42 protein-coding genes, 1 tRNA gene and 1 riboswitch (2 of these 44 only partly in view) are annotated in these 57671 nt (G+C 47.5%); of the genes, 6 read left to right on the top strand and 37 right to left on the bottom strand.

All coding sequences use genetic code 11. From position 1 onward, the window contains the following. From MCG46_RS15825 to MCG46_RS15920, 20 genes are all read right to left on the bottom strand, one after another. Positions 1 to 341, bottom strand: the 5' end (the start) of a protein-coding gene (locus tag MCG46_RS15825) for a hypothetical protein (RefSeq protein WP_240280829.1). It extends 847 nt beyond the left edge of the window; the window shows 341 of its 1188 coding nt (coding positions 1-341); it begins with the start codon at positions 339 to 341; the stop codon falls past the left edge of the window. A gap of 86 nt (positions 342 to 427) precedes the next feature. Beyond that, positions 428 to 1858 carry a glycoside hydrolase family 1 protein gene (locus MCG46_RS15830; protein WP_240280830.1) on the bottom strand — a complete coding sequence of 477 codons (1431 nt, stop codon included), beginning with the start codon at positions 1856 to 1858 and terminating at the stop codon, positions 428 to 430. A 71-nt stretch (positions 1859 to 1929) separates the two neighbouring features. Then, entirely contained in the window at positions 1930 to 2718 is a 789-nt protein-coding gene (locus tag MCG46_RS15835; protein ID WP_240280831.1) for a MurR/RpiR family transcriptional regulator, read from the bottom strand. Positions 2719 to 3259: 541 nt separating this feature from the next. Continuing rightward, complete coding sequence (locus MCG46_RS15840; RefSeq protein WP_240280832.1) at positions 3260 to 5038, bottom strand: EAL domain-containing protein; 1779 nt, start codon at positions 5036 to 5038, stop codon at positions 3260 to 3262. Between the two features lie 28 nt (positions 5039 to 5066). Beyond that, on the bottom strand, positions 5067 to 5597 hold the full coding sequence (locus tag MCG46_RS15845) for a hypothetical protein (RefSeq protein ID WP_240280833.1): 531 nt from the start codon (positions 5595 to 5597) through the stop codon (positions 5067 to 5069). A gap of 163 nt (positions 5598 to 5760) precedes the next feature. After that, the gene (locus tag MCG46_RS15850) at positions 5761 to 6384 is read right to left on the bottom strand and encodes a hypothetical protein (RefSeq protein ID WP_240280834.1); all 624 of its coding nucleotides are present in this window, start codon (positions 6382 to 6384) and stop codon (positions 5761 to 5763) included. Positions 6385 to 6490: 106 nt separating this feature from the next. Beyond that, complete coding sequence (locus MCG46_RS15855; protein ID WP_240280835.1) at positions 6491 to 7030, bottom strand: hypothetical protein; 540 nt, start codon at positions 7028 to 7030, stop codon at positions 6491 to 6493. Then, entirely contained in the window at positions 7027 to 8628 is a 1602-nt protein-coding gene (locus MCG46_RS15860; protein ID WP_240280836.1) for a hypothetical protein, read from the bottom strand. Before MCG46_RS15860 ends, MCG46_RS15855 begins: the two co-directional genes overlap by 4 nt. Positions 8629 to 8733: 105 nt before the next feature. Next, complete coding sequence (locus MCG46_RS15865) at positions 8734 to 9396, bottom strand: hypothetical protein (RefSeq protein ID WP_240280837.1); 663 nt, start codon at positions 9394 to 9396, stop codon at positions 8734 to 8736. Positions 9397 to 9417: 21 nt separating this feature from the next. Continuing rightward, a complete protein-coding gene (locus MCG46_RS15870; protein WP_240280838.1) occupies positions 9418 to 10143 on the bottom strand; it encodes a hypothetical protein in 726 nt (241 codons plus the stop codon). A 13-nt stretch (positions 10144 to 10156) separates the two neighbouring features. Beyond that, the gene (locus MCG46_RS15875) at positions 10157 to 10675 is read right to left on the bottom strand and encodes a hypothetical protein (RefSeq protein WP_240280839.1); all 519 of its coding nucleotides are present in this window, start codon (positions 10673 to 10675) and stop codon (positions 10157 to 10159) included. A gap of 14 nt (positions 10676 to 10689) precedes the next feature. Continuing rightward, entirely contained in the window at positions 10690 to 11199 is a 510-nt protein-coding gene (locus MCG46_RS15880; RefSeq protein WP_240280840.1) for a hypothetical protein, read from the bottom strand. Next, positions 11196 to 11714, bottom strand: a complete 519-nt coding sequence (locus tag MCG46_RS15885; protein ID WP_240280841.1) for a hypothetical protein — start codon at positions 11712 to 11714, stop codon at positions 11196 to 11198. The genes MCG46_RS15880 and MCG46_RS15885 overlap by 4 nt, the downstream gene beginning before the upstream one ends. Before the next feature lie 13 nt (positions 11715 to 11727). After that, positions 11728 to 24735, bottom strand: a complete 13008-nt coding sequence (locus tag MCG46_RS15890) for a ZmpA/ZmpB/ZmpC family metallo-endopeptidase-related protein (RefSeq protein WP_240280842.1) — start codon at positions 24733 to 24735, stop codon at positions 11728 to 11730. Positions 24736 to 24755: 20 nt separating this feature from the next. Continuing rightward, on the bottom strand, positions 24756 to 25328 hold the full coding sequence (gene lepB, locus MCG46_RS15895) for a signal peptidase I (protein WP_240280843.1): 573 nt from the start codon (positions 25326 to 25328) through the stop codon (positions 24756 to 24758). A gap of 9 nt (positions 25329 to 25337) precedes the next feature. Next, positions 25338 to 25619, bottom strand: coding sequence for a hypothetical protein (locus MCG46_RS15900; RefSeq protein WP_240280844.1), 282 nt, complete (start codon positions 25617 to 25619; stop codon positions 25338 to 25340). Between the two features lie 332 nt (positions 25620 to 25951). Further along, entirely contained in the window at positions 25952 to 26797 is an 846-nt protein-coding gene (locus MCG46_RS15905; protein ID WP_240280845.1) for a tyrosine-type recombinase/integrase, read from the bottom strand. A gap of 372 nt (positions 26798 to 27169) precedes the next feature. Next, positions 27170 to 27246: transfer RNA gene (locus tag MCG46_RS15910), tRNA-Arg, on the bottom strand. A 248-nt stretch (positions 27247 to 27494) separates the two neighbouring features. Further along, a complete protein-coding gene (locus tag MCG46_RS15915; protein ID WP_240280846.1) occupies positions 27495 to 29231 on the bottom strand; it encodes a peptidase M3 in 1737 nt (578 codons plus the stop codon). Between the two features lie 111 nt (positions 29232 to 29342). Further along, positions 29343 to 30047, bottom strand: a complete 705-nt coding sequence (locus MCG46_RS15920; RefSeq protein WP_020225630.1) for a sugar isomerase domain-containing protein — start codon at positions 30045 to 30047, stop codon at positions 29343 to 29345. A 179-nt stretch (positions 30048 to 30226) separates the two neighbouring features. Here MCG46_RS15920 and MCG46_RS15925 point away from each other — a divergent pair, with 179 nt between their 5' ends. Continuing rightward, positions 30227 to 31054 (top strand): MurR/RpiR family transcriptional regulator, encoded by an 828-nt coding sequence (locus MCG46_RS15925; protein ID WP_020225629.1) that lies wholly within the window; start codon positions 30227 to 30229, stop codon positions 31052 to 31054. 260 nt (positions 31055 to 31314) lie between these two features. Here MCG46_RS15925 and MCG46_RS15930 read toward each other — a convergent pair whose 3' ends face one another. The 7 genes from MCG46_RS15930 to MCG46_RS15960 all read right to left on the bottom strand — a co-directional run bounded on the left by MCG46_RS15930 (position 31315) and on the right by MCG46_RS15960 (position 36558). Beyond that, positions 31315 to 31716: a type II toxin-antitoxin system HicB family antitoxin gene (locus MCG46_RS15930; protein ID WP_240280847.1), complete on the bottom strand. Its 402-nt coding sequence runs from the start codon at positions 31714 to 31716 to the stop codon at positions 31315 to 31317. A 37-nt stretch (positions 31717 to 31753) separates the two neighbouring features. Next, the gene (locus MCG46_RS15935; RefSeq protein ID WP_240280848.1) at positions 31754 to 31948 is read right to left on the bottom strand and encodes a type II toxin-antitoxin system HicA family toxin; all 195 of its coding nucleotides are present in this window, start codon (positions 31946 to 31948) and stop codon (positions 31754 to 31756) included. Between the two features lie 455 nt (positions 31949 to 32403). Continuing rightward, on the bottom strand, positions 32404 to 32955 hold the full coding sequence (locus tag MCG46_RS15940; protein WP_240280849.1) for a hypothetical protein: 552 nt from the start codon (positions 32953 to 32955) through the stop codon (positions 32404 to 32406). Between the two features lie 179 nt (positions 32956 to 33134). Further along, the gene (locus MCG46_RS15945; protein WP_240280850.1) at positions 33135 to 33683 is read right to left on the bottom strand and encodes a hypothetical protein; all 549 of its coding nucleotides are present in this window, start codon (positions 33681 to 33683) and stop codon (positions 33135 to 33137) included. A 58-nt stretch (positions 33684 to 33741) separates the two neighbouring features. Continuing rightward, positions 33742 to 34677, bottom strand: coding sequence for a non-homologous end-joining DNA ligase (gene ligD / locus MCG46_RS15950; protein WP_240280851.1), 936 nt, complete (start codon positions 34675 to 34677; stop codon positions 33742 to 33744). Further along, the gene (locus MCG46_RS15955) at positions 34674 to 35483 is read right to left on the bottom strand and encodes a Ku protein (protein WP_240280852.1); all 810 of its coding nucleotides are present in this window, start codon (positions 35481 to 35483) and stop codon (positions 34674 to 34676) included. The genes ligD and MCG46_RS15955 overlap by 4 nt, the downstream gene beginning before the upstream one ends. Positions 35484 to 35637: 154 nt before the next feature. Then, the gene (locus MCG46_RS15960) at positions 35638 to 36558 is read right to left on the bottom strand and encodes a hypothetical protein (RefSeq protein ID WP_240280853.1); all 921 of its coding nucleotides are present in this window, start codon (positions 36556 to 36558) and stop codon (positions 35638 to 35640) included. Positions 36559 to 36754: 196 nt separating this feature from the next. Here MCG46_RS15960 and MCG46_RS15965 point away from each other — a divergent pair, with 196 nt between their 5' ends. Continuing rightward, positions 36755 to 37090: a hypothetical protein gene (locus MCG46_RS15965; RefSeq protein WP_240280854.1), complete on the top strand. Its 336-nt coding sequence runs from the start codon at positions 36755 to 36757 to the stop codon at positions 37088 to 37090. A 71-nt stretch (positions 37091 to 37161) separates the two neighbouring features. Here MCG46_RS15965 and MCG46_RS15970 read toward each other — a convergent pair whose 3' ends face one another. Then, positions 37162 to 38034 (bottom strand): putative ABC transporter permease, encoded by an 873-nt coding sequence (locus tag MCG46_RS15970; RefSeq protein WP_240280855.1) that lies wholly within the window; start codon positions 38032 to 38034, stop codon positions 37162 to 37164. A gap of 176 nt (positions 38035 to 38210) precedes the next feature. Next, positions 38211 to 38284: riboswitch (Fluoride riboswitch) on the top strand. Positions 38285 to 38355: 71 nt separating this feature from the next. Between MCG46_RS15970 and MCG46_RS15975 the strand changes: the two genes are divergently transcribed. The 4 genes from MCG46_RS15975 (at position 38356) to MCG46_RS15990 (ending at position 43888) form a co-directional block, all read left to right on the top strand. Further along, a complete protein-coding gene (locus MCG46_RS15975; protein WP_240280856.1) occupies positions 38356 to 39546 on the top strand; it encodes a cation:proton antiporter in 1191 nt (396 codons plus the stop codon). 351 nt (positions 39547 to 39897) lie between these two features. Next, positions 39898 to 40584, top strand: coding sequence for a class II aldolase/adducin family protein (locus MCG46_RS15980; protein WP_240280857.1), 687 nt, complete (start codon positions 39898 to 39900; stop codon positions 40582 to 40584). A gap of 2 nt (positions 40585 to 40586) precedes the next feature. Then, positions 40587 to 42065 (top strand): rhamnulokinase, encoded by a 1479-nt coding sequence (locus tag MCG46_RS15985; RefSeq protein ID WP_240280858.1) that lies wholly within the window; start codon positions 40587 to 40589, stop codon positions 42063 to 42065. Positions 42066 to 42118: 53 nt separating this feature from the next. Then, positions 42119 to 43888, top strand: a complete 1770-nt coding sequence (locus tag MCG46_RS15990; protein WP_240280859.1) for an L-fucose isomerase — start codon at positions 42119 to 42121, stop codon at positions 43886 to 43888. Positions 43889 to 44102: 214 nt separating this feature from the next. On the opposite strand, the gene MCG46_RS15995 is transcribed toward MCG46_RS15990, so the two are convergent. The 9 genes from MCG46_RS15995 to MCG46_RS16035 form a co-directional block, all read right to left on the bottom strand. Further along, on the bottom strand, positions 44103 to 44525 hold the full coding sequence (locus MCG46_RS15995) for a helix-turn-helix domain-containing protein (protein ID WP_240280860.1): 423 nt from the start codon (positions 44523 to 44525) through the stop codon (positions 44103 to 44105). Between the two features lie 96 nt (positions 44526 to 44621). Then, positions 44622 to 46241, bottom strand: coding sequence for a nucleoside kinase (locus MCG46_RS16000; RefSeq protein WP_240280861.1), 1620 nt, complete (start codon positions 46239 to 46241; stop codon positions 44622 to 44624). A 178-nt stretch (positions 46242 to 46419) separates the two neighbouring features. Next, positions 46420 to 48369 carry an Ig-like domain-containing protein gene (locus MCG46_RS16005; protein ID WP_240280862.1) on the bottom strand — a complete coding sequence of 650 codons (1950 nt, stop codon included), beginning with the start codon at positions 48367 to 48369 and terminating at the stop codon, positions 46420 to 46422. 463 nt (positions 48370 to 48832) lie between these two features. After that, complete coding sequence (locus tag MCG46_RS16010; protein WP_240280863.1) at positions 48833 to 51604, bottom strand: M56 family metallopeptidase; 2772 nt, start codon at positions 51602 to 51604, stop codon at positions 48833 to 48835. Beyond that, positions 51601 to 51957: a BlaI/MecI/CopY family transcriptional regulator gene (locus MCG46_RS16015; protein WP_020225610.1), complete on the bottom strand. Its 357-nt coding sequence runs from the start codon at positions 51955 to 51957 to the stop codon at positions 51601 to 51603. The genes MCG46_RS16010 and MCG46_RS16015 overlap by 4 nt, the downstream gene beginning before the upstream one ends. Positions 51958 to 52316: 359 nt before the next feature. Beyond that, on the bottom strand, positions 52317 to 54095 hold the full coding sequence (locus MCG46_RS16020; RefSeq protein ID WP_240280864.1) for an FAD-dependent oxidoreductase: 1779 nt from the start codon (positions 54093 to 54095) through the stop codon (positions 52317 to 52319). A gap of 103 nt (positions 54096 to 54198) precedes the next feature. Then, positions 54199 to 55077 (bottom strand): LysR family transcriptional regulator, encoded by an 879-nt coding sequence (locus MCG46_RS16025; RefSeq protein ID WP_240280865.1) that lies wholly within the window; start codon positions 55075 to 55077, stop codon positions 54199 to 54201. A gap of 98 nt (positions 55078 to 55175) precedes the next feature. Then, positions 55176 to 55820 (bottom strand): hypothetical protein, encoded by a 645-nt coding sequence (locus MCG46_RS16030; protein WP_240280866.1) that lies wholly within the window; start codon positions 55818 to 55820, stop codon positions 55176 to 55178. Between the two features lie 24 nt (positions 55821 to 55844). Then, positions 55845 to 57671 carry the 3' portion of a peptidoglycan DD-metalloendopeptidase family protein gene (locus tag MCG46_RS16035; protein ID WP_240280867.1) on the bottom strand. 645 nt of this gene lie beyond the right edge of the window, so the window shows 1827 of its 2472 coding nt (coding positions 646-2472); its start codon lies off the right edge, out of view — the gene reads right to left on this strand; it ends in the stop codon at positions 55845 to 55847.

Below are 57671 nucleotides of genomic sequence, written 5' to 3' on the forward strand. Positions count from 1 at the left end.
GCCAATTGGAACGCCCAAATCATTTTATTTGCAAGCCAATCCCAATATTCTTTGTCTGGATTTTGACTTAGATTCATCCCGTGAGAGGTAAGCGGGCTGTTGTGAGTATGGATGCAGCTTATACAGATTTGCTTAGCTTCTAAGCCAGTCGCCTTTGTAATCTTCCTTTTACAGTAGTCACAAAATTCTTTCTCGGCAATAATCATATCTAATGTATAAAACACGACAACTTGTCCTGATTCGATGACCAGAGTTTCCAACAATAAATCATCGCGCGCTCCCTGAGCTATGCGACTTCCTTTACCAGCTTGTTGTTTTTGAGCTTCTGTTTGATTGATCATAAATCGATCTTCACTGTACCCCTCCATCAGCGTTGGAAAAAAGGGGAGTGATGATGTCTCGCGTATGACAGATTCTCATCTATCGCTCACCAAACTTCCCCATTGGATTTGATAAACTTAGAATACCAATAGAAGCTGTCCTTTTTAATTCGTTTTAAATCGCGGATTTCCGCATCCGTGGTATTCACAAAGACCAATCCATAACGCTTGGCCATCCCATTACCTGTACTTAATAAATCCGTAAAGCTCCAGGGATTATAGGCGATGACTTCACAGCCGTCTTCGATTGCGAGCCCCACTTGAAAAATCTGATTTCGAAGAAAGTTAATTCGCTGTTGATCATGAACACCACCATCTTCCGCGATCTCTTCGTGGGCACCGTAGCCATTCTCAGTAATCATCATCGGCAGATGATAATGATCGTTGACATATCTCAGCATATACCGCATCGCCACCGGATCAATTTCCCAGTCCCAATCATTCGTTTGGACATAGGGGTTAGGGGCAAGCGCATAAATCCCAGGATAGACCGGATAAACGAATTCGCCTTTTCTCCCGCTTTTGTTCAATTGCAACTCTTTCATTTCTGAACCCTTATCTGCCGCCTTTGCCACATTGCTGCGATAGCAGTTCAGTGCGATAAAGTCGATCTTGGCCTGTTGGATCAATTCCATATCCCCAGGTCTAATGTCCGGATCAATGTTGTATTCTTTCCAATAGCGTTGAATAAATCCGTTATATTTTCTAAAAACATAAAGATCATTCCAAACCTTTTGCGTTAGTTCTTCTGCATTCATTGCGGCAATCTGATCTGCTGGCTTGCAGGTTTCAGGATAAATCGGAACATAGCCGGGAACAGGTCCGATTTTGCCGTCAGGCACTAAGCGATGACAGGCAATGACTGCTTTCGCATGGCAAAGATTCATAATATGATTAATTTTCCACTTGTCTTTAAACCAATCCGAACACCCTTTAGATACACCCAGCCAATCGCCGTAAACGATCTGCATATTCTGTTCGTTCAGGGTGAGCCAATATTTAACCCGATCCCCAAAATTCTCAAAACAAACCTGACAGTAGTATTCAAACTCATCAATCACACGTCGGTCTGACCAACCGCCCTTTTTTTCATCTACCCAACAAGGCATATCATAATGATAAAGCGTTACAATGGGAGTAATGTGATTCGCGATAAGGGCATTGATCAAATGATTATAGAATTCAATTCCTTTAGGATTCACTCTGCGACTTTCATCCGGAATAATTCTCGACCAGGCAATGGAAAATCGATAACTTGACAACCCGCACTCCGCCATCAGGCTGACATCTTCCTGATAGTGATGATAATGATCTGCCGTTATGGAGTTGTCCGTATAGGGCTTTTTCGTTTGACTGTTCAAGTCGATGATGGCTGGGGTTCTGCCGCCTTCATTGACCGCTCCTTCTACTTGCCAGGCTGCAGAGCTTGCACCCCACATAAAATTTTTTGGAAACCTTGGTTTTTCTTGATAGTTCATATCCAGTCCTCCTTCTGGTTGGATTAACTATAACAAAACCACGATCACCAAGGGGGTGCAGAATTTGCTCCCTAAACTTTGATTCCATATTTTTGAATGTATGTACTATAAAGCAAATCGAAGAAATACATCAATCCATATTTGCCGCAAACACTTTTTACATGGGTATAATCCTTACTGCCCAGATAAAAAACTTTATCATAGCCTTCCGTTATTTCCGGATGATGGGAAGTTGTGATCAATAATTTACTCGCCTTGCTGGTTTTTATTAAATCATGAACGCAAGCCGCAAAATTACCGGAAGCCGATACTGTAACCAAAAGATCATTTTGCTGCATATTGGTGATGACCTTGTCATGAACTTTCCGCTCCGACAAAATTCTAATCAGCTTTCCGCTAAGCACCATGGGACGCTGAAACTCGGTCACCTCCATCAGCGTTGAATACGAAGAAAGAAAAATGATTTTTGAGCTTTCATAGATTTTATCCGCAATCTGCGCAATGTTTTCTTTCACAGATAAACACTCGAATTCCTGGACCATTTCTTCCAATTCATTTTGCATCCAGGATTCAAAATCCGGTCTCATTGCAAATTGCAGAAAATAATTATATTGATAATTAAAACGCTTAAATTCTTCCTTTAAATCTTTGAAGTTATCATAGCCTAATCTCTGACAGAATCGCCTGACGCTGCTTCTTGAAACAAAGCATCGGTCAGCTGCGTCATAAATGTTTAATTCACCAAGTTTTGAATAGTTCTCAAGAAAATATCTTGCTAAAATAAAATCCGGGTGATCAGCCTTACTGTCATTTAAAATAGAAAACAAAGAATGAACCAAATCAAGTCTATCTGCTGCCATAAGTTGCTCCTTTAAACCATTATAGCAATTATCGAATTTACCATCAATGTTGGATTCTTTGAACTAGTTTCCCAATCCAGCAGAATTTTCCTTATCAGTGCATTAAGCGCTGAATACGTTTCTAACATTCTCTGATTGAGTAATCTTTACGTGATTTTTCTTTCATTAAATTTAAACATCAATCGATAAACTCCGGACCTCTTCATCGTGATGCAAGGTCAACAAAAAATTATTAATCAGCTATTCTTTTTATTAGAATGAGTTCAATAGTTTTTTCGTTTAAGCTTCCTATTATCAGACAATAGGTGCTTACATGGAAGTGACCGGCCCTAGCAATGATCAGATCATAGACGATTTTCTCCTAAGGCACTCCCGCTTGCTGAGATGTTCCAAAACACATTTTGCTGATTTTCAATACCTTCATTTCCTGTCATTTTCTCAATTAAAAATGAGTCCCATTTCTGGAACTCACCTGCCTCTTTCTTGTTTCGGCTTTTCTCTCACGCACACGATTTAACTGCTGACATGAATGATATCAGGATCAGCCCGCTTTCAGCTCCGGCAGAAGCCTGGCAAAATCATCGGCTGGCATCGGGCGATGGAAGTAGAATCCCTGGGCAATATCACAGTTCATCTGTTTCAGAAGATTGGCCTGTTCTTCTCCTTCCACCCCTTCACAGATGACTGTCATTTCCGTTTCTTTTCCCATTTCAATCACTTTTCTCAGAATCACCTGCCCGCGCAGGTTCTCATAATCCGCAATCAGGCTTCGATCAATCTTCAGAATATCGGCAGCGACCATGCTTAAAAAATTCAAAGCGGTATAGCCGGTCCCGAAATCATCAATCGCTAACAAAAAACCTTCGTGATGGAGCTGTCTTACCAGCTCCATTACTTCCTGATTGTATTCAACAAACGCGCTTTCCGTCAGTTCAAAGACAATCAAGTTATGTGGAATGCCCCATTTATCGACCACCGCGCAGAACCGTTCAAAGTACTGCGGATTTCCGAGATGCTTGCGTGACTGGTTAATTGAAATCGGGATTCCCTGCTTCCCCTCATCCAGCCAGATTCGCATTTGCCGGCACAGCAGCTTCAACATATAGAAATCAAAGTCCAGGATGAACCCGGTTTGTTCAAATAATGGAATGAACTGACCCGGCAGTTCGATTTCATCTTCTTTGCGCAGCCAGCGAACCAGCGCTTCTCCGCTGATGACCTTCTCACTTGTCAACTCTATCTGCGGCTGGATATACAGCTGAAACTCTTGATCTCGCTGCATCGCTCGGCGGGCATCATCCAGCAGCTGCTGATCATTAAACTGCTGATCTGCCATCTGGGATTCAAAATACCAGTACTGACTTTCCCACCGATTCTCTCGATGCCAGCTCTGAGCCGTCAGAGCTTTATCCAGCATATCCTTCACTTCCTCATGCTTGCCCGGCTGCGTCACATACAAGCCGGCCCGATAGCTCAGCTGCAGATGCAGACGATCCCTCAACGAAGAATCTACCAATTTCTTTTCCATCTCCCACAGCCGCTGATCCATGTCTTTTTTACTGGTGTATACCATCAAGACAGCAAAATTATCCCGTTCGATATGACCGCAGACTTCTAATTCCTGACACATCTGTTTCAAGTTATCAGCGATATTCTTCAACACCTGATCTCCCATCACATAGCCATGGATCTGATTCAGATAGCGCAGACGGTTAATTCCAAATTTCATAATCACAAACTGCTGCGTCGGATTTTCGTTCAGAATCTTCCTGACTGCCAGAACAAAGCCTTCCAGATTCAGAATCCCCGTCAGAGAATCTGTGCAGCGGACTTGTTCCAGCTCACTGTCGGCCATTTTCCGAATGGCCTGTCTAAACTTTTGATAATTGAGTTCAGACTCACTGCCATTCAACAGAGATTTCTCTGAATGAAGCAGAACCGGGACAGAATGATGCATATGCACCAGTTTCCAGTCTGTTCCCTGAAGCGAGAAGATCAGAGTAAAACGCAGCGGCTTTTCCTCAATCCCGCTTTGCAATACAGATTTAAGGGTCAGCAGTGCGGTCACACAGACACTTTTATCATCCAGCAGCTGAACTTTAATCCGGTCTTCCTGAATTTCAAAAGGATTAGGATCCCCCTGATCTCCCTTTCTGATCCGGCGGATCAGACTTTCTGCATCACTTCCAGACTCATTTTTTCCAGCCCCAAACCAGGTCATATCCCGGGCCAGCCAATCTGTCAGCATTCCATCCTCATCCCGATAACCCAAATACAGCTCAATCAGTCTTCTGGACAGTTCTTCAAATTCGGGTTTCATCTTTATTCCTCCCTTTTGACTTCGAGCGTCAGTTCTGGATTGTAATGACCAAAGCAGCCTGCGATATCCCTTTCACTTCATCGGTGTCTTTATCCAGCAGCTGAATGGTTGCCGTGCAGTCATAGCTGCCCGCTTTTAGCGGCGTTTTCAGTGTATCCGAATAGATGTAGCTGTTTGGTTTCAGAATTTCTGAATCATAGATCAGTTCTCCGGTTTCGTCGATTCGGATCAGAATCCGGATGTTATTAATATTGACTTCCGGACATTCCAGCATCAGATTTCCCTTGGCGGAACCATTTTCAAATACCGGGGAAGAATTCAGCGTAAATGCAACCGTGGTTTCATCCATCTGAGCATTCAGCATCTCTTCAATCTGTTGAGCGGTCTTTCCCGGCAAGGCGCCGACCACCGCATTAGGATTGTAAGCAGCTGGTTCTTCTGGAGCCGGCGGCCGCTTCTGATTCAGTATTAGACCGATCCCGATTCCCATCATGATCAGTAACAACAAAGCTGCCAGCAAAAGCCAGAGCTTACGCTTTTTTTCTTTTCCGTTTTCCATCGTCTTTTCATCCTCTTCATTTTCAATTAATGGCTTTGATTAAACCCATTTAGTAGATTTCAGTCCTGCCCTTCCATCAAAGTCTGATTGCTTCAGGCTCTGATGGAAGGACAGGCAGATTCCCTGTCTGCCTGTCTGATCCGATGTAAAATCAGAACCGCATTTATTTTGCGACGCTGACCTTCATGACCGTTTTGATCTGATAGTTGCCATCCGTCAGGCTGGTAGAATCATCCGCATTGTCCTCGGCGAAGACCTTGAATTCCAGCGTACCGTTGAGGCCCATCGTTCCCAGCTTGCGGTCGGCAATTGACGAAGTCAGCTGATAATTGTCCTTATCCGCGAAAACATCCGCACGAACCTTGTTAGCCGGAGCCAGGTAGACATTCAGTACACTCAGGAAAGTGCCATTGACTTTGGTTGGTTCTGTTGCATCCATGACATTGGCATCCGCGACGCTGGACAGCGTCAGATCAATGCTGCGGTTGGAATTGTTGGTGAATTTTCCGGTTGCCGAAACAACGCCGCCGGTACCCGGATCGCTGTTATCCAAAATGTAGGTTGATCCATCATCATCCAATTTGGTTGCAATCTGGAAGTTGATGCTGGTTGGCATGACAACGCTGATCAGTTCTGCATCTTTCTTCGCTGAACCGTTCAGCCAGACTTCCTGACCATCTCCGTTCGTCACGGTCTTGTCGCCGCCTCCGGCTTCCTCAGCCATGACTGGCGTCGCCATCGCCATGCACATCAGGAGTGCCATTCCCATCGAAAGTAATTTCTTCATTTGTTTATCCTCCTCTTTCTATAATGGGCTATTCATTTTCGGGAATCGTTCTGACTCCCATTTATTCCAGATCCGAATAGAAATTCGGATCGAAGAACCTTCTTTATTACCGAACGGTAATCTGAAGTCCAGCCTGGACTTCCCCCAGATAACTTTCTCCATCCAGCTTGTACGCATAAATTCTGGCTGTACAGCGATAAGTTCCTTCCGGCAGTTTTTGACTCAGTTCAATTTCATCCATATAACTGCCTGGCTTCAATAAGCCGGTCTGACAGAGAGTTCTGTTATTCAGCGATTCAGCATAGGGATCTGTAACATCCAGTTCCAGTTCCAGACGTGTGTACTTGTTGTTGGACTCTGGATTCTCAAACCAGATTTCACCCTTCCAGTCTTCAAACACCGGAGCCGAGTTAATCGTAAACGCGATCATGCCTTCAGTGACCTGTTGATTGAGTTCCGCTTCGATTTGTTCTGCCGTTTTTCCCGGCATCATGCCGACCGTCGCGTTCGCTTCCAATCGTGGGTTTTCTTTCTGATTCCCTTTCCAGATCACAAAGCCTAGGGCCGCTATCAAGAACAGGACGATCAGAATCAGGACGAGAACAATCCAATTCTTTTTGTTTATTTCTTTCTTCTGCTGGGTCATTCCGCCGATTCCCTCCTTGTTTTGATCCACCAGGCAAGTCCTGCGCAGGCAAGGATCACCAATCCCGCAAGAATCACCCAAAATCCTTGATTTTCTGCTGACCGATGCGCTGGAATTCCAGCCTGTGTCAGAGCATAACTGGAACAATGACGCATTAATCCGAGATCATAAAATCCTTCCTTGTTGGGTTCCAGACCCATCAGAATCACATCCAGACTCCGGGCATCAGGATCACTGTACACAAAGTCTACTGGCTCTTTGAAATTTTTCCTGTTCTTTACCTTCAGATCTGCCGGGACCGGTAAAGCTCCGTCATGAGCGATGATCAGATACTGACTTTGATTCCGGTCTGTCTGACTCAAAATCAGATTCGCTTCCTCCGGCTCATCGCTGATGGACAAGTCTACCGTCCGGTTGAATTCATTCTCTTTCAGAGCAACCTCTTTCAGCGCTTTTCGTGTGAAATCCCAGCGATACCACAGGTCTGTTTTATCTTTTGGATTGAACTGTTCTACAATCAGAGCCCGATCCTCACTTTGAGCGAAGGCAAATAAACGGATGGGGACCGGCAGCTTCGCTTCCTCATGGTCACCGGTTTTCTGAATGATCAGCATCGCCCGCTCGCTTCCTTTTTCTATCCGCGCCCCTAGGTCAAAGTGTGAGCCTTTCGCAGCCCAGTTCAGAATTGCCGTCGGCAGGATCAGTGAGTCTTCCAGCTCCTGATTGTCCTTCAGAAAGCTCATTCGGATATTCAGCTGTTCAGAGACTGCCAGCTCCGCCAGATTATGGGGAATCATGCCTTGCCAGTCCAAGGCTGTCAATTCCGCAATCTCAATATGGAAATAGGGGATTCCGTTTAATTCCTCCAGCCATAGTTCATTGCCTTGCAAAAGCTCCACATCATGGCGGCTGAACGCCGGAAGAACCAAGGTTTTCAAAGTACCTGTTTCATCTCGATATTGAATTTCAAGATCCAGGCCCGTTTCCATGGACTGCTGAATCATCGGTTCCGGAATCAGATAACGATCCGAGCCTGTGGGAATCTCCAGTTTCAGTACCGGATTTCCCGCGGTGGTTATACCCGGTTTCTGGCCTGCTGTCGTTCCTTGCGGAACTATGACTGGATCTTCGACCGGAATCCAATCCAATTGAATCACCAGCTCATCTTGCGGATACAAATAACGTCCATCCTGCTGCAGGATAGGTTCCAGATTGTACACATAGACCAGACTCTTATCATAAAATCCGCCGTGGCTGATCATAATTTCATATTCGACCCCTTCCACCAGCTGATTGACCAGAACCCGACCGTCCTTTCCCGTCGTTGCGAAATTCTCTTGCATCTGAACCGCAACCTTCGCATTCTGCATCGGCCCTCCGGCATTATTCAGCACCAGAACAGAAAGACTGCAGTCCCCCTGACCGACGGTTCCTTTCAATATTACCTGTCCGCTGCTGCCCTCGCCCGCAACTTCCCCGCTGCCGCCTGGGTTTTCCACATGCTCTCCCTCGCCCGCCGTTTCCGCCATGACTCTGATCGGACTGATCCACAGAGTAACTGCTATCAACAGCCACAGTCCTCTTTGTTTTCCTCTCATTCTATCCCTGCCTTCCCTTTTCTGCCTTCCGCAGGCCAGAGAGAAATCCGCGTTCTGTTTTCCCTCTGGTCTGCGGGCGATGATATTCATCGCTCCGCTTGTTGGTTATTTGATTTCCTTAACGGAAACGGTAAAGGTCGGGGTGATCGCAAAAGAATCTCCCGCTTTCCAGCCTTTTCCCGTTTTCCCGTAAATTTTCATGGTGACGGAATTGGTGGCGGTGTCTTCTGCCGGTCCCAGCTTGCCATCACTATTGATGAAATAATTGGAGGTAATTCTGCCGGAAGTCAGCCATTGAGCCGCGGTTGTAAAATTCGTTGGTTTCTGAGCTTCAGCCTTCAAGGCAAACATCAGATTTTTGCCGCCATCACTGGCAGGCCAGCTCTGCACCAGAGTAGGCGTGGTGGCTGTCGTTGAAGCCACGGCAATACTGCTGATCTTAACCCAGATTGGTACAATGGATCCGTTGGTAATCTTGATGTTGCTTGACTGTGCTGTAATCTGACTTGAAGGGTCGCTTGCGGTCAGCGTCGGATCGATATCAAACGATACCGCTGTCGGTACGGTAACCTTCAGCTGCGTCGCTTTGATGTTGCCTGTAATTACCGTTTTGTTGCCGGAAACTTCTTTGCTCCCGGTCCCATCGCTGATCTCTACCGGGATCTCTGTAGGGGTCGGATCAGGATAGTCTGCTGAAACTGGCAGAGCCAGGCAGGTGACCACGGCAGACATTGCGGTGATCCCCATCATCCATTTCATCATTTTCATTGTTTCTCTCTCCTTTATCGATCAATTCCCAGACTCTGGGACATAATCGCTGTCTTCACCGGACATTAAAGCCCGGATTTTCAAGGTGATTTTTACCTTGACGCCATATTCTCCATAAAATCGGTCACTGGCGAACTTTCCCCAAATTTCCAGAGGAATTGTCCGATCAGTAGGAATCGTTACCATTCGCAGCGGATCGGAGGCTTCCCTTTCCGGGTCCAGCGCAAACTTTTCAAATTCGCTCAGGCTGGCATAGGTTTCTCCCCTGGGTCTCACAGCCAGAATCGCTGAGCCTGGCTGCTGAACTTCATCCACGGACTGAACCAGGGAGAAAATCTGCTGGCTGTGATCCAGAGGATTTTCGCCAATCAACGGATCCGGAACACTCACAGCTGTAATCTCCAGCACCACCGGAACCGGAGAATTGTTGGTTGCGGCAAAGGCGGCAGGGGTACTGACCTGATTTTCACCGCGGGTGGGATCAAAGGCGGCGGCCGGATCATAAGTGAATCCGACCGCTGCCGGCAGTGTTGCCGACAACAGAGAAGCTCTCACTGTTCCATTGAATTCTGTGCTCAGGCTGTCATCCGATTCTTTATCTCCTAGAGCCAGGTCCTTCTGTTCACTGGGAGCTGACGGCAGAGGAGTCGGTGTCGGATCTTCTGCCTGAAGCGTCTGAGTGCTCAGCAGAATGGAAATCAGAAATATTCCCCACCCCCATCTGCGGCTTTGATGCTTTTTTTTCATTCTCCGACTCCTTTCATTCTGTGATCGTCAGCGTAATTTCTGCAGCCGCTTTGCCAAGAAACGCTTCCGTTTCCATGTCATAGCTGTAAAACATCGCCAGACAGTTATATTCCCCGGCAGCCAGCTTTGTTTTAAGCACTGCCGCTTCCACATAGGTTCCCGGCTTCAGAGCTCCGGTTTCATAGATTTTCTTCCCATTGTCCTGCAGCGTGATTTCCACGCGGATCAGTTTTCCCTGGTTGGCTGGATTCTCGATCAGCCAGTTGATCCTGCCCTCATTTTCCGAAAGCGAGCCGACCGGCGTCGCATTGATCGAAATCGTCAGCATGCCGTCCTCTACGATCTGATCCAGTTCCGCCTGCCGCTGGGCCGGATCACTGCCCGGCATCGCTCCGACCTTGATATTTTCCTCATAGATCAGCGACGACGGCGGCGGTTTCTGAAGCAGCTTCCAGGCGGCGGTCAGAATTCCCAATCCCAGAAGCAGGATCAGCACGAGGATCAGAAACGGAGTTCTTCGTCGTTTATCCATCGCGTGCCTTCTTCCTATCCCTGCACATAAACCGTAATCTCCGCGGCAGCCTGACCGGTGTATCGCTGATCCTCAGGCTTGTAGGCACTGAAGTACGCCGTGCATTCATAAGTTCCTGGTTCCAGATCGACATCCAAAGGAGCTTCCTCAATGATCTGCCCCGGTTCCAGATAGCCGGATTCATAGATTTTTTCACCATTGTCCCTGCGGAAAATCGCCACTGTGATCAATTTGGTATTTTCCAGAGCATTCTCAATCATCAGATTTCCGAGGGCTTTCCCGTCAGCAAAACTGGGGGTCGCATTGATGGAAATCGTCAGCATGCCTTCCGCTACGACCTGATCCAGTTCCGCCTGCCGCTGGGCCGGATCTCCGAAAGTTCCGATCTTGGCATTGGCGTCTGGCCGCAGCTTCGGCGCTGACTGCCGAGACGAATTCCTGCTCCACGCCAGGGCTGCCAGAATTAAAAGTACAAGCAGGGCGATCACCGTCAGCCACAGGTTTCGCTGTGTTTTCTTCTTCATTCCAGACGCTCCTGCACCTGTAACGTCAGTTTCAATTGCAGGCTGCCTGCCGGTTTTTTATCTTCAAACAGTTCGATTACGGCGATTACTTCATGTTCTCCGCTTTCCAGCTTCTGATTTAACGTCAGACTTTTCAGTTTCCTTCCCGGATCAATCCGCAGACTGTTGCCCAGAAGCTCTCCGTTTTCTCCGTCGTACAGCCCGATTCGGGCCGCATTGAGATTCTCTGCAGGATTCTCATAATGGATCAGGCAGTCTTTTTTTCCCCTTTCCACGCTCAGCACCTGGTCTATAATCACCCGGAACTGTCCATCTTCGACGGGTGTAGAGGCCGCTTCCACCGATCCCTGACGGGCGCGGAGATCGGGAAGAATCTGCATCTGAGTTTTGATGGCTGTTCTTTCTGCAAACAGAAGGATAATCAGAAGGATCAGCAGGCCTCCAGCCGTGATCATCAAGGATTTCGATTTTAACTTTTTCTTCGGCCTGAACTGCGGTTTCTTTTTCTCAGTCATCCCTGGTTCCTCCTCATTTGCTGATATTGGCAGTGGTTCCGTAAGGCTGATCTTCTGCCGACATGCTGAAATCCCAAAGCACGTCATAACCGAAAGTCTTATCAGAACCCAACAGATTGACAACGCCGTAATCCATTCCATATTTGAATTTCAGCTGAGCCCCGGTGCTGGCAGCGTCCGCCGTTTCAGCTTTGCTATTGGCGCCCAGCCGCAGAGACAGCGGAATCCTCGTTTTCGCCGGATCATAATAGAGCTTAATCGTGCTGCTCAGACCGCTGTTGGCTATGCCGCTGTTCGTCAGCCATAAATGCACGTTCTGATCCTGAGCATTGTCCTTAACGACATTCACGCTTTGAGCAACCGGTGTCAGCTTCACGTCTTTATCCGCCTGCGGTGTGATCGACGAGATCGAAACATTGATCGGAAAGCCGCTGTTGTTCTGAACAAACAGTTCCTGACTCTCTGCCGTGTCTTTCACTCCCGGATTCAGCTCCATCGACGCCGCAACCGGCAGCGTCACATCCAGGGTCCGGCTGGCTGCAGGATTAACAGTAATCTGATACTCATACCGCTGTTGATTCTGGGAATCTGTAAAATTCACAATGAAATACAACGGCGTTGTTTTACTGTACGCTCTTGGAACATCAATTCTTATGGCAGCTGAAACATCTCCGCTGCGATTGACCAGCGTCGTATTGCGCGGCGTGTCGAAGGCGATCGCATTTCCCATTGCCCCTTCACTTCCCAGCTTTATCAGCATTTTTTTATTGGCGTTTTCTGTTCCAAGACTGAATTTAGTGTCCGCATCCAAAACGATTGATCCTGCCTGCAGTTCCATTTCCGGAGTTTCTACAGCCGTACTAAAGGTGTTGTCTGCCGCCTGAACAATGTACTGAAACTTTCCTCCATGGATAGACCCATCCATTACGAAACCGTTGACTTCCCCTGCGACCACCAGGCCGTCTCTGACCAGGTTCATGGTTCCCTGTTTCACCTTCGGTGCCACGAAGGTTGGATAGCCCTGAGTTTCCTCACTGTCCAGACTGGTGAACCACACACGGTTGTCACCTTTTCGGTCATCATTCAGCAGATCCGTGACGCTCCGACTCTTCATTTGGATTGTCGTCTTGCCAGCATTGGTGATTGCGCTGATTCCTGAACTGTGAGGCGCCAATGTTGAATCATAGTAGCTGTGAGTAAAGGAGCCGCTGGCAATAGATCCCGTGCCCAGCAGTCCCGCGGATCGACTGCTTCCGTTAATGCTTCCGGATGCATAACAATGCGTAAGCATTCCTCCGCTGACATCCCGTCCAACCAGACCCCCGGCATAAGATCCATTGATAGATCCACCGATAGAGGCGCAGTCTTTGACTGTTCCACCACCCAGATAACCAATCAGACCGCCGGCCGCAACTATATCTCCTGATGCATTTGTCACACCATAAACATCGCCATAGTTCAGACAGCGTTCTAGGGTTCCGTCGAACAACAGACCAATTAAACCGCCGCTGTCATATCCGGAATTATCAATAAGACCGATGGTTCCTCGATTGATACATTCCGTAATCACACCCTTGGAACTGACGCCGGCCAGCCCTCCTATTATAGTGACCTCCGTGCCTTTTCTGCGAACCGCGGCTTTATTGACACAGGAATCTAACTTTCCATTATTGTCTCCAACCAGGCCGCCGACGCGCGTATTTCCATGAACTTCTCCGCTAACCGTCAGTCCCTGAACAACAGCGGTCGTAGCCGTATCCTTGAAAAATCCGCTGTTGCCATCAGCTACGGCGTACATATTCGTTACTTCATAGCCCTTCGCATTATTGCCGCTGAAAGTACCCGCATAGCTGGCAACTGGAACCCATGGTAAAGCGTCCGTGATGACGCCTGTCGTTTTGTTCGTATACTGTGATCCAGACAGATCGATCGTTTTTGTTATCGTGAAATTTGCAGTTTTCGCAATAACCGAATTACTGATCACATAGGACATCCATGCCAGCTGTTCCGGAGATGCCAGGGTATAAGCGCCGTTCAGATCCATAGCCGGACGGCTTCCGAAGCCTTCAATCCATTCGCCGACTTCATTCCAGTCCGTCGGAGCTCTCAGCTTGTTCGTCGTACTGCCAAAGACCGGATAGCCACTGTTCTCACTGGCTGAGGCTGCCGTTCTCCATATCGTATATTCCGTTGGAATCCCGGTCCCGCCGTTCAGCTGGTAAGCCGCGCCCCAGCTTTTAAGGAAACTTTCGGAGACGCCTTTGCCCTGAGCGGTCGTCGTCCCGCCTTTTCCCGTCTGATAGTAACAGTTCGTCAGCTTGTAATTGGAAGCATAGTTGGAATGATAAGCGTAGATCGGACCATTTCGCAGGCCGCCGCTGATCGTTCCCGCATTGTAGCAGTTTTTGATCTCAGCACCGCCGGCACAATAGCCCACGATGCCGCCGGCATTGCTGTCAGTTTGAGTACTGGAGGAAATCACAGTCCCCAGGTTATAACAGTTTTCAAAAACTGAACCGGTATACGCCAGTGCCGCGATGCCTCCGGCATAGGTATAAGCCCCGGTGGAAGTGGTTTTGACCGTAGCCTTGTTGTAGCATTGACTGAGTTTCCCTGATTTAAAGGTGGAAACCAGACCGCCGGCATTGCCTGCCGCCTGAACCATCCCGCTTTCGACTCCCAGTTTTTCTACGAGCGCTCCGGCACTGTTGATCTCTCCGAACACGGAAGAACCGCTCAAGTTTTTGATGTTATGGTAGTTCCCGTCAAAATGACCTGTATAGCCGTTTATCGCTTTCCAGCTCAAAGCTCCTGTATAATCCGTCCCCACTGCTGTTTTTCCAGTATACTGGAATCCCGCCAGATCAATATCCCCTGTCAGTTTTACAGATTTTCCGGCATACGTCGCTGCTTCTGAATTGACCTTATACATAAACCAGGCCAGCTGATTTGCATTCGCAATCGAATACGAACCTCCGGATTCAGTGGGTTTCGTTCCAAAATCGTCGATCCATTCTCCGACCTGCATCCAGTTCTTAAACGGTTCCGCCTGTCCGAAAACCGGATAGCCCTGATTTTCACTGTCATCCGCCGCCGCTCTCCATACCCAGCTGCTAGAACCGGAAGCGTCTCCCGCACCGTTGAGCTGATAGGCAAAACCCATCGATTTCATCTGTGCGGTAGTTAAACCCTTTCCTTTGATGATGTCAAAGTTCTTTTGCAGATCCAGATTGTAATAGCTGTTGGTTACAGATGTACCCGAGGCGCCTATAGAGTTGCTTGCCTTACCTCCGACAATGGTTCCGGCAAAGTAACAGTTAACAATATTGACATTATTTCCGCCGATGCCTCGCATATTAAGTTTATTGGATTCAACCGTAGAGGTATCTGTCAGTGTGCCGATGTAATAGCAGTCTTTTACAGTAACATTTGAAGTTCCATAATTGATGATTCCGCTGACTGCACTGTTATTATTTCCCTTTCCTGTGATATTCCCAGTCACTCCGCATTGTTCAATGAACGCTGGCTCGCTGCCACTTGAGTAATTCATTAATCCCGCACCGTCTGATCCAGTCATGACCGCCGCACTCTGGATGCCGAACAGGGTAAATCCGCCTATTCCTTGAGCAATAAAGGATACTCTCCCGCCCGTTGTAAACGAACAGCTTGAATCCAGCGAGAAATCCTTCATTGTTCCACTTAAATAACAGAGGAAAAAACTTCCGCCCGATAAATTACTGAGAACATGATTTTTACCTTCAAAGGTTCCCAAATAAGGATAAGCCTCTGAAGTTGCATATCCATTCCAGATCAGATTTGTATCTGACTTTCCGGAATATCGGCTGCCCTGCATGTTAAGATCCGCGTCTAACGTGATGTTATAGTTGTTATAGATACTCACTCCTGTATTCATTGTATACAGCGTATAAGCTAAGGCTTCCGGACTGTTCACTGTCCAGGTGCTCCCGCTGAGCGTTGGTTTCAAGCTGGAATCCTCCGCAAAGTTTGCAACCCAGCCTCCGACTTCACTCCAGTTGCTGGCCGCCCTTAAAGTTGACCCCGAACTGCAGAACGTCGGGTATCCCTGGTTCTCACTGTTGTTTTCAGCCGGACGCCAGACCTTGTTGTCACTGAGCGTAGCCTGCGCTCCGTTCAGCTGATACGCAAAGCCCCAGCTCTTCATTTGAACGGTTGTTTTTCCTGTAACATTGTTCACGGCTGTGCTGTAAGCGCCGGCTGTATCTGTGTTGTAAAAACAGTTGGTCACAGTAGCGTTCAATTCCCTCGGTGACACGACATGACCAGTTCCCCCACTATATGTGCTGCTGCCGGAACTAGCGCTGCCAGCGTTATAACAATTACGGATAATTGATCCGGTGTCCGCGCCGCCGACAATACCACCGTTATGGAAACCATTTGTCCAGTTACTGTCAGTTATATTAGCAAAGTTGATGCAGTTTTCAACGGTCGAATCCGACAGTTGAGCAACGATACCGCCGGTATAATTGGAACCTGCCATTCTTGATGCTCCGACATTGATATAATTGACACATTGCCGGATAACCGATTTATTCTGAGCGATTGCCGCTATTCCGGCATATCGAGTCGTCGTGTTGGGTAGTCCGCTGACGGTGCCTCTAACTGTCAGATCCTCAACCACGCCGTGATCAAGAACCTGAATGAATCCCTGATATGCATATCTGCCAGGTACGTTAATTCCAGAGATTTCTTTCTGATTGCCGCTGAACGTACCGGTCAGCTTGGAAAACGGTATCCATTCCAGGGCTGAGCTGTCAGAAGCTCTGCCGGTGAACCGGGATCCGAACAGGTCAATGTTCTCGCTCAGAGTGATGCCTTTGCCTGCATAGTTCGCATTGTCATTATTCACTTTATACGCAATCCAGGCTAATTCTTCCGGCTTGCTGATCTGATAACTGTTATTACTTAAAGTCGGTTTGGTCTGAAAATTCTCAAACCATTCACCAACCTGTGACCAGTTTGAAGCAGCACTTAATGTACCAAAGACCGGATATCCTTGATTCTCAGCAGCATTCGCCGCTGGTCTCCAAACCGTATTTTTGGAAAAGTCATCCTGATTGCCGTTGAGCTGGAACGCAAAGCCCCAGGTTTTCATCTGATCAGTGGTAATTTCCGTTCCATCCGAAGAGGAAAGCACATTATCGCTGACTACCGTCATATCAGCATAATAGCTGTTCACCGCGATAATCGTACTATCATAGTAATTACTAAACGCAAATGGAGAAGCCCACTTGCTGCCAGTAACAGTGCCTCCTACGGCATAACAATTACTGATTTTTACTGTCGGCCTTTCCCATAAGAATCCCGACAGACCCACAGCCATTTCACCTGTCACCTTCGTATTTATCACATAACAGCTGTCATATTGCTGAGACCAGGACAATTTATCACCGCTGGTATCCGTGTAACTGGAACCAACCAATCCACCGGTATATATACCCTTTATATCAGAGGATTCAACACTGCACTTTCTAACCACTCCGTTTTTAATGGATCCGACAAGGCCTCCGGCATTGCCTTTTTTTGCTGTAGAAGCATCCACTGAAGCGTTGTAGATATGAATCTGTTCAATCGCATTTCCGCTGCTTAGATCGATCAGTCCGAATAATCCACCGGTCGCCTTTTCTTTAGTTTCAACAACCCGCATATTCTTGATCTGATAACCCTGTCCATTAAAATGACCAGCATATGGCTTGGTTACTATATTGCCGATTGGGACCCAGCGCAAAAATGTATCTGCGGTTCCTCCATATACAGTGCCCATTAAATCTATATCCTGAGTTAGCTGACCCTGAATACCAGTCTTTCCATCAACATTATTCACTTGATAGGCAAACCAGGCCAGAGCTTCCGGCGTTCCAATCTGATATGGACTTGCTGATGATCCATTACCGCTTGGGATAAAACCATCCCCAGTCAGTGTGCCTGCCGCAATTTCAGCTCCGACGTCATTCCAGCTTTCATATGAGGTTCCCAGATAAGGATAGTTATTATTAACTCCCGCTCTCCAGGCCCAGACGGCCTCAGATCCAGTTCTTCCTGCGTTCAAGGTGGCAGCGAAAGTTTTGGTTTGCATTTCACTGGCCGTCTTTGACGTACCGCCGCCTTTCGCCGCTGTTTTTCCGCCGTCATAATAGCTGTTGACTGCCGTTCCGCTCGTTACGCCATAGGCATTGACGGCCGATGCTTTTCCGCCAAAATAGCAGTTTTCTATGGAAGCTGCAGAAGGCGCAATGCCGTAAGCATTCTTTTTAGCAGTAACATCCCCTAAGACATAACAGTCTTTGATACTCAATCCGCTGGCAGATCCGAAGGTAATGCCGCCGGCAGAATCAGCTGTGCTGCTGCCTACATTACTCAAAACTGCGCAGCGTTCAAGGGTACTGGCAGTCCCATCGACCACAGAAATTAAGCCAGCGAACCTTCCCTGACCGACATTTAGTCCAGCTTCTGCAGCTACCGTACAGTTGGTTATTGTCGTCTCAATGATGCTTCCTGCTATCCCGCTGACGTTATTAGCCATTTTGTTGAATTTCGCTTTCATCTGACATTGATCAATAACGCCAAATTCCATTTGACCTACGATGCCCGCCGCATACACCACTTCAAAACTATTATTTTCTCCTGCCGCAGTACAATTTTCAATGCGATTTTGAATCGCCGGACTATAAAGCGTATCTTTCACCGCAATGCCAACCAAAAGCGCGCCATATGAAGTTACGTCCAGTGCGGAATCTAAAAATTGTATATTCTCTGCAGTACAATTTCGGACTGTTGTTCCTGTCATCCATGAACAAATTCCACCTACGCTAGAGTAATTACCCAATGAACTTCTGTCAATTTCCATATTCTTAACAGAGCAGTTATCGATAATAGAATAAAATATCTCGCCAAACATACCATTTGCTGGATGATATTCCTCTTTCAAAAAATGACTGTTTTCCAAATGGCAGTTCTCTGCTTTTACATAAACTGTATTAGCGGAAATACCTCCCCCTGTATCCTTCAAGGTCAGGTTTCGGATTTCCGAATACAATGTGTTCTCCCAACTTTCATGAGACATTTTACCTTCACCGTCAAAACTCAAAAACAGATTATCAGCCAAATGGGAAATGGTATGATTCTGGCCGTCAATTAAAAGATTATATACATTAGGAGCAGTCCATGGCAAAGGACTATCCACTGTTCCACCATAATTCGCGCCGGTCATATCCAGATCAGCGTCCAGAACTAATTTCCATAAGTTCCTATTTCCAGCTTCTTGCCATTCCTTCAACAGGAAATAAGCTAAGGCTTCCGGAGAGGAAACAGTATATTGTTTTCTGTTCTGAATAAGCATACAGGATGTCTCTGTGTAACAGAACTCTACGTCCTCCAGATCCGTAATGACCATTTCGCCCTTATCAATCAGATCCTGTTTTTGAATAACATTGTTCTGAATGACATCCTTCCAGCTGGTGAACGTTGAAGCTCCCAAATGAGGATACTGGTCCTTTGTCCAGCCCCAGATTCCGGTACGTCCTGCATTCAGTAATTCAACAACACTATATTCTTTCAACTCTGCTGAAGTTTTTGATACAGCTCCAGAATCTGACTGAAATGCTGAATTGCTCGTTACATTATAGTAATAAGTATTTTCAGAAGCGTTCAATCCATCATTTTCATTGGAGACGAAAATTCCGCTTTTTTCAGAATCCTTCAGAGTAACATCAGCCGCATAAGCATTGGTGATTAGAATTTCATTTCCATATTTCAGCCCGGCAAGACTTCCAGCGTTTTTCGCTGAAACGCTTGTATTGCTGACATAACAATCCAACAGCTTAGTTTTTACAGGTTCTGCTCCTGCGTAACAAAGGCCCGCAATCCCACCGCCGTAGGAACCATTGGAATCAATGACAACTACCGTTGTATTCTCAACTGAACACCGCTGGATTACGCCGCTTTCTATATTCGCAGCGATCGCTCCGGATGCCCATCCGCCTTCAAAATAACTGTCGCGAATATGCAGATCATGAATGGATTTAGATGCTTCCTTGGGTGCATAATACCCAAAGAGACCACCATAGCTGTTGATTCTTTCCTCCCAAGTCCCATCTTCAGTTCTGAGATTTTTCAAGACACTGTTGTTGCCATTGAAATCTCCACCATAATAACTGCTGTAACTCATTCCGATTGGAGTCCATAAGATAGGCTTATCTACGGTTCCGCCGTAGGCCGAACCTGTAAAATCATAGGTCCCGTTTTGAGTAAGAATATAATCATCCGTATTCACTCGTTTTACGGTTGCTTCTATCCAGCTGAGCCAAGCCATATCTTCGGAAGTCTTCAACAGTGTCGGCGCTCCGTTAACACCTGTGGCGGGAATCATTTCCGGATGAAAATTGACGATCCATTCTCCGACATATGCCCATTCCTTTACTGGCTCCGGCTTACCTAAGACTGGAAGATCCAATTCATTATACTTGTCCCTTGCATTGATCCATCCTCCCTGAGTCATTCCGGCTTCATTTCCGCCGTTCAGCTGATAGGCAAAGCCCCAGGTCTTAGCTTGATTCAAGGTTATTTCCTTGCTTCCATCCATGACATTCAAGCTGTTGGTGTTGTCCGTTATGTCAATATAGAAACAGTTCTCACAGGATTGAGAGTTTATGATGGAGCTAACGTAATCGATACTTCTGGTACTGGTAAATGTAACGTTCGCAGCATAACTGTTCTTGACAATCCCACTATCAGCAGTACCCACCAAACCTGCTATGTAGTCTACTCCGTCGACGACGGCATCCCGGTAATAACAGTGCTGAAGGGTTCCCCCAACCATTCTGCCAACCAGCCCTCCTGAAACATCGCTGGAAACGCTGACCTTGGATCCGCATTGATCGACGATGACTTGCGCCGCATCAGAAACATCAATTGTACTGATCAGACTTCCGTGATCACCGCCGGCATTCACAGATCCTGACTCCAGTTCCACTTTTTGAATTTTCAATTGGAGAGTGATGCTCGTCGTATTGATGAGATCTCCGAAAAAGCCCCCAGTCTTGGAAAATAAATTCTTAATTTTATGATATTTTCCGTCAAATTCACCGCTAAATTTCTCCATGGAAATCCAAGGCAGACAGTTAGTATAATCACTGCTGACAGTGGACTCTCCGGTATAATTCAACCCCGCCAGATCCATATCTGCCGCCAGCTGGACATAGTACGTTTTACTGGAATCAATCTGAGCCGTAAACCAGGCCAGAGCTTCCTCTGAAGCCAGGATATAAGGATCTGCCTGACTTCCGGTACCGCTCAGCGCCATGGTGACTCCGGCATCCGCTCCGCTTTTAGCCGGTGTTGTTTTCAGCGTGGCTTCCGACTGCTGCTGACCCACTTCCTTCCAGTTTTTCGGTGCCGGCAGTTCCGGAAGTATAAACATATATCCGCTTTCCGGATCCAGACTCCAAACGGTTGCCGGATCATCGTAGATGCCGCTCAGCGCCGCCTGGAATTTTGTCGGTCCTGCTACTCTTTCGTTAAATGTTTGGACGGAACTCGCAAGCTTGAAATAACCTGCTGCCGCGGCTGTTGTATATTTTCCATTGGCCAGGATATTAGTCAATGACTGGTCATAGTAAATTTCTGAGGTTCCATTTTTTAATGATGGATCAGAAGCACCGTACAAAACATAGCCTCCACCCGTATTCGACATTGTTCCTGCAACATAGCATTGAAAGTATGGAGTGTTTTGATCATGCTCACCTTTCATAAATCCAACCAATCCGCCGACATAGTCATCACTTGTTTGTGCACTTAATGAAAGGACTCCTGCATGAGCACTGTAGGCCAGCGTAACAGGAACTTCTTCGGCCCCAATTAACCCGCCGACAACGCGGGGAAAGCCAAGATTAGTCGAAGAATCCAATTCCACAGTCCCCAGGTTGCGGCTTCGGAATATTTTAACATTAGAGCCAGAAGACTGACCGATCAGGCCGCCCAGGTTAGCGACTCTTAAAAGATTGTTATTTAAAATTTTACCGGAATTGGAGCACTTATCAATGACGACCTCTCCGGTAGTCTCCTGGATCAAACCAACGATACCGCCGACATTGGATCCCTGTAAACTCAGAGAACTGTGGCAGTTCAAAATCTGGACGCCTCCATTTGAATCAATCGTTCCCAGAATTCCGCCCATCCCTGCAGTGGAAGCCTTTTGAGTTTGATCTACTTTAGTTTTAAACATCACTTGATCATTTTCAGCATTAACAGTACAGTTCTGATAAACACTGCCCTTCCCGCTCAGCAGTCCGACTAATCCGCCAGAACCGGTAGAAGTGCCCTCATTATCAAATTTTGCATACATCAGAGGGTTATTTCCATCCATGATATTCACAGTTACGTTACTGATCACGGATCCGCCGAGATCACGTCCCACAAGACCGCCAAAACTATCAGCATTCGAATTACCACCGGTCTCACTGGGCCTGATATTCAAATCCAGAGTCAGGCCGTCGATCGTTGCATTGCTGATTCCGAACAAAAAGCCATTATCATAATTGTTGGTTCCCGTCCACAGGATGACATTGGTTAAACCGTCGCCCTCTCGATCGACAGATAAATGTCCTTGATAAGGTCTATCTCTACTATAATCAGGCATCGCCCATACCAGATAACCTGAAGAGCTGTAATTACTTCCTAACATATCAATAGTTCCGCGGATTTTTGCATAATTGGTTGCACTGATGCTGCCAATAGCGGTTTTATAAAAATAAATCGCAACCTGTTCCGCATTCTCTAGGATATACGGATCCGCGGAAGTTCCGGATCCGCTGAAAGCATAGGCTGAATTATCCACATTGGCTGATGCAAATTCATTCCATCCGATCATCGGCGTACGCGGCTGAACTGTCGCCTGCAGAGAACGAGACCGTGTAATGCTGCCGATCTGCGCACTCAGACTGCCGCTGACCTGCTGATTTTCTTCCTCTTTTGCGGCGGGGTCTTCCTCTCCGTTTTCCTGATCAGTCGACTGTTCTTTAGTTTCCGTCTGAACTGCGCGAAAATGACTCCGCATACTTTGCGGCGTCTTTTCCTCCGGCAGGACCTCTACCGGTGTCTGTGTCTCTGTTTCGAAGTAAGCCTGACCCGCTTCGTTAATTTTCAAATCACCTTCGGCACTCCACTGAACTTCTTCTTTGCCGATCGCCTGCGGCAGTTCAATCGGACTGTTATTGCCCGGCTGCAGCGCGTCTTTGAGCGTCGTACCGTCGGCCAGAACGATGGCCACCGCAGAGGCGGCGCTGTTTTCCTTAATCGTTTTGTGTTCCTGCTGCGCAAAATAACAGATCTGCGGATAGGCACCTTCGGTCCGGACCCAGTTGCCGACCGGTTTTTTAGACTCTGTGCCTACCATCTCCGATGTATTCAGAGCCTCGGCAGCTGTGTCTTCGGCCAGAGCCATCTGCTGATCAAAGCTGCAGTCTTTAATCGCACCTTCGTTATAATAAACAAAAGCCGCTGTCTTTTCCGCAGTCTCATCAAGAGTGACCGTTGTGAAACAATTTTGAAGAGTTCCATAATTTTCGCTGACGAAGCCGGAGGCTTCCTCGCCTCCGATTAAGCCTGTGGAATAGCTGTTTTCAATTCGGCTGTGCTGCGCAACTCTGCCGCTCATGCCGGCTGTCTGCGTCTTCATTGAAGTTTCCTGGATGGTTGTGACCAGAGTATAGCAGTCAGAAATCAGGCTTTTGCCTTCCAGGCTGCCGACCAGGCCACCGGATATCACCTGCTCCGCTGTGACATAATCATAGCTGCGCTGCAGAGGAGCTACCTTCTGCGTCAGTTCAGGGTCTTCTGTATTTTCAGGAACGATCGTCGGCTGATCCTGCGGCTGAGCCGCGGAATCATCGCTGACCTCGGGAGTCATTGAAATCTGCGGTTCCGGGGTATTCCTTCCTTCTTCCTCTGCCGGCTGCGCAGTTTCGTCATTATCCTGCGGAAGAATCGTCGCTTCCGGTGCTTCAGTGGATTCCGGCGCGGTTTCCAAACTCAAAATATCCAGATGGATATTGGCCCCCAGACTTCCGGCCGTCACTTTAATCGGAGCCCCTTCTGGCGTTTCCTGATTCCGTGGTTCTGAAGTTTCTGACGGATTCTCTGTCGGAGTCCCTTCCGGGATCATTTCAGGTTCTTCTGGATCCTGAGCTTCCTCGGAGTTCGCAGTTTCTTCCGGCACCGCGCTGCCCTGCGGTTGTTCCGTTTCCGGAGTCTGAGTTTCCTCCGGGACGAAGGAGCTTTCCGGCGTCATCGTGATTTCCGGAGTTGTGACGGGTGTCGGCGTGTCTGTGACTTCCGGCACCGCGCTGATCTCAGGAGTCACTGTCGTTTCAGGGGTCGCTGTCACGATCGGAAGCGCCGTGCTTTCCGGGGTTGGCAACGGAGCCGGCTCCACTTCATAAGCGACCGCTTTCGGATCCCGCACATGGATCTCACCGACAGCGGCGCAGTTTTTGATTTGAGTATCAATGCTTCTTCCAGCCAGAGCCGAAACCGACATGACATAGTGTTCGCCATCGAAATATGTGGCTCCATCGCTGAGATTCACTTCCCCCAGCAAAAGGTTTGTAATTTCAGCATCCTGAGTCGTCCCGAACAACGGACGAGTCAAACCGCTCAGAATATGCCCGTTGCCGTCCAGTTCCCCGGTAAATGGACGATAATCCGTACCGATGGAATGCGGCAGATCGGACAGATCCAGATCTGCTTCCAGCCGATACCGGCCGTCCAGATTATAGCTTCCGCTGTCTTCTTTGATCAGCATGGCTTCCAGCTCTTCCCGGCTGCTGATCGTGATCCAGTCGCCGCTTTTCGCAAAGGCGATCCCGACACTGCTGCCGATCAGATCGCTGAACACATTCAGCATCAGACAGCCGGTCAGCACTATCCCTGCCAGTGTCCTCCCGCGTTTTTTATTGCTTTTTACTTTTACTCTGAGCTGACTCATATTTTTTTCCTCCAACCTGTTTACTTCTTCTGCCACCGGAAAACGGCGATAACCCTTCCTCGGATCTGTCCTTTATCCACCATTCCGATGCTTTCATCCCGGCTGTCAACCGAGACTGCCCGGCGATCTCCCAGTAAAAAGAAACTGTTTTCCGGCACGTTGTATTGGTAAGCCGCTTCTTTTTGCTGCGGAATGGCATAGTTTTCTTCCACCTGCTGTCCGTTGACGCTCAATCTGCCGTCAGTCTGAAGTTCAACCCGGTCTCCGCCCGTGGCAATGACCCGTTTCACAACGTCTCCTTCGGGCAGGGCAAAAACGATGATGGATCCTCTTGGATAATCCTGTGTCCCGCGGCTGTACAGAATCCAGTCTCCATCCTGAATCCCCGGAGACATGGAATCTCCCGATACCCGATCCACACCCATCACAAAATTCAGCACCAGCATCAGAAACAGAATAACCCCTGCCAGCCCCGCCAATAACCCCCGACGGCGTCGGCGCTGACGTAGCTTCAGCTGCTTCCGTTCCCAGTTGATCTGCTGCCAGAGCTGACTGGACACGTTAAAACTGATTTCTGCTTTTTCTTCCTTCATGTCGTCCCACTACTCTCTCCGGCATTTCAATTCTTCTCTCAGCTGGGCAATGATCTGTGATTGTCTCTGCAGCTGCTGTTCATAGCTCCATCGCTCTTTTTCAAAAGCCAGCTGCATCTGTGCCAGATAATCCAGTACCTGTCCCTCATCGTAACCGCCGATCCAAACAGTACGGAAACCCGGACCTTCTGCTTTCGCTTTCCGCTTCTTTTTCTTCCTCCACGGAAACACGTCTGCCGCCCCCTCGTTTGATTTCATCTTTGTCTGAATCTGTTTTCTGATCTCGTTCACGCGACTGTCCTTATTCCGAGTTCATCCTTACTACATAATTCGTATTATGTTGTGACGTGAACTGTTCATCATAATGAATTATCTTAGATTCAGCTTACATTTAGTTCACAGCAAAAAGATCAGAGCCGGAGACTCTGATTAATTTGATAAAAATTAACATTTTTGATTGAATCTGCGGGTCCAGATTCTTTTTATGCTGTTATAAATCTTGGAAATCAATAACTTTCAAGCTTTGAACAGTTGCATTTTTAGGCGGAAACTGTCATAATGTAAACGTAGTTTTTATAATCGTGTGCACTCTTACAACATAATACGAATTATGTTTTTTTTCTTCAAGCTGAGGTCAGTCCCAGCCGGGAAATTAGACGACGCTGCTCCTGACCGCTGGTCGCTGTGTAGATTCTGGTTGTTTCCACACTGGTATGACCCAGTACGTCCGCCAATCGAACTATATCTTTTTCCATTCGGTAATAAGTCAGGGCGAACAGATGTCTCAGATTGTGAGGAAAAACCTTTCTTTGATCGACTCCTGCAGCCCGGCACAGCTTTTTCATCGCTGACCAGATATTGCTTCGATTCATCGGTTTCCCCGTTCGCGTTATGAAAATCGCCCCGCTTTGAATCTGATGCCGCCGGCAATATTTAAGCAGGGGCTTTTTCAATGTTTCCGGAATAAATACCAGTCTTTCCCGGCCTTTGTTCCGAATTCTCACCTGTCCCTGCTGTACAGCTTCTACCGTAATGAACTGATGCTCACTGACCCGAATTCCTGTACTGCAGATGGCCTGCATCAAAAGCCACAGGCGTTCGTTGCCTGGCTGCGCTGTCCTCAGCAGTTTCTGATATTCTTCACGGCTCAGCTCTTTTTCTTCTACTCTAAAATTTGTCCGCTGCACTTTCAGCAGCCGCACCTGACAATCACGCCAATCTAAAAAAGCCAACAGCTGGTTGACTGCCGTCAGCATGGAATTGACGCTGGTTGTTTTGTAACGGCCTGTCAGTTCCGATTTGTAAGCGATGACCTGTTCTTTGCTTACATTCTTCTCCTGCGGCAGGAATTGATAAAATGATCGAATGTCCCTGATGTATTTTTCTATGGTATGCGGACTGTGCTCCTGTTCGATCAAATGATGACGAAATGCCTCCAACATCGAAGAAGTCAGTATATTTTCTTTCATGATGAGCCTCCTTCACTTCTTTCTCCCTAGTCTCCCCCGACTTTCAGCAGTTATTATGCCAAGTTTCATTGTAATATTTATTTTTATATTTTTTAATGGATGTATTTCACATATTTTATGCTATATGTAATAATTTTTAATCGTTTCAAATCATCTTATCAAAGTTTTAAGTTTTAGATATAAAACGATTTATCTAAAGGTTAAATACATGACAGGTATTGATCTGGCTTGATGACCCCCAGCAGGCAAGTTCATCGGGCAGCCTTCAGCGCTGCAGAGAATTCTGCATTAAGAATTTTGTGTTATGAAAAACAAAAAAACCATAGATTTCTCCATGGCTTTCCCTTCAAAGCATCAAAATAACCTTTATAATGGCGTCCTCGGGCGGGCTTGAACCGCCGACCTCGCGCTTAGGAGGCGCGCGCTCTATCCATCTGAGCTACGAGGACATTGTGATTTACATCCATTTTATAACGTAGTTTAAATTTTTCAACCGATTTCTTAGGAGACGCGCGCTATCCAGCTGAGCTACGGAAACAAGACTTACGCTGACGCTTAATAACACCCGCATCTCTCGTATGTTTAATTATAACCAACTCTGTCCCGCTTTTCCAGCCCTAATTTTATGACTTCCTTGGCTTCTAAACAGAAAGAAGAAGCAGAGAGATTTCCCTGCTTCCTCAATGAATATTCAATCTTACAAACCTTTAACCTTTTCTGCAATTTCACTGACACAATCGGAAGTAAACGGATCTTTCAATCCGCTGCCGACTAAGGCATCACGATATTTGAAATTGATTGTATACTGCGTAATCTGGTTGTAGGTAGACAAGGCTTTTGCCCGGTCATCCACACTCTGAGCCCAGATCTCCAGAGCTGAAATCGCCGAGGTAGCATAGCTGATATAATAGAACGGTGTTTCAAAATGATGATGAATATCAACCCATTCATAATACAGCTCGCTGCCGGTATAACTGTAGAAAATATCCGCATGCAGCTGATTGACCTCTTCCAACGTTAAATCCGGATTGGCGAAGACAGCCTGCTGAAATTCATCTTCAGCACAGCCCTGAAGAATGGAGCTGACCATGCTGTAAATCGAATAGATCTTCTGTCCTTCCGCCTGATCGGCTCCAAAGAACTGATCATAATAGGGCTGCATCAGCAGCTCCAGCGCCTGCGAATGAATTTCCGCGGCATCCAGATTGTTGCTGTCATTCCAGCTGATCGTCGGCATCAGATAGAAATTGTAATAATGACCGAATTCATGAATCACTGTGTCCGCATTGCGGTAATCATTGGAATTAATGAACATGAACGGCGCGGAATAATCATTAATATAGGTTGTGTAGCCCGCATGCATTTTGCTCGGCTCATTGCTGAAATCATAAAGCTTGTTATTCTGCATGTAATCCAGCGCTTCACTCATCTTGCTTGGGAATTCTGCCTGCAGCGATGTTTTAAGAATTGGCAGTACCGCTTCCAGATCTCCATCGCCCGACTGCATCGAAGTTAAAGCAGAGATCAATTCGTTATAATTCGCGTTGATCATCTGTCCGAATGCTGGCAGCAGCTCAGTTCTGACCTTTTCGCTAAAATTATGGGCATCTTCTGGGGTGTAATCCCGGCCCAGAAGATCATAAGCGTAGTCCGTGTAACTGTCATAGCCCAGAGTTTCTGCAATCTGAATGCGCAGATCCCGCAGCTGCAGATAAATTCCGCCTAATTCGGCATTCTTCTTCTCATAGATTTCAGTATAAGCCTGAATCCCTTCGTCGGTGTTCAGATCAAGATCTTCGATAGTCACGGTCTGACCGTTCAGCTCCGTTGTATAATCCGAAGCCAGCAGCTTCGTATACTGCGTAACCAGATCGTTTTCCTGTTCGCTCAAAGCTTCGATTTCCGGCGAATTCAGTTTGGAATTAAACTCATAACGTTCGATAAATTCATCGCCCCAGGCCGCCTTTGCAGCGTCTTGATACCCGGACGCTAAAATCGTTTCGGTCAGTTCGTTCATCTTGTTGTCCAGACGCGTATAATAGTTATCCAGCGTGGTCATTTCTTCTTCATAATACGTATCGGTCGTATCTAGATTGTAATGGATGGTCGCCAGCGTGTCCATAGCATCCAAATTCCGGATATCATCCAGAATCTCATCATACAGATCCAGCAGTTCGCTTTCCTTACCTTCTTCTGCAGCCATCGCCTGACAGTCGGCGATCTTCTGATCTAAAGCCTCCAGATCCGGCCGGACATAGGCCATATCAGCAAAGGCAACCTGCTGATGTTCAACAGAAGTAGCCTCCACAGACGGAGGTGTCGGTGTAGCTGAAGCCGTTGGCGCAGAGGGTGCGCCGCAGCCGCTGAGCAGTAAACTGAAGGCCGCCAGCAGCGCAAGCATCAGCCTGCTCAGTGAAAATTTCTCTTTATTCATGATTTTCCTTTCTAGCACTTTGCCGTCTGGGCAAAGAACCTGATCTTTATTATTATAATATGAAAAAAGGAATTCTGCACTTGAATTCCCCTTTTCTGTTCTGAACTTGAATTACATGTGGTACATGCGGTCGAAATACTGAGCCAGCAGACGATCGTTGTATTCTGGACCGCCGTCGATATTCTGTGACTTGAAGACCGGCGGTACAATGCCTTCTTCCAGCAGCATCTGCGCTGTACGGTAAACGCAGGCCTGAATCAAGATCGCCGTCGTGATCGCAGACATGCCGCAGATCCGTGTATCCAATCCTTCAACATCAATGGAAGCATCGCCATCCATAACGCAGTTGTCAATGACGACATCCGCCAGCTGCCACAGGTTCTTGCCGCAGGAATGCTTCGGCGTTAAATTCTTGGAAGCTTCCAGCGAGGTGATCGCGACAACCTTGGCGCCCTTTTCATGAGCCGCAAGAGCGATTTCAACCGGCAGCGGATTTCGACCGGAGTTGGAGATCAAAACGATAACGTCATTCGGACGAACATCCACTTTTTTCATGAAGGATGTGCCGACGCCTTCAATGCCTTCATAAGCACCGCCGGCAGGTTCTTTAATCTGTTTGGTGGGAATGAAGCCGCCCGCTCTGAAGCACAGTTCGCTGGCTCCCGCTTGGGAATGACCTGATCCAAAAGCCTGAAGCATACCGCCGTTTTTCAGCGCATCCGCAAACAGCCGAGCTGTTTTTTCCACATTTTCTTCCTGTGTGGACTGCAGTTTTTGAATAAGACCCTCGACGACACCGTAAACTTTGTTCTCCATCTTTCTTCCTCCTTGGGTATTTTATCCATAAATATCAGTGATATATATGGATTATTTACCCATAGATTACTGCATTCTTGGGGATCTGTCAAGGTGTTAACTTGTTTTTTTGATTAACTTATTTGTAGTTATCCAAACTTTTCTGTATAATTAAATCATAAGACAAGAGGGGGATACCCATGTTTAAAGCAAAATTAAAAGCTGTATATCAGGATTTAACGCAGTCCGAAAGACTGGTCGCGGATTATATCCTTGACCATATTGATGAAATCCGGACAATCACCTCGCATCAGCTCGCCGTGAATACGCACATCGGCCAGTCAACCATTATTCGTTTTTCTCAGAAGTTGGGCTACAACAGTTTCCGGGAACTTTTAGCGGATCTGTCGGCCATCCCGCGCCAGGATTTAGTAAGAGAAGAAATCCAGGTTAACGAATCTATGAATGACACCAACCGCAAAATTATTGCGCAGTATCATGATATCGTTGAGGTGACTTTTGAGAACAACAAGGAAGAAACAATCCAGCAGGCCTGCGAAATGCTGATCAAAGCCAAGAAGATTATTTTGTTCGGGATTGGAAGCTCTAACTTATTCTGTGAATACCTGGCAAATCAGCTGGTTAAGATGGGATTACTTTGCGTAACCAGTCAGACGCCGCATACGATTTATTCCCTGATCGATCAGTCGCGCAAAGATACAGTCCTGTTTTTGATCTCGGAATCAGGTGAAACACGAGAGGTCATTAAGGCGGCTTCGATTGCCAAGGAAAATGAAATGCCGATCATTGCAATGACGCGCATGGCGAAGAATTCGCTGCACACCTATGCCGATCTCATCCTAAAGACTGTCTCTTTTGAAACTGAAACACGTTTGAATGTGACAACCATGCGCTGTTCTCAACTGTACCTGATCGATGCACTGTATCTGAACATCATGAAAAGCAATTTCAACAAATTCAGTAAGACGATCGAACGCGCCGAAATGCTGTCAGACCGTAAATTATAAAAAAGTACAATGCACTCAATGAAGTCAATTTAGAAGAAAACTGAATTGACTTTTTTAATTCGTAATCAATAAAGAAAAAAATCCCTGGAAGATTTGCATATTCTTTAGAATTTAGAGTTACACTGTAATTCAATACAGGATTAACTACATCCAAGGCTGATTCAACTTTCTGCTTTTGTAATATTACAACTGAAAGTCGTTTCTTCCTTTCATTCTATAACGATAATCTCTTACCGCATGCAAAAAGTGCAGACAATCAACTACATGGATTGTAGTTTGTTCATAAGTGCTTCTTGAAGAACTTGAGAAAAATTAATCCCTTTTGCAGTCGCTTCTTCATTGAGCCATCCGGGGATACTTAAAGTTTTCTTTACAGCTTTTGAATTTACACGCTTTTTAAAAGCAGCGAAATCAAATTCGACGATGACTAGAAATTCATCAGCGCTGATTTCAATCATTTCGGGGGAAGATGGCAACGGGAAGATATCATTTTCATCTCGCTTAACTGAAAGTGCAAGACCAAGACAGTCAACAGCCATTTCGTAAGCTTCTTGCATATGATCTCCTTCGGTGATGGCTTCAGGAATGTCCGGGAATGTGACCCAGAAACCGCCTTCTTCAGCTTTGTGGAAAATTGCAGGATAGAAAATTTTGTTGTCCATAAAATGACCTCCTCAGTTTATTTTATGGCAGGAGGGCTCATTTCAGCCCAGCCTGCTTAAGAATAGCTTGCTCTATCCCTTTTTTCAAAGCTTTAGAGCCGTGATCAGGTACAGTCGTCTGTTTTCCGGATTCAGGATTTCTCATGATTACATGAGATGTACCACGCTGCCTTAAAATGACGAAGCCGTTCTTCTTTAGGAATTTAATCATTTCCTTAGAAGTCATGGGCATGATTGGTTCTCCTTTCCCTTATCACGGCTTAATTATAGCACGTATCAATACGTAAGCAACAAACAAATACGTAAAATTACGTAATTTCTATGATCAATGTTACTGTCACAAAATTAAATGTAAAGGATGGAAACTGAAATTTTTTGGATTAGTATGCAAGTCCTCGGCTGTATGGACTTCCTTGTTTATAATATGGCTTATTTGCTCAAATGTATTGAAGCTGGAAAACAGATTGGATTACAGAAAACGATGGAAAACCATCATGAAGTAACCAACTTTATCCGCTGACCCTTTATTTTTACTTTAATCATTTGAAGTACAGACTGTTAGATAGATTTTCTCTGTTCAACTGAAATTTCATAGTTTTTCTATTAATAAAAACGCAGTCCTGCGATCATCCATTGTAATAGGAATCAGACTGCGTTTTCTCAGTTCAGCAAGTTTAGAACTCTTTGTTAGACAATTTTCAACGACTTTACCGCATGCTCAATATCAGCCTGATAAAGCGCATAATTGTCTGCGTTTAAGATCACAACCGCAAACATCTGCGGCAGCGTTTCACCTGAACCGAAAATGAAATATTCTATGATCTGCCCATTGCTCTCGCTTGTATAGCGCAGGCCTTCCAACCCCGCTTCGGTATGATAAGGCTGGGAATCAAACAAACTGTCATCGACACCAAAGGGAGCGTCCACTGCCGCCATAATGGAAAACAGCTGATTGCCGTCATCGCTGAATAAAAACTGCACACCGGTCGTAGGACTGGCTTCCTGATTTTCATCACCTGAGTGACTGAAAATCTCTGTTTTTTTCCACGCCTCAGGTACTTCCGCTGTAAACCGAACACCGGAAGCTTCATCCTCGAATGTATACGTTGTCAGTCTTTTCTCCTCTGACTCTGCCGTTGGCATCGTTGTTGGATCTGAGGCAGGTGCTTGAGATTGAGTGCAGCCGGCGAAAACAACCGCCAGGCTCAGCCCAAGCAAAATCATTCTGATCTTCTTCATTCGCTTTCTCCTTTCACCAGAATATTCTGGTCAAGCGTTTCATCACTGTGATTTTCTAGTTTTAGTGTATCACAAATGAAAGACCTGTGCTTTGAACAAATAAAAAACCTTTCATTCAACAGCGGTCCTTCTGGCTCCTTTGCCGCAATGAAAGGTCTTTTATCCTTTTGACATCAAAATCAGAAACGGGTTTTCACTGACCAATTGCCCAGTTCTTCCAAATGGACAGTGCCGTTGCCTTCTTTTTTACCTTTGATCCAGCGCGTCAACAATTCCGCTTTCTGCGCATCGCTGACACGAACCAGAATCGCTCCTTTCTGCGTTTCCAGACTGACTGAATGCAGACCTTTATATCCCGGACGGGTCTTCTCCCATGGATTATCATTGTGGAAAACCCGAATCACTTCGGAATAAGTACAGGCCGTCAGCCGATCCAGGCTGGCGGAAAGAATTTCCTGTTCGCTGAAAAAAGTCGTATCAATGCAGCGGTACGGCTCATGAAGCGGATGGGCTTGAAGAAAAGCTCTGATTTGCTGGCGTTTCCGCAGCCAGAAAGCCATCGCGGCCAGCCACCCTAGGATCGCAGCCCCTGCTAAAATCAACCAAAAACTGTCCTGCAAAATCATCGCGATGAAGAAAAAGAAAAAGACCAGAAATGATGTCATACCGATATAAAACCGGCACCGATCAAGATTCGCGGAATCAAACACCTGAAATACCGTCTTCATGTTCCGCCTCCTTCCTGATCTTATTGTACTTCTTTTTCTTATTTAAGGAAAGAGTATTTCAACTATTTTCATCAACTTTACATTCAATGGCCCGTTTATCATCCCGTAACCCTTTCAGTACTGGCTGACGGAGTGAACCTGCCGCGGTTTTATCCATGTATTTTACCGTACAGACAAGCTTGGGTTTCAGCCAGACTGCTCGTTCATGATTTTGAGGTTCCTCAGGAAAAGGACACTGCGAAGTGACCGGCAGTTTTCGCCGCAGCAGAGTTTCACTGACGCCCAGCGTAACATGCCCCTTATAGACCAGCGTTCTGCCCTGGTATTGTCCCAGTACCAAACTCAGCACATTCCGTTCCTTCTGTAAATAGCCGCAGATCACAAAATCCTCATCTTTCAAATTTTTTATCTTAATCCACGAGCTCGTGCGCCGACCGCATTGATAAAGACTGTCTTTTTCTTTGGCGACAATGCCCTCGAGATTCTGTGCCTGCGTCCAGGCATAGAGCTGTCTGCCTTCCTGCAGGTAGGTTCTCGAACACACGGCCGTTTCACTTTGTCTGAAAGATTTCAGCTTTTCCTTGCGTTTGACTAACGGCAGACCGGTCAGATCCTTGCCGTTATACTCCAGGATATCAAAGACGATAAACGTCGCCGGATTGCTTTCCTGAGCCAGCCGGACACGGAAGGCGCTGCGCAGCATTTCTCTTCGCTGCAGCGCATAGAAATCCGGTTTTCCCTCATGAAAAACAACAATTTCCCCATCCAGCACAGCGGATTTGGGCAGACAGCGATGCAGGTTCAGCAGCTCCGGGAACTGATCGTTAAGCAGCTTATCCCGCTTGTTGATCAGCTCCGTATGATCCGAACAGTAGGCCAGACACCGCGTACCGTCCCATTTGATTTCATACAGATAATCATCACTGTCAAAGGCTTCTTCACTGCGGCCGATCAACATCGGCGCATAGCCATGCTGATCAAACAATTCACTCATGATAAGCTCTTCCCGGTTCGCTTCCGCGCCGTTTTCGCCTTCGCCGCTCCCACGGTATTCTGCTTCAGACTCTGGCTGAGCGCTTCCATCAGATCAACAGCCTGCACACTTTGCTTTTCCTTAACCTTGACGATTTCCTGGCCATGAATTTTTCGTTCGATCAGGCTGCGCAGACGCTCCTGGTACTCATCCTGATAATCCGCAATGTCAAACGGACCGCTGAGCTGATCAATCAGCTGCTTCGCCATCGTCACCTCGGCTTTGGTCAGCTTGCTTGCCGTCTTGGCTGGGGCCGTGACGATCTCATCTTCAAAGTACAGCGAAGTCACGCGCATCCCATCCTCTGTAGCCCGGATCAAAAGCAGCGCTTCCTTGGTTCCCAGCACCGTGCGGGCCACCGCGGCTTTCTTGGTGGCAAGCATCGCCTCACGCAATAGATCAAAGGCTTTCTGCCCTTGCTTATCAGGCTGGGCATAGTAATTCTTCTCAAAGTAAATTGGATCCACTTCCGCTTCTTTCACAAATTTCAAAATCTGAATCGTCTTATCCTTTTCCGTCTGGATTTTTTCCAGATCCTCAGCGGTAATGATGACATATTTATCTTTCTCATATTCATAGCCTTTGACAATCTCCTCCTGCTTGATTTCCTTATTGCAGGAAGGACAGTATTTTTTATATCGGATCCGCTCACCGGTTTTCTTACACAGCTGATTAAAGCTCAGATCATGTTCCCGCACCGCTACCTGCAGCTGAATCGGAATGTGAACCAATCCGAATGATATCGCACCTTTATGCGCACTTGGCATGCAGATCACCCCATTTCAGGGTTAGTATGGATGATTCGCTGAGATTTAATTACGGCCATCATGCAGCTCTGAGATGAAAAAGAAACGGCGGTCTTTCCATTCTGATCCCCGCCTCTCCTTTATGTTTCATTTTATCTGCATCCAGCGGCAAAATCTATGCTGATGCGGCCTCCGGAATCCAATAGAAGCCTTCGATCGCAATGGATCCGCCGATATTTTCCATGACCAGACAATACGTTTGATTCCCTTCGACAAGCCCAGTACAGCCGGGATCCTCGATCAGCAGCGTAATCAAGGCCGCAGTCCAGGTGCCTGCCGATGTCAGTTCCTGAACCTCTGCCGATTCCATCGTCACCGCATTCCAGATTTCTGCATTCTGCGGATAACAAGGTGCGGTTCTTGGAAAAAATGCTAAGACCGCAAAATAATCGGACGCCCGCAAAGCCGTGACAAATTCTTCGCTCAGCTGCGCAGCGTCCCCCATGCTTACTGTACTCCGATCCGCACAATCCGGAATTTCCCGCAGCCGATCAATTTTTAAGCCGTGGGTCTTATCCAAGGTCAGCCAATATTGGGAATGCAGTGTCTGGTCACAATCCAGCCATGTCAGATCCACGAGGGTAAAGTCAGCCTGCGGATGGATTGTATATTCCTGAATCTCAGGCATGACCGGCAGCCGGTCCAGCCGGGCTTCTTCCTGCGCAAAAAGCGAATTATATAAATCTGTATTCCGTGTATTGATCGCCTCGACGAGCTGCTGAATCAGTGAGCTCAGCGCTGCATCCGGCTCCCGTACTTCTTTCGGATTATCTAACGTACAGCCTTCCGCCAGGTCAAAGAAAGAAATCGGCTGCGCCTGACCTTCCTTCTTCACGTCAAGCTCAAAGTTGGTGAAGAAAAACGTAGGAACCTCCGGTTCCGTCAGCGTTGGCTCCGGCGTTGAAACGGACTCTTTCTGTTGGGATGGGTCAGTGGACGGCAGCGGTGTCGGATTCGGGGCTGACTGACACGCTGAACTCAGCATGAGAAGCGCAAGTCCGGCTGCGAATCCGCTGGCTAATCTAATTTTATTCATTTTTTTCCTCTTTTCTTTTTGGCATTCAAATTTATCAAACTGTCAGTTTTAACGCAAAATCCAGCGTTTGGGCATTTGTTATCAAACGCACAAGTCTTGTTTTTATTCAGGAATTTCTTTATACTTTTATTATAGAGGAAAGTTCAGCTCTTTCCAGCTGAAAACTTGAAGATTGCAAGAAAAGAGGTGCCTATTCATGAAAAGTTTGAAAGCTTATCCTACCTATCTGTTATTTGTGGAACGGCATCAGCCGGTGATCACCCTTAAGGATCGGGATTATACCGGCAATGATGCACTGCTGGACGAGCGCATCCGAACGCGCCGGCAGCTTTACCTTTTCCGCCTGATTTATCTGTTGATCGTTAACGGAGCGGCAATCTTTATTTTTCATATTTCGCTCACGCTGCCTCTGCTTTCCTTGATTCCTGCCGAACTGCTTTTTCTGTATATTAAAATGCCGGCTTCCTTTCTGGATCAACTGGTGCCCGCAGAATCCATTGAGATCGGACAATCTGCCGCCTCTCCCCATTAAGCCAAGCGTTTATCCCACACAAAAATCCGCAGAGTTTCCGCGGATTTTCTTTTTTGATGCTCAAACCGCCCTCAGCGGCCCAATGTATTTTCGATCTTTTCCACAATCGCGTCCTTCTTTTCATCAAAAGCTTTTTTTGTACGGTTGCGGGTCTGATCCACCCAGGCACGAAATTCATTGGAGAATTCCGGATTAACCTGATGCGGGAATGCTTTGTTTAAACGAGAGCGAATCTTGAAGGTTCGCTTCGGCATCAAATCGATGCGGCTGACCATTTTGTCGATGATCGCCGACAGCTGCTCGTCGGCATCGGTGGAATCCATCACGGCCTGGACGCGTTCATAAAATGGGATTTCATCGCCTAGCTGATCGACATTTTTCATCGCTTCACGCAGCTCCTGCATGCACTTTTCCAATTCGACGAATTCCTTGTTGCGCCGCAGCAGAGCATGGACTGTTTTGAAGACATCGGTGGAAAAATAGATCAACAGCGCAGCGTTCATCACCCACAGCAGCTGAATCGGAATCTGCTGGACGGCATTTAAGATCGGCGGATGAATAATGTAGACAACAAACAAACACATCAAGCCAAATAACGTTGAGTTTAACAGACAAATGCGGCCGTTCAGATTGAAGCGATAGCGGGAATAATCCCACCACCGGGTATGAAACAGCTTTTCCATCACATAGCTGGTCAGATATTCCAAAGTGCTGGTAATCACCACACCCCAAAGAAAAACCATCCAGAAGGAATCCGCGACCGGTTCGAGCAAGGTCAGCACAAAAACCCCGCCAAAACCATAAATCGGACAATAAGGGCCTGCTAAAAAACCACGGTTAATCCATTTTCGCTGTCCGACTGAACAATAGATGCATTCGCAAACCCATCCCAAAAAGCTGTAAATAAAAAACAAGATTACCGCCTGAGCCGGAGTTTCGATCATAATACCCCTCCTGTTTCGTGATTATTCTACGCCAGGAAGCCGACTTTCAGTCGCTTTCCCGATCCTTTTATTAAAAGTTCAGGCTTTCGCCTGTACCTCATTATACACGCTACGGCTATTCGCAACAACTGCCGGATTTCTTACAATCTTGACATTGTGTCGAAAATCAGGTTTAATCATAGGCAGGGAATGATGTCTCCCCTGGCGATTGGCCTAAACCGCTTTAACAGCTGATGACTTCTATGTGTTTTTCGCATAGGTCGTCAGCTTTTTTTGCGGCTGGCAGCTCCGCCATAGGACACTTTAAAAGGAGGAAAAAACATGTTAACGAGTCTGGCATGCTTATTTTTAGTCGGGATTCTTTTCAGTCAGCTTCTGCAGCAGCTGCATTTGCCGGGGTTGTTGGGGATGATCTTAACCGGAATTTTATTAGGCCCGTATGGATTAAATTGGTTATCACCGCAGCTGATGACGATTGCGACCGATCTGCGTCAACTGGCGCTGGTCTTGATTTTATTACGGGCAGGACTGGCGCTGGATCTGAACGATTTAAAACGCGTAGGCCGGCCGGCGATCTTACTGTGCTTTGTGCCGGCATTCCTTGAGATCATCGGCTATGTTGTGCTGGGGCCGGGATTATTGGGCTTGTCGGCAATCGAATGTGCAGTAATGGGAGCGGTGATCGCGGCTGTCTCTCCGGCGGTCATCGTGCCGCGAATGTTGAAGCTGATGGAAGAAAAACGTGGTACGGCACAGTCGATCCCGCAGATGATCATGGCGGGCGCTTCCGCGGATGACGTCTTGGTCATCGTGCTGTTTTCCAGCTTTCTGTCCCTGGCTCAAGGGGAGTCGGGATCGGCTGTGGGACTGTTGCAGGTTCCTGTTTCGATTCTGGCTGGTCTTTTTATCGGAGCGATCACCGGTCTGCTTCTGTGCTGGTTTTTCCGCAGAGTTCATCTGCGGGATTCAATCAAGGTTCTGATTCTGATGAGCGTGGCCTTTTTATTGCTGGAAGCGGAAAACTGGCTGCAGGCCTTTCTGCCTTTTTCCGGATTGCTGGCCATCATGGCGATGGGGATCGCGATTTACAGCCGATATTCGCTCTTGGCAGGACGGCTGTCGCAGAAATTCTCCCGCTTGTGGGTTGGGGCGGAGATGATGTTGTTTGTTCTGGTCGGAGCGGTGGTGAATCCCGCCTATCTTGTCAAGGCCGGGGGTCCGCTGATCCTTCTGATCTTCAGCGCGCTGCTGCTGCGGATGGGAGCGGTGGCCCTATGTCTGATCAAAACGTCGCTGAACTGGAAAGAGCGCGTTTTCTGCATGATCGCCTATTGTCCCAAAGCCACAGTTCAGGCGGCGATCGGAGCGGTGCCATTAAGTTTAGGTCTGGCCTGCGGCGAGCTTGTTTTAAGCGCTGCTGTGATCGCGATCTTAATCACAGCGCCTTTAGGCGCATTGGGCATCGATCTCACTTATCGAAGATGGCTGAAGCCGGAAAAGAAATCTATATAAACCGGTCTTTCCCTGCTGAATACATCCGGGATTTTTCTTTTTTCAGAATTTGCTTGGTCTTTCGGCCCGCCTTCTTCATTGGACTCCTCTTTCCTTTCATCAACTCAATAAGTTATGATTTCTTTCCGCTTACGTTGATGGAAAATGTCCATACTGACCGGATTTTCACAGAAAATTCAAAGAACGTTTTACTGATGAATAAGACTGCAAATTTCAAAGACCCGCCTGCCAACGACGTTTTTCAGCCGTGTATTTTGATCAATGGCGATTCTGCGTGATAGCGGTTTCATTCTAGGCTTGCATGCGCCCTGTGATTATGCCACAATTAACTTAAAGGGAGGATGAAACATCATGAATGAACAAGAAATTCGCGAACAGATCTGCGATGTGTGCCACAAGATGTGGCAGCAGGGCTGGGTCGCAGCCAATGACGGCAATGTGTCCGTCAAGATCGGTGAGGATCTTTATTTAGCGACGCCGACCGGCATCTCCAAAAGTTTTATCACGCCGGACAAGCTGATCAAAATCAATGGCCGGGGCGAGGTGCTGGAAGCCTTAGAAGGTTATCGGCCAAGCAGCGAAATTAAAATGCATCTGCGCTGTTATCAAGAACGGGAGGATGTCGGAGCGGTGGTTCACGCCCATCCTGCCACAGCCACCGGTTTTGCCTGCGCGCATGTCCCGATGGACGACTATGCGATGATCGAATCCGTCATTGCGATCGGTTCTGTTCCGATTGCGCCTTACGGTACGCCGTCAACCGATGAAGTTCCGGAAGGCATTGCCCCTTACTTGAAAGAGCACGACGTTATCCTGTTGGAAAATCATGGAGCGTTAACGGTGGGCTGTGATCTGATCACGGCGTATTACCGCATGGAAACGTTGGAGCTGACCGCCAAGATCATGCTCAATGCCCGGCTGTTAGGCGGAGTGAAAGATATCGCACGGGAAAACATCGACCGCCTGATCACGATGCGCGATACGACTTATCATGTTACCGGAAAACATCCGGGCTATAAGAAATATTCCGGGAAATAGCGATGGAACCTTGCGTACTTGCGATTGATTTAGGCGCCAGCAGCGGCCGCGTGATCGCCGCCCTGACCGAGGGAAAGACGCTGCGCTGTCATGAAATTCATCGTTTTGCCAACGAGCCAGTGCGCTGCTGCGGTTCGTTGTATTGGGATGTTTTATACTTATTCAACCAGATCAAAAAAGGTCTTACGCTGGCGGGGCAGCATTATGAGGTAAAATCGCTGGCGATCGATACGTGGGGCGTGGATTTCGGATTGCTGGACAAAAGCGGAAGGCTGATCGAGAACCCGGTCTGTTATCGGGATGAGCGAACCCGCGGAATTCTTACGGAGCTTTCCTCTGTGCTTTCCATGCCGGAACTGTTTGCCCAGACCGGCAACACTCCGGATGAAATTAATACGCTGATGCAGCTGACAGCGCTTAAAAAACAACGGCCCGAAATGCTGGAGCGGGCGCACCGATTATTATTTATGCCGGATCTGATCGGTTATTTCCTAACCGGCAGACAGGCCTGTGAGTTTACGATTGCCTCCACTTCGCAATGTCTTAATCCCCAACGCACCGGAATCCATGAAGCGCTGCTTCAACGCTTAGGCCTGCGTCCGCAGCTGTTTGTACCACTGCGCTATCCTGGCGAAGTGCTGGGTTCCTTAAAAGCGGAAATTGCTGAGGAATGTGGTTTGGGACAGGTGGACGTTGTTCTGTGCGGAGCGCATGATACCGCCAGCGCTATTTATGCCCTGCCGACGGAAGATCCGCATCCGTTATTCTTAAGCTGCGGAACCTGGGCGATACTCGGACAGATTCTGGATCAGCCAGTCATCACCGAGGCCAGCGCCAAACTGGGTGTTTCCAACGAAGGCAGTCCTGGCGGCAAGACCCGCCTGGTACGAAACTGTACGGGTCTGTGGATTATCCAGCAATGCAAAGCCCAGCTGGAGCGGCAGGGCATGCCGTTTTCCTACGATGAAATTGAAGCGATGATGGATCAGGCTCAAAGCTATGAAGGTTTGATCGACACCCAGGCCGCGACCTTTCGGGAATGGGGACAGACAATTGAACGGATTCATGATGCTCTGAAAGCAACGGGGCAGCCGCTGCCCAAGACGCCCGGCGAACTGTTCTGGTGCGTCTACCAGAGCCTGGCCGTCCAGATGAAGCTGGCGTTTGACGAGCTGGAAGCCCTGACGCAGCAGCCTTCAGATACGCTGTATATGGTCGGCGGCGGCTGTCAGTCCGCCACCTTGCGGCAGAAGATCGCCGATGCCATCGGCAAGCGGGTGGTTGCCGGGCCGGTGGAAGCGACCGCGCTGGGCAATATCGCCGTACAGCTGATCCGTGAAGGTTTAGTCAGCGATCATGCGGCAATCACGGAACTGATTCAAAACAGTGAAAAAATCATCACGACGCTGCCAGAGAAATCCATGGAAGCGCAGATCCAACGGCTCAAACAAATTCAGGCGCAGATGCGGGATTATACTTAGGCATAAACTTTAAAGCCGGCGCTGAAATAACAAGAAAAGGAGAAGAAATCAGAATGGAATTAAGTAAATGCAAGATTGGTATTCGCCCGACAATCGATGGCCGCTGGGGCGGCATTCGTGAAGGATTGGAAGAGCAGACGATGGGCATGGCCAAAGCGGCCAAAGCTTTGATCGAAGCCAATCTGACGTATTCCGACGGCACACCGGTTCAGGTTGTGATCGCGGATTCAACGATTGGCGGGGGCCGGAAGGCGGCGTTATGCGCGGATAAATTCAGCCGCGAACATGTCTGCGGCACGCTGTCCGTCACCCCTTGCTGGTGCTATGGATCAGAAACCATGGATCTCGATCCAACAACCGTCAAGGCCGTCTGGGGCTTTAACGGCACCGAACGGCCAGGCGCGGTCTATCTGGCTGCCGTCATGGCGGCGCATGCCCAGAAGGGGCTGCCGGCCTTCTCGATTTATGGCCATGATGTGCAGGATGCTCAGGACAGTTCGATTCCCGCTGACGTGCAGGAAAAGATTCTGCGCTTCGCGCGCTGTGCGGTGGCAGTTGGCGAAATGCGCAACAAAGCGTATGTCAACATCGGCGCCATCGCGATGGGCATCATGGGCAGCTGCTGCGACCCAGATTTCTTCCAGAAGTATTTGGGCATCCGGGCTGAATGGGTCGATATGTCGGAAATTATCCGCCGTGTCAATCTGGAAATCTACGATCATGAAGAATATGAACGAGCTTATGCCTGGGTGAAGGCGAATTGCCCGGAGGGGTTTGATAAGAATGTCAAGCCATACAGCGCGGAAGAGAAGGAAAAACAATGGCAGTTTGTGACCAAAATGACAATGATCATCCGCGACATTATGTTAGGCAACGACAAGCTGAACGAAATCGGCCGGCATGAGGAAGCAATCGGACGCAATGCCATCGCCGGCGGCTTCCAGGGTCAGCGGATGTGGACGGATTATATGCCTAACGGTGACTTTGCGGAAGCCATCACCAACTCCTCCTTTAACTGGAATGGCAAAAAGGAACCGTTGATCTTAGCGACGGAAAACGATACGCTCAACGGAGTTGCGATGTTGTTTGAAAAGCTGCTGAACCATCGTGCCAGCATCTTTGCCGATGTGCGGACATACTGGAGTCCGGAAGCGGTGGAACGGGTAGTCGGACGCAAACCGGAAGTCCGGGCTGCGAATGGATTTATCCATCTGATCAACTCCGGGGCGGCGGCGCTGGATGCCACTGGCTGCGCCCAGGATGAAAACGGCCAGGGTGTAATGAAAACCTGGTGGGAAATGACCGAAGCGGATATTGATGCGTGTCTGAAAGCGACTGATTGGTGCCCGGCGGATCTTGGCTATTTCCGCGGCGGCGGCTTCTCCTCCCATTTCAGAACTCATGCGGAAATGCCGGTCACCATGGTACGGATGAATCTGGTTCAGGGTGTAGGCCCTGTTATGCAGATCGCGGAAGGCTGGACTGTGGTATTGGATGAGGATATGCACAAGATTCTCGATCAGCGCACCGATCCGACCTGGCCGACAACCTGGTTTGTTCCGCGCCTGGATGAAACGAATCCAGCCTTTAAAGATGTGTACTCCGTGATGGCCAACTGGGGTGCAAATCACGGTACCTTCACCTATGGTCACATCGGCAAGGATCTGATCACCCTGGCCAGCATGCTGCGAATTCCGGTTTCGATGCATAATTTAAAGGACGGCGATCTGTTCCGTCCGCACAGCTGGGCAGCCTTTGGCACCAAGGATCTGGAGAGTGCAGACTACCGTGCCTGCGCTGCTTATGGCCCGCTGTATAAATAATTCTTAGAACGTCAGAAAAGCGAAGGCGGCAAATTCCTTCGCTTTTTTATATTTCAACTTTTTTGGGAAAGGTAAATCTGAAGCAGAAATTGGGCATAGAGATGCAAGCGGATTTACCTTTCATCCTACGTGAAAATTACCTTTTATTTTCCTGAACACAAAAGAACGCTGTGAAGATTCCACAGCGATTCTGTCTTGTTCATTTTGTGCGAACTTATTTTTCCTGACGCAGAAATAAAATTCCAGCACAGGCTAATCCCAAACCCGTCAGCTGAAAACCACTGGCAGGTTCCAAGGTTTTCAGGATTGAACAAACAATCAGCGCAATCCCCATGGCAACCACGATGGCCTTGAGTACCAGATCTACAATGGAATTGATCTTTTCCAGCCATGAAACAGACTTTCCGGCTGCTGCGGCAGACAGCACCTCTCCCTGCAGCAGCTCCTCTGCGGACACCTGCAGCACTTCTGCCAGTTTGGGCAGCGACTGAATATCCGGACAGGATAAATCCCGTTCCCATTTCGACACCGCTTTGTCCGTGACCTGCATCCGCTCAGCTAACTCAGCCTGCGTCATTCCCTGAGCTTTGCGCAGACTGGCGATTAACATGCCCATCGTCTTTCCTGATTGTTTCATAAGCTTCCTCCTTGCTTTCGGATATCATCATAGCCTGAACACAGCGAATTCCGCAATCGACCGGAAGTAGGAGTGACTCAACCAACAGTTTCCCTGCTATTCTTCAAACACACTGCCGCCGATAAACTCAGCCAAAATTGAATCATGCGGCACAAAGGCAGGATCTCCGGCATCGAAGTAGGCCAGCAGCCGGCGGATGCGGTTGGCCTCGATATATTCCGGCACATCCACCGGCACCTGATCCAACAACGGCGCCAGAATCGTCTTTAAGATCGGCAGCTCATAATCCATGGAAGTATTGAACAGAAAATCAGCCTGTTCTTGATAAGGATAGATATACCGATCCTCGCCGGCCTTCACCTGTTCCCATCCCTGCAGCGTATCCTGAACGCTGCGGCCGCGGAATTGATAATCCCGCGTCATCCGGCGGATTAAACGATAATCGGTTGTCGTAATCCGATTATGCCGGTCTAAATTCAAGTGCGTCAGAGCATTGATATAAACACGGAACTTTGCGGTTTCCGCGATCTTCTCGGAACTGCGCGGATTCAGGGCATGAAGTCCCTCAAGGATCAGGATCTGATCTGTTTTCAATGTCAGCGGCTCACGGATAAAGCGTTTTTCACCCAGCTTAAAATCATACGTCGGCAGCACGACCGGCTGACCGCTGATCAGCGCTTCCATGGAGGCATTGAACAATTTCAGATCCAGACATTCGATATTCTCATAGTCATGCGTTCCATCGGGCAGACGGGGACTGTCTTCGCGGTTAAGAAAGAAATCATCCATGGAAATCGCAATCGGGTCTTTGCCGCGCTCACGCAAGGCCAGTGCCAGACGCCGGGAAAACGTCGTTTTCCCAGCCGAGCTGGGGCCTGCGATCAAAACGATCTTTAAATTCCGATGAGCTGCGATCTGATCCGCCAGCTTTCCCAAGTCCTGCGCTACGCGCTTTTCATTCTGGGCAATGATCTGCGGCAGATAACCTTCCCGGATTTTTTCATTCAGCTGCGAGATCATGGAAATGCCGGTTTCCCGCCCCCGCTGCTCAAACTGACGGTACACTTCAAACAATTTCGGCTGATCCACGAACACTTTTTCCGTGCTGAACCAGAATCCCTGATGCACCGCCTGCAAGGTAAACTGTCTGATCCAGGAGGCATCCGGAAGCATCACGCCGTAGAAATAGTCATCCACTCCAGCGCATGTATAGATACTGCACTTCGCTGACGTCCGCTGGCGCAGCAGGCTGGCTTTGTCCTGCATTCCCAGCGCTTCAAAATGCGCGACCGCTTCCGCTTTTGAAACTACCCGCCGCAGTATCGGCTCATGATGATCAATCATGTCCTGGATTTTTGTCCGCACCTGTTCTAACTCCGAAGGAGTGATCGGCTCACTGCGAATCAGGGAGCCATAGAGTCCACCTGCCAGCGAATGTTCAATCAAGACATCCGTTCCATCCAAGCACAGCCGCACTGCGGTAATCAACAGAAAGCTCAATGTCCGTTCGGTCATCATCTGTCCGATCAAGCTGTCCAGACGAATCCATTCAAAAGCCCCGCTTTTGTTTAAGCGGTAGTTTAAATCATGAACTTTTCCATTTAAAATTCCACCCGCCAGCAAAGCGGAATGATCCTGGCTGGCTGCCAGCTGAGCGATAGTCATTCCCTTCGGAATCTGAATTTCACTTTGATCCGGGAAGCGAAGCGTCAACATAGCTCATCCCTCATTTCTTTTCTACCATCATAGCATAATTCCGACAAAATTCGTACAGTTACACAGTCGGAGGCAATCCCTGTTTCAGTCCGATGTTACAGTCTATTCTTTATTTCAAAAATTTTGTCAAAAAAAATGACGCTCCATGAAGAACGTCATTTTTGCTTGACTCTTGAATTTATTCGATCGTGATCAGAACGTAGCTTTCTGCCAACAGATCGCTGTCACTTAACAGGCCCACCAAAACTTTACCTGCAGCCTTGGCGGTTACCGTACCGTTTTCATCTACTGAAGCGATATTTTCATCCAGCGATACCCAATTCATCTGGATATCATTGGCGGTCTTCGGTAGAATATCAGCGCTCAGAGCTGCCGTTTCGCCTACTTTCAAGGTTGTTTTGTCTGCCTTGACGTAAACGCATTCTGTCGGAACAACTTCTTTGACGGAAACTTGATCCAGCCACAGACTGCCTTCGCCTTCACCAACGACATGCAGTGCAACCTTCACACTTGCGGCATTGGCAGCCGTGATGAAGTTGTAATCAAACTTTCTGAATTCTGCGCTCATGTTCAGATTGTCTGTCAGTTTTGCCAAATGCGTCGAAATCGTATTGCCTTCGGCATCCATCTGGTTGATTTCGTAGCAGAAGTTGCCCGAATGCAGCGTATCGGTCTTGTGCATGAAGCTCAGCTGATAGCGTTCATTCGGTTTCACTTCTACAGTCTGTTCAATCGAAGCATCGCCGGCCTCTTCACCAGTCTTCGCAATTTTTGCGGCTTTGTTGCCAGCTTCTACTTCTTCATAAGCCAATGCGAATTTTGCATTGCCTTCGGTAGTCGCATCGGTTAATGTCCAGCCTTCTTCGCTTTCCATATCACCGTTAACCAACAGATTAGCATCACTGCCCACCGTCGGTGTGATCCACTCGCCAAACAGGCTTAATGTCGCGATCTGGCTTCCGCCTTCTACGGCGTCCAAAGTCAATTTCACATATTTAACTTCTCCGCTTAATGCGACTTCCGTTGTTTCCTTCGTCCCGTCAGCCACTGCCGTATAGTCTGTGCCATTCACTGAAGTTTCAACATGGAAAGCTTCCGGTGCTTTTTCACCCCACTGGATGTTCAGTTCCTTAGCCATGTATGGACGATCCAGCGACAGAATGACTTCCTGCTCGCCTTCGCCCGACTGCCAGACTGTCTTGTCATCGCAGTCAACCATGTTATATGGATGGGAGCCCTCAGCTGTACTGGTCGCTGTGACATCCTGTCCCAGTGCCCGGTCATGTTCGATCATCGGTGCCGTTTCATCCAGCAGTTCGATATCCGCCCACATCAAGTCATGGTCGGCCATATCGGAATGATAGGTTTCAACATGGGTAATGTTGATATTCTTTGTTGTGATGATGTTGTCAACAGTCATGACCTTCATTGAATCGTCGGTGCCGTTGAATGAATCAAACCAGACACCGTCTTTTCCGTTGGAGATGTTGTAGTTGTCTTTGAAGATATCGTACTCATACAGACTCTGGTCGGCATTGAAGTCCGCAACCAGAATTTTGTACGGAACTGGATCCGCAGCCAAACGTTCAATAATTTCAGTGAACTGCCGGCGGCGCAGGTCGTTGTTTTCCCAGCTTGTGTGAGTAACATAGAAAGCGATTTGTTTGCCTTCTTTTTCAACCACAACGCGTTCTAAAGTTTTGGTGGCTTTACTGCCCGTGCTCTCAATAGGAACAGAGCTGATTTCCTGGAATTCTAAAGAAGAGGTTGTTCCGACTCCGAAGTAGCCGTCAGCGAAATCCCGTCCCTTGGCGAAGTGAACGTATGGATAATTGTCGTTGACAAAGTCCTGAGCCATATCGTAGTCGTTGCGGGTATTCAGGATATCAATTTCCTGGAAGCCCATGATTTCAATTCCCCGTTCGTGGATAATGTTGGACATTTCTTTGATGTCTGGGTGCGCTTTGGAATCAATGTTCCAAGTTGCAACGCGCATGGTCGTCACGTCAGAAGACGGCGTTGGCGTCGCTTCATTTTCCGGAGCGGCCGGTGTCTGAGAGCAACCGGTAACTGCCGTCAAACAGAGTAAACCAGCTGCCAGAAGTGCAGAGAGTTTTTTCAGTTTCATGTTTCTTTCTCCTTGTTTTGCGCTTGATAGCGCTTCCACACAAGAAATGGTACTGCTTTTTTCTCATCTTGTCCAATAATCATTTGTAATAAATAAGTTATAATTAGTTATCTATAAATCCTGCTTATAGTTATGAAATGATAGTCCTTGATCCGTTCAGAATAAACCGCAAGATCCTAATATGAAGAACAGGCATTCTTGATTCGTTCTTCCAGCTTCTTTTTATTTAAGAGCAGCAAAATCAAAGAAAAAGTGCTGTCCTATTCTGCAAAGAACCACAGCACTTCTCTCTCCTCCGCTTTCCTTTTATAAGGAAATAGCGTCGGACGGGCAGCTTCACAGCGACCCTACACCTTGAATCTATTCATTCTGTTTCAAATTTCAATCCCAAAATAGCTTTTTTGAGCAATACGAGAATACGCTATACCAAGAAGTAAGAAACCCCTTTTTTACAACATTTTAGCTATTGCGCAAACATGGAAGCTAAAGGTTCCAGATTAAATTCCGCTGGCTGCTCATCGGTAATCACCTGAATGATCTGAGCGGCCAGATCCAAAGCCCGCTCATCGGTTCTGCGGATGCGGTCGTTAAGCTCATCAAACATCGCATAGGTGGCTTCGATCAAAGCCTCATCCTCAATATTCATATCCACTGTTGAATATTGTTGAGTCTGTGGATTATATGTGGTATTCAGCCAAACAGAGAGTTCTGGAAAATAAGCATTGCATTCATAAGACGTATGCTCGCCCAATGTCGGGCTGCGGTCAAGACTTACCATAATCATAAAGTTTCCGTCAACTCCAGGAATCACATTTCGCTGAGTTTCGTCTAATCGGTAATCGCGGTCAATGTAGAGTTTGTTTGTTCCTAACTCCTGCGTAATATTTAACGTTGGGAAATCTGTAGGCTGCGCCGTAACGGAAACCGCTGACTGCTGAGCATAGTAACGATCGACAAGCGGCATACGGCTGTTGTATTCAGCATATGCATTCGACTCAGCCACAAGCATATCAATCTGGGCGAGCTTCTCTTCATTGATTTCAAATGTATAATCCTGTATTTCAAAAACGTTCATCCGGATTGCTGATGCCATCGCATATTGCAGATAAGGCGTCAGTTCGTTGACCGTTTGACCCTCGGACAATACCGCAAAATGTAGGCTTGGACGCTGATCTTCCGGCAAATTCTCAGTCGACAAATAACCTAATAATTGACCATAATATCCGATACTTTCTCCAGCTAGTCGGTAAACTCTGTCATTCAGGCCACCATAGAAGGTGCTGATCCCCAGATCCGGATGATCCATCCGAATATACCGCCGGCCTTGTTCATCTTCTCCTACTTCACTAATCGTTCCCGGTGCAATCGCAAGCACTGGAATTCGAGTGCGGTCTGCAGTTTCATCGTCGGTCAGATCCCACCCGATGACGTCATAGTCTTCACTGATGTCATAGTCCTGCTTCCAAGCCAATAACGGAGCGACGCTGGATGCATTTTGCGGAAGTGAAGCAAAGTAATCTGGGCAACTAAAACGACCATCTTCCAATATCGCACACGTGTACTTTTGAACGACTTCCTGTTCATCATAAAGCCGTATCATCGCCGCAAATTCTTTCCAGAAGTCTTCCGATAAATTCAGCTGATTCGCCGACGTGTTTACAAATAACCGATCTAAATTCTTATCATAAGCAAGCTGACCGCCTTCTGTCTGACCCACCTTTGTAAATTTAATCACCAGCTGATCTGAATTAGAACCATAGCTTAACCGTATCGGTCCCAGTGATTCAAATACCGTACAGTAATCAATTGAAGTCAGATGATCTCCCAACGCCAGATTGACGTTATTGAAAGCCTCGGATATCACATAGTTATCCACATAGAGCTGATAAAGCAGATCAGCCAAGTCTGCGCATTGTTCGGCTTTCCATCCGGACAATTTCAAGTCGGCGGCGATAACCTCCGCCTTGCTTAAATCATAAGCGATGGCCACTCTGCGCTGCAGGTTCTGCTCCCCGCTCACAATGACTAAATTCTGATCAATCATCGGGATGATCGACCATTGATATTGATTATACGGTTCATTCAGGTTGACGACCATATCCACACTGGCAATCTGAGCCTCTGCCGCTTGATTCAGCAGTTCATTGATCTGCCGCTGATCCTTGCCAAAAGCTGGATTACTGAGCAGCGGCACCGCTAAAAGCAGGCATGCTGCGATTCCGGCAGCCAGCACCCAAAATGTCGGTTTTTTATAATTCAGGATGTTTCTGATCCGCAGCTTCGTGTTGCTTTCACTGAAGGACAGCGCCGTGATCGTCGGCCGTGACGCGAACTGCAGCAGTGTCATGCCGTAATTAATTCGTCCGTTTTGACCTAAACGGCGCACGACGGCTTCATCGCAGGCCATTTCCATATCCTTGCTCATCAGGATGTAGGAATACCACAGGATCGGATTAAACCAATGGAACATCAAGACCAGCGAACCGATCATCTTAAATACATAGTCATAACGCCGCAGATGAATCCGCTCATGCGTTAACACATATTTTTGCTGGCGGAGATCCAAATCCATCGGCAGATAAATTTTGGGGTGAAATAAACCATAGATAAACGGCGAAGTGATCGCCTCACACTCATAAATATTCTGTTTCACACGCATGGCATAACGCAGTCGGTGACGCAGAGTTAAACTGTTGATGATCAGCAGCCCGGCATAGCCGATCATGCCCACGACCCAGATCACGCTGGCCAGCTGCAGAAGCGGAGAAATTGGCGTTAACGGAGAAACCAGCTCATCACCGCCGCTTAGCTCATCCAGCGGTTCAGAGGAATTGCCTGATGCAGGATTATTGGCCCCCACCGTCATTCCAGACTGCCCATCGCTATTCTGACTCGCAGCACTGCCGTTTGTCTGGAATCCTGAAGTGTTCACAGCGGTTTCCCCGGTATTCATAATCGGTGCAGGGATTGGATTCTGGGACTGATTTACAGAAGGAACGACAAACTGGACGCGGCCTTCAGAAACCTCAGGACTGGCCACAGACAAAACGCTGACCCGACTGGTAAAGGAAAACGGCATGACCAGACGGATTAAAACGAATCCCCACAGGGCGTAAGAAAAAATTTTAGGGGCTTTCTTTAACGGCAGCCGCACGACCATGATGGCTGCAGCGACGATACTGGCAGCCACACTCATATTTAAAATTGTCTGAAAAAGCGTTGTCAGTGTCCTCATTTTTTCTTTTTCTGACGATCCAACAAGTCTTTCAATTCGTCGATTTCTTTTTCAGACAACTTGCGATCCTGCAAAAAAGCGGTGACAAACTGCGGCAAAGAACCTTTAAACACCTGATCTACGACTTCACTGCTTTCCTCCCTTTCACATTCGTCCCGTTTGTACAGGGCACGGACGATGGATTTTTCATTGGCGATGACGCCTTTATCCTGAAGCCTTTTGATGAAAGTGTACGTTGTCGACTTCTTCCAGCCAAACTTCTGATCACACACCGTGACCAGCTCTCCGGAAGAGACCGGCTCCCTTTCCCACAACAGATCCATAAAACGAAATTCCGCAGATGTTAATCTCATGCCTGTTCCTCTCTTTCCAACTCTATCTGCCTAAAGTCTACAATTGTAGCCTCGAATTGTCAAGCCTTCTTTATTCAGAATTTAAAATTCAGTTTATTCCCTCAAATCAGCTTAAATCTTGCTTATCCGAGCTTAGTTTGAAGCAAGGTAGTCCTGGATGAACAATAAACAGCTTTGAAAAACATCAAGCTTCATCGTTCCCTTTCGCTTCTTTTGATTCACTGCACGATTTAGGTAAAATCAAAACAGCGATGAACAAAAAAACAGACCGTCCTCCCAAGCGGTCAGGCAGTCTGTAAGACAAGAAACTGATCTTTTTAGGATTACTGTCTGTTTTCTATTCTCTTTGGATCTCTGAATTACTGTGCCGCTAACTGCTTACCCAGCACCATTCCGCCGATCGCTGAATGCGATAAGGAGCTGCCGCCGATATACTTAACCAGATAACCACCCGCAATTTCACCGATGGCATACAGATTATCCGATACCGGAGTTCCGTCCTCCTTGACGACCTGCAGCAAATCATTAACCCGCAGTCCGCCGGTAGTGCAGGCGACGCCGTTGGCAACCTTCATGACATAATAAGGAGCTTCCAGTTCCTGGAAGAAGCGTTCTCTGCCGAATTCATCCTCTGTTTCACCGCGGACTGTGGCATTAACTTTATCAATCGTTTCTTTCAGAACGGCTTCATCCACTTCCAAGGCCTTCGCCATCGCTTCAATCGAGTCATATTCGACCATCAGCCCCATATTCTGATAAGAGTTGATTTTATATGCGACCGATTCATTATAATCCACCGCATGGCTGTCGAAGATTTCATAATAATACGGATCACCCAGTTCATGCATCACCTTCGATGCCACCTCGCTGTGACTGGCCTGTTCATCGCAGAAGCGCTGTCCTGTTGACTGACGGATCAGAATACCGCCGCAGTTTCTGACAATGTTGGTTGTTACTGTGATGTGTTTGTTGACTTCCAGCGTAGCATCGACATGTTTATCATCCATATCAATTAAACCAGCGCCCAGTTCAAGCGCGGCATTGAGCATCGCACCATCCATGCCCTTGGAACCGCCATAAACCAGACCGTCATAGTCTTCACCCCAGTATTTGACGATCATTTCATTGTTGTCACCCCAGCCGCCGCTGGCCAATACAATGTTCTCACCGGTATACTCTACCCGATTTCCCGCGGCATCCGTTCCTGAAACGCCATTGACATGACCGTTATCATCGACCAGCAGTGTATCAATCCGGGTTTGATAGCGGATATCAACGCCGGCTTTTTCCATTGCGCCGATCAAAGTGGAAACCGCGGTTGCGATATTCGGTGAAACGGCATGACCGCGGGCGACCTCGGAACCATCGGTCTTGTCGATCTTTGTGGTATTGTAATGAACGCCCATGCTTTCGAACCAGTCGATCAGCGTCTGACCGTTGTCAGCGATCATCCGGCATTGGTTCGGATCTTTTTTACCCTCGCTGTCGTCGATCTGCCATTGATAGAAATCGTCGGCATTGTCTTCAATTCCCTGCGCTGCCTGCAGCGAAGTTCCGCCCAACAGGAAGTCTCCTGTTGATAAAACGGAATTGCCGCCAAGATATTCTTTTTGTTCCAGCAGAATCACCTGTGCGCCGTTCTGCGCCGCGGACAACGCCGCGGTAATTCCGGACAAGCCGCCGCCGACAATCAGAATTTCGGCCTCATGGGTCTGGTCTGCATACGTTTCTTCCTCTACCTTGACGGCCTGGAGTGCTTCAATATCCGCACCGGCCTGTTGAGCACAGTCCTTCACCCCATTGATCAAAGCCAAGCTGGAATAGGTAGCTCCGCTGACGGTATCCACCCCCAACGATTGATTGGCCACGATCTTTTCCGATAGGATTCGGATTGCTTCGGTTCCCACCATCAACGTTTCGTTGTTATCGCCGACCTCAATGGATTCGATCGCTGCATCGCTGAATGTCGTTTTAACTTCAATCGGACCGCCCATCCCCGTCTGAGTTGAAGTATACGTTCCAGCTTTGTAAGCCGTGTTGGATTCTGGCGCTGCCGATGGAGTCGGGGCTGACGAACAGCCGGTAACGCAAGTCGCCGCCAACAGTGAAACCAGAATAAATGAAACAAGTTTTTTCATCGTTTTCTTTCCTCCTCTGACCAACAGTGTAACGGAAAATTACCTTGTTCATTAATTCACACATTGAATAATCGTAATTTCTGATTCAAATTTTGAATAACCGCTATTTCACTGCCAGTTTTACAAATTTGGAAATTGCTGGATTGTCATCATTCTGACGCCAAGCCAGGACAACCCCATACTGCGGCAGACTGTCCGTTAATGGCAACCCCACCAGTTCTTTCATAAAATATTTTAAAAGCATTCCGCCGCCGGCAATGCCCAAAACTTTGCCCATCTCAATCTGCGCAAAATAGTTTTCTGCCGTCATTTCTTCCTGAACGACAGCCTCCGCAATCTGATGATTACGGCATTCCTCAATCATCTGGTCGTATTCCTGAGGATAACGCTCACGTTTGCGGATGATCAGCGGATACCCTCGCAAGTCAGAAAATTTTAGTTCTTTCTGCAGGGTCAGCGGATGCCTTTTGGGTGCAACCACAACCAAACCTGCGGATTGGATTAATTGGTTCTCTATTCCTGGCTGATCCGTAATGCTCAGCTGTCCGGTAATAATCAGATCTGTCTGCCTGCTTCGCAGCGCTTCAATGGCAGAGGCATAATCATAGAAGGCGAACTGAACCTGAGCGTCCGGATAGGCTTTTTCAAATTTTCTGACTTCTTCCATCAAAATTTCCCGTGTCCGCATATTGACATAACCCAGCCGCAGTTTTTTTCCGGCGAGCTGATTCTCATCTCTGGCTACTTCTTTCATCTTGTCGCAAAGCGCCAGAATTTCTTTCGCCAGAACTAAGCAGCGTTCCCCTGCGGGCGTAAGGACAATCGGCGTTGTCCGTTCGATCAGCTTGACGCCCAGTTCCTTTTCCAAATTGGTAATGTGATGGGAGATATTGGGCTGACTGACATAGATTTTTTTCGCCGCCGCAGAAAAACTCCCGGCTTCCGCAACGGCGATCAGCGACTGATAATCTTGTAAATTCATAATCTTTCCCTCTTAGTATCTTTACTATACTCAATTTTGAAAGATTTTTGAATTCAAAGTTTTCCTTCTTTGAATATCCATTTGTGAAACCCTGCCTTTCAATCCAAAGTCTCACTGCTTTGCACGACTTGAATCATCCAGTTCGGGAACTGTTCACGCAGCTGTGCCGCCAGGATTTCCCGTTGATTTTCTTCCATCCACAGATCAATACAGGGAAATTGCCGATCTGCCGGGAATTCTTTGCCATCCAACGTATGGATCACAACGGTAAATGGAATTTCACCCAGCTCCTCAATCGTTGGATCCCGGTCTAATGATTCCAACATGGACAATATAGATAGATCCCATTGCAGATTAACAGAAGCTGGCTCAATCGCAAGCCACCCCTGTTTCTTAAGCTCAGCGTCGAACACACGTCCCACGCGGACTGAACAGACATTGCCTAAAGTTCCCTTATAGGCAAAGAAGTAATCCCGATAAAAGAAGTCCGGATAACTGAAATAAATTGGATAATCCGGATAAGCTTCCTCCGCGGCATAGCCATCGCAGGAATCAGCATCGCAGTGAATTTGCTGAATCACAAACTCCCGATGATACTGGCGGGATAAACAGCGCAGGATATGTCGTTCAATTCGCTGCGGCCGGGAGAAATCCAACCGCAGGAAATGATCGATTAAAATCAGATTTTCAAATACTGCAATCAACACCATCACAACGACGGTGATTTTCGTTTTCTTTTCCAAAGCTCTAGTCCTTCTTATCCTTGCTTATCGTCCAAGCACTTCATACAGTGAACTCGTGACGACAGATATCGGTTGGCCACCGGTAATAATCTGCAGGATCTGATCGCTAAGCGCTAATGCCTTTTCATCAATCTGCTGGGCTTTTTCCATTATTTCCTCAATCCGCGCGACAACGGCGCTGCGGATTTCTGCATCCGCATCCATATAGCTCATAAGCACATCATTTTGAATCAGGATTCGTTTTTCCGGATCATAAATTCCCTCAGCCGAATACTGATGATCATTGAGATCAACGTTAACCGCAATCTCTGCTGAGGATTTGCCTGCTTTCTGTTTGACGACCACATTGACGACAAGATTCATTGAGCACCCTGGAAGCACTTCAGTATTCAGAACTTTAAACAAGTAGCTTCGGCTGATGTCAAATTGATTATCTTCTGAATTTTGAACAAGGGTCAGTGTCGAGAAGTCATTGGGCTGAGCTGTCACCATAATCTCAGAAATCGGAGTACCGTAATTATGTTCAACCTTCGGCGTAAAGTTCGGGGTATATTCTTCAAAGGCTGTGCTGCCTTTGACCAGCTGCACAATTTCTTTCCATTGCGTCTTATCAATAGTATATTGGGTCTGGACACGTTCCGGAACTTGAATCTGCCGGCCGCGAATCAGCGAATATTCAAGATATTTCCGGCTGTCAGCAGCTGCCTGATTGTTTTCCAGCACTGCGAAATGAACATGGGCAGGGGTATTCTCCTCCCTCATGGTTGCGATAACTTGTCCCTGTTCCACTTGACTCCAGGTTTCCATCCAGATTTGATCACTCAATCCACCATAAAAAGTCTTGCGGTGACCATGATCCAATATCATATAGGCTCCCCATTCTTGATCATAACCGATCTTTTCCACCCGCCCCTCCGCTGCCGCCAGCACTTCCAGACTGCCGGACTGGCTCGCGATATCCAGACCCTGTACGCCGTACTCAAAAGAATCTGAGAGTATTTGAGGCATCGCCGCCGGATAAACAAACGGAATCGCTTTAGGAATTTTATAATAATTATTCGGACATAGGATTGTTTGATCTTCTCCGATATAGCAAAGCTTGGTCTGATCCACCGATTGTTCATAAAACCCTGCCGTCTGCGCCGCAATTTCCTCCAGCCGCTGTTCGCTGATCGAGGTCCGATAGAATCCGCCGGATATCCGATCCAGCTTATGATTTTGACGATTCCAAAGCAGTTTATAATGGGCGCCCATTTCAATATAAAACTGCGTATTGTCAACAGGGCCAAACCGAAGCTGAAACAGATCAAATTCCGGAAATGCTGCGCATTCGTTAATGATGATCAGTTCCCCGCCGGAATACTCGATGGCCTTCTCCCGAGCCTGTTTTAATTCTTCTTCATTCCTGTAGTAACGGCCTGCGGTCTGCGCGGCTTCCAGACATCGTTCTTCTGACAAAGTCGTTTGTTTCGCAGGAAGATAAGCTTTAACGAGCTTATCCTGCTTGATATTCCATACGAGCTGAGCTTCGGAAATACCATCCCGATCGATAAAAACAAGAATTTCCTGCGTGTTGTTCAGTGGTATCAGCGAGCATTCATAGTCTTCTAATCCTTGAGGCATCGGGGCAAGCACGGCCATTTCATTGTCTTTGTTTCGCGGATTCTCCGCCAACAGTTTCTCCAGAGCTGCCTGATCCTGACCAAACCGGTTTGACGCAGACATCCAAAAGAACAGAATGCCGATCAAAAACACCGCAGCCGCAAATCCCATACCTGCGGCTAAAATGAGTTTCTTCTTTCCGGTCTGCGGCTGAGATTTTGCTTGATTCTTCTGTTTTTCATCAGAGTT

It is taken from the genome of Holdemania massiliensis (assembly GCF_022440805.1).
Classification (GTDB): domain Bacteria; phylum Bacillota_I; class Bacilli_A; order Erysipelotrichales; family Erysipelotrichaceae; genus Holdemania; species Holdemania massiliensis_A.

Coding starts and splice junctions, on each gene's coding strand:
- MCG46_RS15830 (WP_240280830.1), bottom strand. CDS start 1,858: ATGAACTATCAAGAAAAACCAAGGTTTCCAAAAAATTTTATGTGGGGT.
- MCG46_RS15835 (WP_240280831.1), bottom strand. CDS start 2,718: ATGGCAGCAGATAGACTTGATTTGGTTCATTCTTTGTTTTCTATTTTA.
- MCG46_RS15840 (WP_240280832.1), bottom strand. CDS start 5,038: ATGAAACCCGAATTTGAAGAACTGTCCAGAAGACTGATTGAGCTGTAT.
- MCG46_RS15845 (WP_240280833.1), bottom strand. CDS start 5,597: ATGGAAAACGGAAAAGAAAAAAAGCGTAAGCTCTGGCTTTTGCTGGCA.
- MCG46_RS15850 (WP_240280834.1), bottom strand. CDS start 6,384: ATGAAGAAATTACTTTCGATGGGAATGGCACTCCTGATGTGCATGGCG.
- MCG46_RS15855 (WP_240280835.1), bottom strand. CDS start 7,030: ATGACCCAGCAGAAGAAAGAAATAAACAAAAAGAATTGGATTGTTCTC.
- MCG46_RS15860 (WP_240280836.1), bottom strand. CDS start 8,628: ATGAGAGGAAAACAAAGAGGACTGTGGCTGTTGATAGCAGTTACTCTG.
- MCG46_RS15865 (WP_240280837.1), bottom strand. CDS start 9,396: ATGAAAATGATGAAATGGATGATGGGGATCACCGCAATGTCTGCCGTG.
- MCG46_RS15870 (WP_240280838.1), bottom strand. CDS start 10,143: ATGAAAAAAAAGCATCAAAGCCGCAGATGGGGGTGGGGAATATTTCTG.
- MCG46_RS15875 (WP_240280839.1), bottom strand. CDS start 10,675: ATGGATAAACGACGAAGAACTCCGTTTCTGATCCTCGTGCTGATCCTG.
- MCG46_RS15880 (WP_240280840.1), bottom strand. CDS start 11,199: ATGAAGAAGAAAACACAGCGAAACCTGTGGCTGACGGTGATCGCCCTG.
- MCG46_RS15885 (WP_240280841.1), bottom strand. CDS start 11,714: ATGACTGAGAAAAAGAAACCGCAGTTCAGGCCGAAGAAAAAGTTAAAA.
- MCG46_RS15890 (WP_240280842.1), bottom strand. CDS start 24,735: ATGAGTCAGCTCAGAGTAAAAGTAAAAAGCAATAAAAAACGCGGGAGG.
- lepB (WP_240280843.1), bottom strand. CDS start 25,328: ATGAAGGAAGAAAAAGCAGAAATCAGTTTTAACGTGTCCAGTCAGCTC.
- MCG46_RS15905 (WP_240280845.1), bottom strand. CDS start 26,797: ATGAAAGAAAATATACTGACTTCTTCGATGTTGGAGGCATTTCGTCAT.
- MCG46_RS15915 (WP_240280846.1), bottom strand. CDS start 29,231: ATGAATAAAGAGAAATTTTCACTGAGCAGGCTGATGCTTGCGCTGCTG.
- MCG46_RS15920 (WP_020225630.1), bottom strand. CDS start 30,047: ATGGAGAACAAAGTTTACGGTGTCGTCGAGGGTCTTATTCAAAAACTG.
- MCG46_RS15925 (WP_020225629.1), top strand. CDS start 30,227: ATGTTTAAAGCAAAATTAAAAGCTGTATATCAGGATTTAACGCAGTCC.
- MCG46_RS15930 (WP_240280847.1), bottom strand. CDS start 31,716: ATGGACAACAAAATTTTCTATCCTGCAATTTTCCACAAAGCTGAAGAA.
- MCG46_RS15935 (WP_240280848.1), bottom strand. CDS start 31,948: ATGCCCATGACTTCTAAGGAAATGATTAAATTCCTAAAGAAGAACGGC.
- MCG46_RS15940 (WP_240280849.1), bottom strand. CDS start 32,955: ATGAAGAAGATCAGAATGATTTTGCTTGGGCTGAGCCTGGCGGTTGTT.
- MCG46_RS15945 (WP_240280850.1), bottom strand. CDS start 33,683: ATGAAGACGGTATTTCAGGTGTTTGATTCCGCGAATCTTGATCGGTGC.
- ligD (WP_240280851.1), bottom strand. CDS start 34,677: ATGAGTGAATTGTTTGATCAGCATGGCTATGCGCCGATGTTGATCGGC.
- MCG46_RS15955 (WP_240280852.1), bottom strand. CDS start 35,483: ATGCCAAGTGCGCATAAAGGTGCGATATCATTCGGATTGGTTCACATT.
- MCG46_RS15960 (WP_240280853.1), bottom strand. CDS start 36,558: ATGAATAAAATTAGATTAGCCAGCGGATTCGCAGCCGGACTTGCGCTT.
- MCG46_RS15965 (WP_240280854.1), top strand. CDS start 36,755: ATGAAAAGTTTGAAAGCTTATCCTACCTATCTGTTATTTGTGGAACGG.
- MCG46_RS15970 (WP_240280855.1), bottom strand. CDS start 38,034: ATGATCGAAACTCCGGCTCAGGCGGTAATCTTGTTTTTTATTTACAGC.
- MCG46_RS15975 (WP_240280856.1), top strand. CDS start 38,356: ATGTTAACGAGTCTGGCATGCTTATTTTTAGTCGGGATTCTTTTCAGT.
- MCG46_RS15980 (WP_240280857.1), top strand. CDS start 39,898: ATGAATGAACAAGAAATTCGCGAACAGATCTGCGATGTGTGCCACAAG.
- MCG46_RS15985 (WP_240280858.1), top strand. CDS start 40,587: ATGGAACCTTGCGTACTTGCGATTGATTTAGGCGCCAGCAGCGGCCGC.
- MCG46_RS15990 (WP_240280859.1), top strand. CDS start 42,119: ATGGAATTAAGTAAATGCAAGATTGGTATTCGCCCGACAATCGATGGC.
- MCG46_RS15995 (WP_240280860.1), bottom strand. CDS start 44,525: ATGAAACAATCAGGAAAGACGATGGGCATGTTAATCGCCAGTCTGCGC.
- MCG46_RS16000 (WP_240280861.1), bottom strand. CDS start 46,241: ATGTTGACGCTTCGCTTCCCGGATCAAAGTGAAATTCAGATTCCGAAG.
- MCG46_RS16005 (WP_240280862.1), bottom strand. CDS start 48,369: ATGAAACTGAAAAAACTCTCTGCACTTCTGGCAGCTGGTTTACTCTGT.
- MCG46_RS16010 (WP_240280863.1), bottom strand. CDS start 51,604: ATGAGGACACTGACAACGCTTTTTCAGACAATTTTAAATATGAGTGTG.
- MCG46_RS16015 (WP_020225610.1), bottom strand. CDS start 51,957: ATGAGATTAACATCTGCGGAATTTCGTTTTATGGATCTGTTGTGGGAA.
- MCG46_RS16020 (WP_240280864.1), bottom strand. CDS start 54,095: ATGAAAAAACTTGTTTCATTTATTCTGGTTTCACTGTTGGCGGCGACT.
- MCG46_RS16025 (WP_240280865.1), bottom strand. CDS start 55,077: ATGAATTTACAAGATTATCAGTCGCTGATCGCCGTTGCGGAAGCCGGG.